General features: G+C 67.7%; 50 protein-coding genes, 2 tRNA genes and 2 pseudogenes (1 of these 54 only partly in view). 25 read left to right on the top strand and 29 right to left on the bottom strand.

What is annotated here, in order from left to right:
• Positions 1-441 precede the first annotated feature (441 nt).
• The 3 genes and pseudogenes from OHA11_RS29590 to OHA11_RS29600 form a co-directional block, all read right to left on the bottom strand.
• A pseudogene (locus tag OHA11_RS29590) lies at positions 442-546 on the bottom strand (DUF397 domain-containing protein); the annotation flags it as partial.
• Between the two features lie 23 nt (positions 547-569).
• Complete coding sequence (locus OHA11_RS29595; protein ID WP_266501581.1) at positions 570-767, bottom strand: DUF397 domain-containing protein; 198 nt, start codon at positions 765-767, stop codon at positions 570-572.
• A gap of 1 nt (position 768) precedes the next feature.
• On the bottom strand, positions 769-1,614 hold the full coding sequence (locus tag OHA11_RS29600; protein ID WP_266501583.1) for a helix-turn-helix transcriptional regulator: 846 nt from the start codon (positions 1,612-1,614) through the stop codon (positions 769-771).
• 221 nt (positions 1,615-1,835) lie between these two features.
• Between OHA11_RS29600 and OHA11_RS29605 the strand changes: the two genes are divergently transcribed.
• A complete protein-coding gene (locus tag OHA11_RS29605) occupies positions 1,836-2,465 on the top strand; it encodes an ATP-binding protein (RefSeq protein WP_266501586.1) in 630 nt (209 codons plus the stop codon).
• A 33-nt stretch (positions 2,466-2,498) separates the two neighbouring features.
• Here OHA11_RS29605 and OHA11_RS29610 read toward each other — a convergent pair whose 3' ends face one another.
• Positions 2,499-3,317 carry a helix-turn-helix transcriptional regulator gene (locus tag OHA11_RS29610; protein ID WP_266501589.1) on the bottom strand — a complete coding sequence of 273 codons (819 nt, stop codon included), beginning with the start codon at positions 3,315-3,317 and terminating at the stop codon, positions 2,499-2,501.
• A 262-nt stretch (positions 3,318-3,579) separates the two neighbouring features.
• Here OHA11_RS29610 and OHA11_RS29615 point away from each other — a divergent pair, with 262 nt between their 5' ends.
• The 4 genes and pseudogenes from OHA11_RS29615 to OHA11_RS48570 form a co-directional block, all read left to right on the top strand.
• Positions 3,580-4,263, top strand: a complete 684-nt coding sequence (locus OHA11_RS29615) for a hypothetical protein (RefSeq protein ID WP_266501591.1) — start codon at positions 3,580-3,582, stop codon at positions 4,261-4,263.
• Between the two features lie 95 nt (positions 4,264-4,358).
• On the top strand, positions 4,359-5,774 hold the full coding sequence (locus tag OHA11_RS29620) for a transcriptional regulator (protein ID WP_266501592.1): 1,416 nt from the start codon (positions 4,359-4,361) through the stop codon (positions 5,772-5,774).
• Entirely contained in the window at positions 5,771-7,600 is a 1,830-nt protein-coding gene (locus OHA11_RS29625) for a DEAD/DEAH box helicase (RefSeq protein WP_266501593.1), read from the top strand. Before OHA11_RS29620 ends, OHA11_RS29625 begins: the two co-directional genes overlap by 4 nt.
• A gap of 313 nt (positions 7,601-7,913) precedes the next feature.
• A pseudogene (locus OHA11_RS48570) lies at positions 7,914-8,105 on the top strand (DUF3883 domain-containing protein); the annotation flags it as partial.
• Between the two features lie 137 nt (positions 8,106-8,242).
• Here the strand turns inward: OHA11_RS48570 and OHA11_RS29630 are convergent.
• A complete protein-coding gene (locus OHA11_RS29630) occupies positions 8,243-9,385 on the bottom strand; it encodes a DNA cytosine methyltransferase (RefSeq protein WP_266501595.1) in 1,143 nt (380 codons plus the stop codon).
• 60 nt (positions 9,386-9,445) lie between these two features.
• Between OHA11_RS29630 and OHA11_RS29635 the strand changes: the two genes are divergently transcribed.
• A complete protein-coding gene (locus OHA11_RS29635) occupies positions 9,446-10,150 on the top strand; it encodes an HNH endonuclease (protein WP_266501597.1) in 705 nt (234 codons plus the stop codon).
• Between the two features lie 94 nt (positions 10,151-10,244).
• The gene (locus OHA11_RS29640; RefSeq protein ID WP_266501598.1) at positions 10,245-11,387 is read left to right on the top strand and encodes a DNA cytosine methyltransferase; all 1,143 of its coding nucleotides are present in this window, start codon (positions 10,245-10,247) and stop codon (positions 11,385-11,387) included.
• Here the strand turns inward: OHA11_RS29640 and OHA11_RS29645 are convergent.
• From OHA11_RS29645 to OHA11_RS29675, 7 genes are all read right to left on the bottom strand, one after another.
• Positions 11,364-11,837, bottom strand: coding sequence for a very short patch repair endonuclease (locus OHA11_RS29645; protein WP_266501599.1), 474 nt, complete (start codon positions 11,835-11,837; stop codon positions 11,364-11,366). The genes OHA11_RS29640 and OHA11_RS29645 overlap by 24 nt on opposite strands.
• Positions 11,838-11,873: 36 nt before the next feature.
• On the bottom strand, positions 11,874-12,635 hold the full coding sequence (locus OHA11_RS29650; protein WP_266501600.1) for an HNH endonuclease: 762 nt from the start codon (positions 12,633-12,635) through the stop codon (positions 11,874-11,876).
• Between the two features lie 139 nt (positions 12,636-12,774).
• Complete coding sequence (locus OHA11_RS29655; RefSeq protein WP_266501602.1) at positions 12,775-15,711, bottom strand: Z1 domain-containing protein; 2,937 nt, start codon at positions 15,709-15,711, stop codon at positions 12,775-12,777.
• A gap of 105 nt (positions 15,712-15,816) precedes the next feature.
• On the bottom strand, positions 15,817-17,370 hold the full coding sequence (locus OHA11_RS29660) for an ATP-binding protein (RefSeq protein ID WP_266507552.1): 1,554 nt from the start codon (positions 17,368-17,370) through the stop codon (positions 15,817-15,819).
• A 466-nt stretch (positions 17,371-17,836) separates the two neighbouring features.
• Positions 17,837-18,019 (bottom strand): hypothetical protein, encoded by a 183-nt coding sequence (locus OHA11_RS29665; RefSeq protein WP_266501604.1) that lies wholly within the window; start codon positions 18,017-18,019, stop codon positions 17,837-17,839.
• Positions 17,998-19,014 carry an SEC-C domain-containing protein gene (locus OHA11_RS29670; protein WP_266501606.1) on the bottom strand — a complete coding sequence of 339 codons (1,017 nt, stop codon included), beginning with the start codon at positions 19,012-19,014 and terminating at the stop codon, positions 17,998-18,000. The genes OHA11_RS29665 and OHA11_RS29670 overlap by 22 nt, the downstream gene beginning before the upstream one ends.
• A 140-nt stretch (positions 19,015-19,154) precedes the next feature.
• Positions 19,155-19,340, bottom strand: coding sequence for a hypothetical protein (locus OHA11_RS29675; RefSeq protein WP_266501608.1), 186 nt, complete (start codon positions 19,338-19,340; stop codon positions 19,155-19,157).
• A 3-nt stretch (positions 19,341-19,343) separates the two neighbouring features.
• Here OHA11_RS29675 and OHA11_RS29680 point away from each other — a divergent pair, with 3 nt between their 5' ends.
• Positions 19,344-20,036 carry a class E sortase gene (locus OHA11_RS29680; protein WP_266501610.1) on the top strand — a complete coding sequence of 231 codons (693 nt, stop codon included), beginning with the start codon at positions 19,344-19,346 and terminating at the stop codon, positions 20,034-20,036.
• A 28-nt stretch (positions 20,037-20,064) separates the two neighbouring features.
• Here OHA11_RS29680 and OHA11_RS29685 read toward each other — a convergent pair whose 3' ends face one another.
• From OHA11_RS29685 to OHA11_RS29695, 3 genes are all read right to left on the bottom strand, one after another.
• Positions 20,065-22,440, bottom strand: coding sequence for a bifunctional serine/threonine-protein kinase/ABC transporter substrate-binding protein (locus tag OHA11_RS29685; RefSeq protein ID WP_266507554.1), 2,376 nt, complete (start codon positions 22,438-22,440; stop codon positions 20,065-20,067).
• A 95-nt stretch (positions 22,441-22,535) separates the two neighbouring features.
• Complete coding sequence (locus tag OHA11_RS29690) at positions 22,536-24,731, bottom strand: bifunctional serine/threonine-protein kinase/ABC transporter substrate-binding protein (protein WP_266501612.1); 2,196 nt, start codon at positions 24,729-24,731, stop codon at positions 22,536-22,538.
• A complete protein-coding gene (locus OHA11_RS29695) occupies positions 24,728-25,546 on the bottom strand; it encodes a hypothetical protein (RefSeq protein WP_266501614.1) in 819 nt (272 codons plus the stop codon). The genes OHA11_RS29690 and OHA11_RS29695 overlap by 4 nt, the downstream gene beginning before the upstream one ends.
• A 226-nt stretch (positions 25,547-25,772) precedes the next feature.
• On the opposite strand from OHA11_RS29695, the gene OHA11_RS29700 reads away from it, so the two are divergent.
• The 3 genes from OHA11_RS29700 to OHA11_RS29710 all read left to right on the top strand — a co-directional run bounded on the left by OHA11_RS29700 (position 25,773) and on the right by OHA11_RS29710 (position 28,108).
• On the top strand, positions 25,773-26,087 hold the full coding sequence (locus tag OHA11_RS29700) for a DUF6412 domain-containing protein (protein WP_266501616.1): 315 nt from the start codon (positions 25,773-25,775) through the stop codon (positions 26,085-26,087).
• Between the two features lie 196 nt (positions 26,088-26,283).
• A complete protein-coding gene (locus tag OHA11_RS29705; RefSeq protein WP_266507555.1) occupies positions 26,284-27,096 on the top strand; it encodes a YidC/Oxa1 family membrane protein insertase in 813 nt (270 codons plus the stop codon).
• A 154-nt stretch (positions 27,097-27,250) separates the two neighbouring features.
• Entirely contained in the window at positions 27,251-28,108 is an 858-nt protein-coding gene (locus tag OHA11_RS29710) for a fumarylacetoacetate hydrolase family protein (protein WP_266501618.1), read from the top strand.
• 190 nt (positions 28,109-28,298) lie between these two features.
• On the opposite strand, the gene OHA11_RS29715 is transcribed toward OHA11_RS29710, so the two are convergent.
• Positions 28,299-28,772 (bottom strand): heme-degrading domain-containing protein, encoded by a 474-nt coding sequence (locus OHA11_RS29715; protein ID WP_266507557.1) that lies wholly within the window; start codon positions 28,770-28,772, stop codon positions 28,299-28,301.
• A gap of 8 nt (positions 28,773-28,780) precedes the next feature.
• Positions 28,781-29,902 (bottom strand): Gfo/Idh/MocA family oxidoreductase, encoded by a 1,122-nt coding sequence (locus OHA11_RS29720; protein ID WP_266501620.1) that lies wholly within the window; start codon positions 29,900-29,902, stop codon positions 28,781-28,783.
• A 140-nt stretch (positions 29,903-30,042) separates the two neighbouring features.
• Here OHA11_RS29720 and OHA11_RS29725 point away from each other — a divergent pair, with 140 nt between their 5' ends.
• From OHA11_RS29725 to OHA11_RS29755, 7 genes are all read left to right on the top strand, one after another.
• Positions 30,043-31,353: an ROK family transcriptional regulator gene (locus OHA11_RS29725; RefSeq protein ID WP_266507563.1), complete on the top strand. Its 1,311-nt coding sequence runs from the start codon at positions 30,043-30,045 to the stop codon at positions 31,351-31,353.
• A gap of 220 nt (positions 31,354-31,573) precedes the next feature.
• Entirely contained in the window at positions 31,574-32,638 is a 1,065-nt protein-coding gene (locus OHA11_RS29730) for a DUF6215 domain-containing protein (RefSeq protein ID WP_266501622.1), read from the top strand.
• Between the two features lie 98 nt (positions 32,639-32,736).
• On the top strand, positions 32,737-33,666 hold the full coding sequence (locus OHA11_RS29735; protein ID WP_266501624.1) for an ADP-ribosylglycohydrolase family protein: 930 nt from the start codon (positions 32,737-32,739) through the stop codon (positions 33,664-33,666).
• A gap of 162 nt (positions 33,667-33,828) precedes the next feature.
• Entirely contained in the window at positions 33,829-34,764 is a 936-nt protein-coding gene (locus OHA11_RS29740; protein ID WP_266501626.1) for a hypothetical protein, read from the top strand.
• Between the two features lie 190 nt (positions 34,765-34,954).
• Positions 34,955-35,734, top strand: coding sequence for an HAD-IIA family hydrolase (locus tag OHA11_RS29745; protein ID WP_266501628.1), 780 nt, complete (start codon positions 34,955-34,957; stop codon positions 35,732-35,734).
• 113 nt (positions 35,735-35,847) lie between these two features.
• Positions 35,848-36,558 (top strand): hypothetical protein, encoded by a 711-nt coding sequence (locus tag OHA11_RS29750; protein WP_266501630.1) that lies wholly within the window; start codon positions 35,848-35,850, stop codon positions 36,556-36,558.
• Between the two features lie 6 nt (positions 36,559-36,564).
• Positions 36,565-37,239, top strand: coding sequence for a class F sortase (locus tag OHA11_RS29755; protein ID WP_266501632.1), 675 nt, complete (start codon positions 36,565-36,567; stop codon positions 37,237-37,239).
• A gap of 309 nt (positions 37,240-37,548) precedes the next feature.
• Here OHA11_RS29755 and OHA11_RS29760 read toward each other — a convergent pair whose 3' ends face one another.
• The gene (locus OHA11_RS29760) at positions 37,549-38,454 is read right to left on the bottom strand and encodes an ANTAR domain-containing protein (protein WP_266501635.1); all 906 of its coding nucleotides are present in this window, start codon (positions 38,452-38,454) and stop codon (positions 37,549-37,551) included.
• A gap of 168 nt (positions 38,455-38,622) precedes the next feature.
• Here OHA11_RS29760 and OHA11_RS29765 point away from each other — a divergent pair, with 168 nt between their 5' ends.
• Positions 38,623-39,663, top strand: coding sequence for a glycoside hydrolase family 6 protein (locus tag OHA11_RS29765; RefSeq protein WP_266501638.1), 1,041 nt, complete (start codon positions 38,623-38,625; stop codon positions 39,661-39,663).
• Positions 39,664-39,799: 136 nt separating this feature from the next.
• On the opposite strand, the gene OHA11_RS29770 is transcribed toward OHA11_RS29765, so the two are convergent.
• The 4 genes from OHA11_RS29770 to OHA11_RS29785 form a co-directional block, all read right to left on the bottom strand.
• Positions 39,800-41,737, bottom strand: coding sequence for a kelch motif-containing protein (locus OHA11_RS29770; protein ID WP_266501639.1), 1,938 nt, complete (start codon positions 41,735-41,737; stop codon positions 39,800-39,802).
• Between the two features lie 133 nt (positions 41,738-41,870).
• On the bottom strand, positions 41,871-43,862 hold the full coding sequence (locus tag OHA11_RS29775) for a glycosyltransferase family 2 protein (protein WP_266501641.1): 1,992 nt from the start codon (positions 43,860-43,862) through the stop codon (positions 41,871-41,873).
• A gap of 313 nt (positions 43,863-44,175) precedes the next feature.
• Positions 44,176-44,886, bottom strand: a complete 711-nt coding sequence (locus OHA11_RS29780) for a FadR/GntR family transcriptional regulator (protein WP_266501644.1) — start codon at positions 44,884-44,886, stop codon at positions 44,176-44,178.
• A gap of 219 nt (positions 44,887-45,105) precedes the next feature.
• Positions 45,106-45,179 (bottom strand) — tRNA-Lys (locus OHA11_RS29785).
• Positions 45,180-45,540: 361 nt separating this feature from the next.
• On the opposite strand from OHA11_RS29785, the gene OHA11_RS29790 reads away from it, so the two are divergent.
• The 6 genes from OHA11_RS29790 (at position 45,541) to OHA11_RS29815 (ending at position 52,127) form a co-directional block, all read left to right on the top strand.
• Positions 45,541-47,058, top strand: a complete 1,518-nt coding sequence (locus OHA11_RS29790; protein ID WP_266501646.1) for a peptidoglycan-binding protein — start codon at positions 45,541-45,543, stop codon at positions 47,056-47,058.
• 118 nt (positions 47,059-47,176) lie between these two features.
• A complete protein-coding gene (locus OHA11_RS29795; RefSeq protein ID WP_266501649.1) occupies positions 47,177-48,385 on the top strand; it encodes an SPFH domain-containing protein in 1,209 nt (402 codons plus the stop codon).
• Positions 48,372-49,070 carry a nucleoside/nucleotide kinase family protein gene (locus tag OHA11_RS29800; protein ID WP_266501651.1) on the top strand — a complete coding sequence of 233 codons (699 nt, stop codon included), beginning with the start codon at positions 48,372-48,374 and terminating at the stop codon, positions 49,068-49,070. Before OHA11_RS29795 ends, OHA11_RS29800 begins: the two co-directional genes overlap by 14 nt.
• A 65-nt stretch (positions 49,071-49,135) precedes the next feature.
• Positions 49,136-49,738 (top strand): lytic polysaccharide monooxygenase, encoded by a 603-nt coding sequence (locus OHA11_RS29805; RefSeq protein WP_266501652.1) that lies wholly within the window; start codon positions 49,136-49,138, stop codon positions 49,736-49,738.
• A 135-nt stretch (positions 49,739-49,873) separates the two neighbouring features.
• Positions 49,874-50,404 (top strand): hypothetical protein, encoded by a 531-nt coding sequence (locus tag OHA11_RS29810; RefSeq protein ID WP_266507564.1) that lies wholly within the window; start codon positions 49,874-49,876, stop codon positions 50,402-50,404.
• A 40-nt stretch (positions 50,405-50,444) separates the two neighbouring features.
• Positions 50,445-52,127 (top strand): AMP-binding protein, encoded by a 1,683-nt coding sequence (locus OHA11_RS29815; protein WP_266501653.1) that lies wholly within the window; start codon positions 50,445-50,447, stop codon positions 52,125-52,127.
• Between the two features lie 99 nt (positions 52,128-52,226).
• Here OHA11_RS29815 and OHA11_RS29820 read toward each other — a convergent pair whose 3' ends face one another.
• The 7 genes from OHA11_RS29820 to ehuB form a co-directional block, all read right to left on the bottom strand.
• On the bottom strand, positions 52,227-52,961 hold the full coding sequence (locus OHA11_RS29820; RefSeq protein WP_266501656.1) for a DUF6082 family protein: 735 nt from the start codon (positions 52,959-52,961) through the stop codon (positions 52,227-52,229).
• Positions 52,962-53,041: 80 nt separating this feature from the next.
• Positions 53,042-53,118, bottom strand: a tRNA-Lys gene (locus tag OHA11_RS29825).
• A 196-nt stretch (positions 53,119-53,314) separates the two neighbouring features.
• Positions 53,315-54,076 (bottom strand): IclR family transcriptional regulator, encoded by a 762-nt coding sequence (locus tag OHA11_RS29830; RefSeq protein ID WP_266501659.1) that lies wholly within the window; start codon positions 54,074-54,076, stop codon positions 53,315-53,317.
• A 321-nt stretch (positions 54,077-54,397) separates the two neighbouring features.
• A complete protein-coding gene (gene ehuA / locus OHA11_RS29835; protein WP_266501662.1) occupies positions 54,398-55,207 on the bottom strand; it encodes an ectoine/hydroxyectoine ABC transporter ATP-binding protein EhuA in 810 nt (269 codons plus the stop codon).
• A 10-nt stretch (positions 55,208-55,217) separates the two neighbouring features.
• On the bottom strand, positions 55,218-55,868 hold the full coding sequence (ehuD, locus tag OHA11_RS29840; protein WP_266501665.1) for an ectoine/hydroxyectoine ABC transporter permease subunit EhuD: 651 nt from the start codon (positions 55,866-55,868) through the stop codon (positions 55,218-55,220).
• A complete protein-coding gene (gene ehuC / locus OHA11_RS29845; RefSeq protein WP_266501667.1) occupies positions 55,865-56,587 on the bottom strand; it encodes an ectoine/hydroxyectoine ABC transporter permease subunit EhuC in 723 nt (240 codons plus the stop codon). The genes ehuD and ehuC overlap by 4 nt, the downstream gene beginning before the upstream one ends.
• Positions 56,584-56,902 carry the 3' portion of an ectoine/hydroxyectoine ABC transporter substrate-binding protein EhuB gene (ehuB, locus tag OHA11_RS29850; protein WP_266501668.1) on the bottom strand. The gene runs 608 nt beyond the window's last position, so 319 of the gene's 927 nt are visible here — the last part of the coding sequence; its start codon lies beyond the right edge, outside the window; the stop codon is at positions 56,584-56,586. The genes ehuC and ehuB overlap by 4 nt, the downstream gene beginning before the upstream one ends.

A 56,902-nucleotide genomic window follows, 5' to 3' on the forward strand; every position in this document is an offset into this window, starting at 1 on the left:
CCGATGTAGTTGCCGACCACCCTTTGCGCTGACGCACGAGGGGCCCCCTCACATATCCGCCAGGATTGGAGGCCACCGAGTTCGAGGCGGCGGAAAGAACGGACGACTTCGGCGGGCGGTGACGCTTGTCGTACGGCGCGAGTGGGTCGTCACCGTCGGCGTGCGGGAAGGCGCGCGACGGCTGATTCGGCGGTCCGGGTCGGGAATGCTTGCCCATGCTCTCGATGCTTTCAGGTTGCGACCGTTGTCGGCTGAGTGGTGGTGAGGTCCTTCGCCCTGACCCGTACCTCGTCCACTGCGGCTGTCTCGTATGGGCGTGCCACGTCCAGCAGCGTGTTGAGCCTGGGTGTGATGAGCGTGGAGTCAACGAGGCGGCGAAACTGAGTGGTCTACTGCCTTATCCCACCGGAGAGTCGCCTCCACGGCCCGCATGAAAGCCCGTCAAGCATCGGCGTGGACGCCCACATCCGGACCGTCGGCACACTTGGAGTTACGCACATGCAAGCGACCGTCAGTGTGGACGCATTCAGTGCCGCTGCCGTCGCTGTACGAGGACTTGAGTCAGCAGGCTAGGACCGTACGGCCACTACGAAGTCGGCCCAGGCTTGCGGCGCGAAGACCAGCAGCGGGCCGACCGTGTCCTTGCTGTCCCGTACAGCAGTGAAGCCAGGCAGGAGCGCGGCTTCAACGCACTCGGTCTCGTTCCCGCCGCTGTACGACGACTTGAACCATGCGGCGTCCGGTATGCGACCGCTCTCATTGGCCATCTCACAACTCCTCACGAGCATGCTTGATCATCGTCGACGAGGCTTCGATGTCCAAGGCTTGTGCGCGCAAGTATTCGAACGCAAGCCGGTAGCGCTCCAGTTCTTCCTCCTTCTCCATGAAGAGAGAGCCAACGTGGAGGTCGACATACACGACGTCGAGGGCGCGCTCAGTGCCGCCGAGGATGACGAAGCTGCCCAGTGCTGCCGCGTGGGCTCCCCGTGCGAACGGCAGGACTTGCAGTGTCACGTTGGACGACTCCGCCGCGCTCAGCAACCGACCCAGTTGCTCGCGCATGATGTCGCGTGAACCGACGACGCGGCGGATTACCGACTCGTCGAGGATGGCCCACAGGTGAGGCGCGTTGGGCCGGGTCAGGATCTCCTGCCTCTTCATGCGGATGCCGACCAGCCGCTCGATCTCCTCGGGCGAGCGCCTCATCTCGTTGGCCTGCTGCAGGGCGGTCGTGTAACTCCGCGTCTGCAGAAGCCCCGGAACGTAGACGCAAGAGAAGTGATCCTCCCGGACGGCCTCGTCTTCGAGTGTGAGCAGCAGATTCAGGCTCTCGGGGATGGAGTCGGCGAAAGAGTTCCACCAGCCTTGCTGTTTGGCGTCCTTCGCCAGGGCCACAACGGCCCGGCGTTCGGGCTCACTTACCCCGTACGCACGGCACAGTGCGTCGATGACGAGCCACTTCACCGGCCCGGCCTGAGTCTCATACCGGCTGACAGTCGCCTTCGAGACGCCGACAAGCCGACCGGCCTCTTCCAGTGTCATGCCCTTGCCCGCCCTCAACTTGCGCATGGTGGCGCCGAGCTGACGGCGGCGGGTTGTAGCTCTCGCGGACATGTTGTCTTCCTCCCCGGTGTGGCGCCGCACCACATCCCTGGTGAGCGCCAATCAGGCTAGGTCGAACGGGAGTTGGCGGACTACCTGATTCACCCGACCGAGTTCCGTGAGAAGTTACACAGCGAGACTTCTCAATGTCATACTCGCCAACGAAACGTCACGCAATGCATCCGTACGGACACGGTGGGCGCAGCGTTGTGTGACGCGGAAGGAGTGTGGTCATGTCGGAATACGGCAACTTTGAACCGCGGCTTCGCTGCGTGATGCCGTTCGAGGCCGAGCCGGCAGAACTGTGGCTGCTGCGCACGAGAGTCCGCTGCGCGCTTGGGCAGTGGGGTGTGGCGGCCGTGGCCGATGAAGTGGAGTTGATTGTCACCGAGCTTGCGACGAATGTCGTCAAGCACGTAGGAGAGGGGGCTGCTGCGACGTTGGTCTTGGAGCCGAGACCTGACCGGCTGCGTGTGGAACTGCACGACAAGAGCGACACTGTGCCGACCGTCGGCCCTGGAAACTGCGATGAGGAGTGTGGCCGAGGCCTCCATTTGCTCTCCGCGATGAGCTTGGAGTGGGGCACCCTCCTCACGGCCACCGGCAAGGCGGTGTGGTGCGAGATCTCGCTGGATCCTGCGCTCCAATGCGTGCGAGTTCAGCGGGCGGCGGCTGTGCTCGGTGAGTACCGTCGGGTCGTCGGCGCTGACACTGTGGTTGTACCGACCTATGCGGTGTTGGAGGAATCAGTCACCGATGTCATCGCGGACTTGCTCCACTGGCTTGCCGCCCAGGGCGGAGACCCGGACGACGTACTCGACAGAGCCCAGATGCACTTTGAGGCTGAGAATGAGGCGGCCTAGTTGGTCGTGGTTCCAGCCGGCCGGCATAGGCCGTCATGAGTCGGTGCGTGCGGCGTTCAGTATCACGCCAGCGTCTTCGTACTGGTCGTTGTCATGGAGAGCTGCCGCGATGTTCAACGCCGCCTGCACTTCACGGCGAGCCGCTGTGTGCAGCAAGGTCTCAGCAGCTTCCGCGAGACCGGCGGCTCTGTAGGACATGACGACGGCCGGGAACTCGCGAACTGGCAGGGCATTGGCCATGCTCCAAAGGATCATGTATGCATCCCGGGTACGTCCTGCCGCCTGATGACTGCGATAGGCGTCGAGCTCGGCGGCCCGGGATGGGCCTGAGTCCTGGATAAGGTGCCGGTCCCCCTCTCCTGAGGGGACCGGCACCTCATCGCGTGTCGGCAGCGGAGAAACCCGGCCGCGAAGAGGGGTGATGCGCCGCCGCCTGCGACTGCGACGAGCCGCACGAGAGACGCGAGGAGCCGGCTGCTCCGAGTCAGCCGTTCGCTCCTCGACGGGACGTAAGACAGGTATATCGCCGCCCACGCTGCGTTCAATCCGTGCCCGGAGCACTTCGGCACGCATGCTCAGGAGCTTCCCCAGGCAGTACGGCAGCTCGGTGTGCGTCCGCTGGGCAGCCTCCTCCAGGACCTTGTAGATCTTTTCGAGCTTCCCCTGCTCAGGTACGCGGTTGCCGTTCAGGTAACCCGAGATGGCCGCCTCGCCCGCTCCCGCCTTGTCGGCGATGCGGGACTGCGTGAGCGGGACGCTGTCTGTCGTCTCGCGAAGGGCCTCGGTGAAGCGGCGCAGCTCAGCAGGCAGTTCATCGCCAAGAGGCCTACGCCCTCTGGATCTGTCATGCATCGCCCACCCTCAAGACACGTAGAAAACGACGGAAGACCCTCGATTCTGACGGATCGACAGGTCGACGGAGCAGGGTTTCCGGAATTTTCGTGATTCGCAGTGCCGCGAATATTCGCACCTCTGCGAATGCCGGTCAGGGCTGGATTTCCAGGCCAAGCACGGCAAGAGTTATGGCCATCGGCTGGAGCGGGCAGCAATTCAGGGTGCCCGTCTTCACCCTGTGCCGATGCGGTTTCAGCGGACCTGACGTTAGGGGAACGGGATGGCCATGCCGTCATGGACGGATCCGAAGCTGGGCACCATGAAGCGGGCTGCCCTGTGGTTGGTCACCGTTGTAGGCGAGGGGAACGTCTTCACCAAGGAAGACGTCAAGCACGCATTCCCCGGTGTCAGTCAGGCCGACCGTCGGGTGCGGGACTTGCGTGACCACGGCTGGCAGATCGACACCAACCGTGAGGACGCCTACCTCGGACCACACGAGCAGCGATTCGTGAAGCGGGGAGCCCCGGTCTGGGAGCCTGGCAAGGGGTCCAGGCCAAGTACATCGATCACCCATACCCGGCGTCGTGAGGTCCTGGCCAGCGACGGCCACTTCTGTCGGTCGTGTGGGATCACGCCGGGGGAGACGTACGCCGGCACCTTTGAGTCCGCGCAACTCGACATCGCGCGCCGAGTGGTGAAGCAGCCCGACGGCAGCGAGAAGACCGAGCTCGTCACCGAGTGCAACCGATGCCGGGTCGGTGGGCGAGGGACAGCCGCGGACTTGGAGACGTTGCTGGCCGGAATCGCCACCTTGGGGGGCTTGGAACGCAGGATGCTCGCCGAGTGGGTCCATGAGGACAAACGTGACTTCAGTACTGTGGAGCGGTTCTGGGCGGACTACCGGACGCTCCCGGAGGAGTCGAGGGCCAAGGTCCGCGAGGCGCTGAACTCGCTGGTGAGGTAGGTGCTTTCCGCCTCTACGCCCCGCCGTGGAGGCCCGATCGGTAACGACCCTCGTAGTGCGAATCGCCCGCAACTCTTCTTCAGGAGAAAAAATCTGTGAGTAAGGATTTCGGCCGGCCGCCGCTGGCAGAGGAGAACCGGACGCTGGTCGAGCAACGCTTGAAGGAAGCAGCCGTCGGCAAAGGTATCCGGGAGACGCTGACGGTGGAATGGCGTACCCAGCCGCTGCACATTGAGGTCATCGACATGCCGGTGGACTCCCTCTACTACAACCCGGGCACGCACCGCATCCGAGCGCAGCGCAGTCATGACCCGGAGAAAGATCTAACGCTGGACGAGGATCCTTGGTGCCCGGATGGACAGGATTACCTGCACTACTTGCTGAAGGCCCTGCCGGCGGACCCGTCAAAGGGCGATCCTGACTTCGACAAGCTGCTGGAGAGCTTGCGCGACTTTAAACAGAACGAGCCCGGTCTCATCACGCGCGATGGCATTCTCGTCAACGGAAATACCCGTCGCGCTGCTCTCAAGGAACTGGGCGTTGCCAACATCCGGGTAGGTGTGCTGCCGGATTCCTGCACTTGGGATGACATCAACGCGGTTGAGCTCTCGCTCCAGCTCCGTCCCGACAGCCGGCGCGAATACTCATACATCAACCGGCTGCTCACCATCGATGAGCAGCATCTCCTTGGGCGTCCTATGACGGACATCGCACGGGATTTCCGTATTCGCGTGACCACGTGTGAACAGGACCTCTGGATCCTGTCGTGCCTGCGGGACTTGGTTGAGCGTTCCAAAGACGGTGAAGCGCAGCTGCGGCTGCTGGACTTTGAGAAGCAGCAGGAGAAGTTGCGCGAGCTGCATCGGCGGTACGTCAAGGAGGCTGCCGTCAGCAGGGACAACGCGGAACTCCTCAAGGAGCTGAGGCTCGTTGCGATCGCCTTGAACTTCTCGAAGACTGATGTCCGTCTCATCGAGCCTGACTTCAAGGACCGGTACCTGGACCGGAGGCTGCCTGACGGGCTGAAGGCCGCACCCTCTGCTCCATCAGCCATCGCTATCCCCGGCCTCAACCGTTCCGTCCGGTCAGCTGCCCCGAAGGTGGCACAGGCCAAGGCGCTGACGGACATCGTCCTAAAGGCCAGGGCCGTAGAGACGGCTGAGGACGGCAACCTCTCGGAGAGGGGTACGGCCGCGGCCCAGACGTTTGCGTCCGCGCGCGACGCCATCGAAGACGCACTGGAGCCTGCGGGCAAGGACGCCAGGATCCGTAAGCGGAAGCAGGCCGCACCCGACCGCATCGCTGACGCGTGCCAGGACATCGAGCAGTGCATTACGGACCTAGTGCTTGCCCGTGCTTCCCGCAGCCTTGACGAAGAGGCCTTTGACGAAGCGGTGATCAAGTTGCATGAAACCCTCGGCAAGCTGGCCCACGAGTCGGCCCGGAGCATCAAGACACCTGGAGATGGCGTCTCCTGGCTCCTTGACGCAGTCCGGCAGGAGAGCGTGTGACCACGGCTGCTGAACCGTCTCTGCGCATTGCCTTCGATGTCACCCGGACCCGGGCTGTCTTGAGGGCGGCCAAGGGACTCGAGAGCGACTTCGCGCAGCTGGCTTCCCGATTCCCGGCTGGCGGCCAGCGCACCTTGCTCTCCATAGAGGTCGACCTCGACGACTTCCTGACGGGTCTGGACGCGCTGGCCGTCTGGCAGCGCGCCGAAACCGTTGACTGGGAGCAGGACTTGGCCACCCTCGTCGGTGGTGTGCTCGACGACGCGGACGCAGCCGAACAGCGCATTCAGGACCCTGAATTCACCGGGCCAGTCACCCCAGACGACGTCGAGGAGCAGCTTGGCTCGGACTGGTGCGCTGACCTCACAGACTTTCAAAGGCGGGACATCGCTCAGCTTCTGTCGATGCAGCACGGAGCAAATTTCTCCGTGCCGGGTGCTGGCAAGACGCGTGTGGGTCTTGCCATCTTCGCGGCTCTGCGTGCTCGCGGAGACGTACGACGACTCTTGGTCGTCAGTCCTAAGTCGGCGTACGAGTCCTGGAGTTATGAGAGCGAGGTCTGCTTCAGAGACCCGCTCAACGCTCGGGTGATGGGTGGCCGTCCTGATCCCGGTACGGACGTTCTCATCGTCAACTACGAGCGGCTGGGAAGATCCCTCGCAGCACTTGCTTCCTGGCTCCGGGCCGCTCCGGCAATGATCGTCCTCGATGAAGCGCACCGGATGAAGCTCGGGGCCCGGGGCATCTACGGCAGCGCATGCATGGCACTCGGTCCGCTCGCCAGGCGACGGCTCATTCTCACGGGCACGCCGGCGCCGAACGGCGCACGCGATCTGGAGAACCTGCTGTCGTTCGTCTGGCCCGGTCACGGGCGCCGCGTGGTAACGCAGGTGGTTGCTGGCGGAGACCTCGCCCATGCCAGCAAGGTGCTTCGGCCGTTGTTCACACGCACCACGAAGAACGAGCTGGGGCTGCCTCCATACGAGACCCGTATCCGCATAGTAGAGATGCCGCCGTTGCACAGAGAGGTGTACGACGCGCTTGTCGGACGCTATACAGCCCGCGCAGAATCAGGGCGCTCGGACTTCGACGCTCTTGGCAAAGCGATGCTGCGCCTGCTCATGGCTGCGACCAGCCCAGCGCTCCTGCTGGAAGGCGAGAGCCGGTACGCGGCGCTTGAGTACCAGGTTCCGCCGCTATCGGTTCCAGAGACCGATTCTCTGTTCTCACTGATGCAGAACCTGCCCAGCTATGAACTCTCGCCCAAGTACAAGGAAGCGCTCAGCATCGTTGCGAGCAATGCTTCCATGGGCCGGAAGACCTTGGTGTGGACAACCTTTGTGCGTAGTCTCACGACCATGGAGCGGCTGTTCGCTGCCTACGAGCCGGCAGTGGTCCATGGCGGCACTTCGGATCGGGAAGAACAGATTAAGCGCTTCCGGGAAGACCGAGACTGCCATGTTCTCCTATCGAACCCGGCGACACTCGGAGAAGGAATCAGCCTTCACCAGGTCTGCCACGACGCCGTGTATGTAGATCGCGACTTCATGGCTGGCCGGTTCCTGCAGAGCCTCGACCGAATTCATCGTCTCGGCCTCGCTCCGGGCACGGAAACCCGGGTCACGGTGCTGGCCTCCGAGGGCACGATCGATGAGGTGGTTGCTCTCAGGCTGGAGGAGAAGCTCGAATTCATGGGACAGATTCTGGACGACCCATCAGTGCAACAGCTTGCGGATCTGGAGGAAGAGCCCTCTCTTGCAGCAGGTATGGACATGGCTGACGTCCGTGCTTTGCTCAGCCATATCAGTGCTCATGGCACTCGGTGAGGGGACGCGTCGCGCGGCGCTGCGCTGGCTTGAACAACTTCGTGTGACAGACGTCCCCCGTGCTCAAGCGTTGTTCACTCACCATCCGGACTACGCGGACCTCACGCCAGTTCAGTACGCGGAGGGCCTAGTCCGGCTTCGCCGGAGAGGACTGGTCACTGAGAGTGGTCGGCCTGTGGTCTGTGCCGGCACGCATGAACGGAGGGACAGGGCAGCACCGTCCCGTGTTGCCCAGGTCCATTGGGATCCAGCCGCTGACGCCGCTCGTCGGGACACGGGAGCCGCAGGTGAGCGAGAGGTTCTCCGTCTTCTGATGCTGGGCGGCGCGATACGGATCCGGCATGTCTCCCTGCTCTCCGATGCGTACGGATACGACATTGAGGCGCGTGCGTCAGACGCGGAGAGCATGCACATTGAGGTGAAGGCGACAACTGATCCGACCCGGCTGGTAGTTCATTTGACTCGCCATGAGTACCAAGTGATGTCCAAAGATCCTGACTGGCTCTTGACGGCTGTGTTGATCGGTGCGCAAGGCATAGCCTTGAGCGTTGCGACGGTGAGCCGGGAATGGCTATGCGCCGCCTCACCTGAAGACCGAGACCGGCGAGGCATGTGGGAATCCGTTCGTTTCTCCGTGCCGGATCATGCCCTCACACCGGGCATTGCGAGCGGTGACGGCCGTCGGCTGCTACCGGAGGACGTCTTGCCGCTGATGCCCGTTTGGGGGCTGTCGTTGTCAGCCTGCTCCATGGCCTCCGCGATCCGGTTGCCCACCCCGTGAGCAACCGGCGGAGGGAAGGCGTTGCCTACCTGCCTGTAGGCGGACGTCTTGCGGCCCGCGAATGTCCAGTCTGGCGGAAAGCCTTGAAGAAGGGCCATTTGTCCGACGGTGAGCTTCACAGGCAGTGGATCACCGGGGGCGGGTGGTGCGTCTGCGACACCGGATCCGTTTACCCCGATCGCTGCCCATGCCTGGCGGGCGCGTGAAGGCCCGAGATCCGGCCCGCCGTGCTTCTTTGAACCGCCGCACAGCGTGGGGGCGATCTGCTGGGCTTGCTGGGCCCATGAGTCCGCGAGCTCCCATCCTCGGGATGCCATCGAGTCACGGAGGACACTTCCCACGAGCGCGGTTTCGCCCGGCGATGACTCTCTGTCTGGCCACCGGAAGCGTTTGAAGCTGTTTGGTTCCAGGGCTACGAGGACGGCACGCGGGCGGAGTTGAGGAACTCCGAAGTCGCGGGCGTACAGCAGTCGCCATTCAGCGCGGTATCCAAGCGCGGTGAGGGCTTGGAGGACCCCGGACCGGTAGGCTGCGAATTTCGCTTGAAGCAGTCCCTTCACATTCTCGAGTAAGACGGCCCTCGGTTTGATGGCTGCGATAAGGGTCAAGGCGGCCGGAAAGAGGTCGCGTTCATCGTCGGCTCCGAGTTGCTTGCCGGCGAGAGAGAAGGGAGGGCAGGGGACGCCTGCCGCCAGCAGGCTGATGCGGCGCCCCCGGGTGATCGCAGCCGCGCTGAGTGACCGGACATCTGCCTGCACTACGTTCCAGCCTGGCCGGTTGGTGTGCAGGGTCTGGCATGCATCCGTGTCCAGCTCGACCAGCGCTGCATGGGAGAAGCCGGCGCGTTCAAGGCCGAGCGCCTGGCCGCCCGCACCCGCGCAGAGTTCCAGACATGCGTAGCCGCCGTTGCTGGCGAGGTGTTGGGACACGACGAGGCCCTTCGAGACGGAACTGGTGACTGATGAGGAAAGCTTGCCGTCACTTGCCGCGGCAAGTGACGGCAAGCTACGCTCCGGCCACTATCGAAGGATGCATCGGAAGTATGTTCGGATGGAGTGGCTCTAGTGGAGATTGAGTTCGACTGGCGGGATGCGGCGCTCGGTACTCGTATCCGGGTGGCGTTGTGGCTCAGGGATGAAGTCGGTGAGGGCGGGACCTTCAAGAAGCAGACCCTTCGTGCCGCAATCCAAGGTGCTGAGCAGGTAGACCGGCGCATGCGAGACCTCAGGCCGGCTGGCTGGGAAATCAGGACCTATCGAGACAAGCCCAGCCTGCAGGCGGACGAGCTCTTCCTGGAGAAGGTCGGACTCCCGGTCTGGGAAAGAGAGCATCGCGCGGCAGGGCTGAGGCAGATCAGTGCCAAGACGCGACGCTTCGTTTTCGAGCGCGACGGCCACATGTGCCGGCGCTGCGGCGCGGCCGCAGGGGAGGCGTACCCGGATGATCCGGGTTCTCGGGCGCGGCTGACCCTGGGGCATGTGAATCCGCATAAGTCCGGTGGCGGGGCGAATGCTGAAGAGCTGATCACTGAGTGCGCCCGCTGCAATGAGACCGTGAAGCACCTCACAGGCTCGCAGATGTCCCGTGAGCAAGTGTGGGACCGGATCAAGGAGTTGCCCGTCAAGCACAAGAAGGACTTGCTGGCGTGGATGGCCGTGGATGCCCGCCCGCTGAACGCTGCTGAGCGGGCGTGGGGCATGTACCGTCAGCTGCCCGCAGGGGTGCGTGATGGGGTAAGGCGGGACCTGGAGGCGCTGCTTGAGAGCTGACGCGTACTGGGAAAACTGCCCACAGGCGCAGCTCTCGGTGGCTCTGGATGCGACACTTGCGTGTCTGTAGCTAGTCACCACCAGGAGGCGTTCGATGAGTTCCAGCGGCCAGCCGCTGACCTCCATTGAGATCTGCGCGGGTGCGGGAGGCCAGGCTGTCGGCCTTCATAACGCGGGATTCCGTCATCTCGCGCTTGTTGAGATTGATACGCATGCGGCCGCTACGCTGAAACTCAACGTGGCAGAGCGGAAGCTGTGGGGGGAAGAAGAGGCGAAAGGATGCCAGATCCTCTCCATGGATGTGAAGGATTTTGAGCCCCCTTCAGATGGGGACCTCGCTCTACTTGCTGGCGGCGTGCCCTGCCCGCCATTCTCTGTCGCGGGTAGACAGTTGGGGAAAGATGATGAGCGTGATCTTTTCCCTGAAATGTTGAGACTCGTCAACCACCTCAAGCCTCGCGCAGTAATGATCGAAAACGTTGCTGGGCTTGTCAAGCCTTTTCATAAGTTCGCCAGTTATCGTGAGGAAATCAAGAAGAAGATTCGCTCCGAGGGCTATGTAGTCTGTGGCTGGCGCCTCCTTGAAGCAGCAGACTATGGAGTTCCTCAGCTCCGACCCCGAGCAATTCTGGTGGCTATTCGGAAGGACTGCTACCGAGGGTTTGAATGGCCTAAGCCGTCAGGTGAACTGGTGACGGTGGCGGAGGCCTTGAAGCCTACGATGGAACGCCGCTTCGATAGCGTCGGCAGGCATGAAGGGTATGTGAAATGGTGGAAGAAAGCCACTGATGCTGGCGCCGTCGCTCCTACCTTGGTTGGGGGATCTAAAAAGCACGGCGGGGCGGATCTGGGCCCCACCCGGGCAAAGAGGGCTTGGGCAGTGCTCGGTGTGAACGGTATGGGCGTCGCCAACGATGAGATTGATGTAAATATCGAAAGGGATCTGGGCAATCTCGATTTGAAGATCGAGGATCCTGAGATCAAGCGTCTCGGTCCCATGCTTACAGTTGAACAAGCGGCGATCATCCAAGGATTTCCGCAGAATTGGCGATTCTCGGGACGTAAGACCGCCCAGTATCGTCAAGTGGGAAACGCTTTTCCTCCGCCCGTTGCCGAGGCTGTTGGGCGATCTATCAAGGAATCCTTGGAGCGGACCGGAGATATTCTCGACCCCCCCGACGGGGACCTCGAACTGGACGGAACGATCTGTGCTTCAGATCGAGATACCCTGATCTGAATTCGGCTTCCGCCGCTCCTCAACTGTCTGTACAATTTTTGCAGCGGATTCCTCGGCAGATGTGTGCTCCCAGAACCGCAGTACAAGCCATCCGGCGTCAGTAAGCCGCTGATCAGTGTCGCGGTCGCGCGCCATATTGCGCGCGACCTTTTCTGACCAGTACCCCGGGTTTGTCTGTGGTGATACGTAGTGCTCAGGGCATCCGTGCCAGTAGCACCCGTCAATGAATACGGCAACCTTCGCGGGACGGAAGACCATATCCGCTGTCCTGCGAAGGTCTGGCAGCGGCCTTGCCGCAACCCGGTACCGCAGGCCGTTTGCATGGACCAGCCTCCGGATCAAGCGCTCAGGCTTGGTGTCCCGACTTCGAATGGCCTGCATGTTGCGACGTCTCGCTGCAGATGAAGCCCAAGAGCCTTCAGGTGGGACCCAGGGCTGCGGGTCTTTCATCTCCTGCTCCTGCATTGTGTCGAAGGGGCTGGCGCTCTAACGCTCTCGAAGGCGTTTGGCCCTCCTGCGCGCACGCTCCAGGGCGGCAACCGCGGCTTGCGGGCCTTCAGGAGGCCACGGCTCCCAGTGCTTCAGCCGATAGAAAGACAGGACGCGACGTCCCTTCTTCCGCTGAGAGTTCTTGATGACCCAGCCCAGAGATCTTAGCTCGCGCATGCGTTTTGTCGGATCTCCGTGGTTCTCCTCGCGAGCGACGAGATCGATAAGCTCCTTCGGGACATCTTCGCCGTGCATGGCCTTCAGTAATTCGCCGATGCGCATGTGGACTTCGGGCAGCCCGAGCGACTCGCGCAGAGCGGCACTGTGCTCCTGGTAGTCGGCGAACAGTGCCTGCTTCGCGTGGTTGTCTTCAACACAGAGGAGTTGAAGGTTCTCCGCGTCATTGGTGCCACCGAGATCGAGGGGGACCATGTGATCGATCACTAGTTTTACATGGTCATCCTTCGGTGTGCGGCCACAGGCCGCACAACGGTTGCTGTAGGTGTGATAGACGAGAGCGCGGGTCGATGCGGAGATACTCTTCCTGGCCGTTCGCTGATCGGCGTCAGGATTCCACCCCAGCAGAGGATATGAGAATGAGTTCGCCTTCCCGGGTATCCGGTGTGCAGGCACATCAAAGTATGTCCGCAGAGAGCGAAGGCGACGATCCATCTGCAGGTTAGATTTTCCGCTGAGAACCTTGACACGCTCCCTGATCGCAGCCATCTCCAGGGGATTTTCGCGCGAATCGTAGAGCACGCGGTATACAGCGCGTGTCTCAACGTCAGTTACCAGCTCCCGCAGTTCCTGGCTGTCCGGGGTAGGCAGGGGGCGGGAGTCGTTTGGCTGTGGCATTGGTCCTTACGTTCGCTCGTCAATAACAGGGTGTGAAGCCGCGCTACGGTGCGTCGATGACAGCCTCGTCTTCACGAGACTTGTCAATGGTACGGAAACGGACCAGGGGGCCTGGCTTGGCGTGGGGATCTGTCGCGGGTATGAAGGCCGCTGCGATCACTACCTTGTTCGGGCTGATCTGACCGTTCGCGACGAGCGAGGCGGGAGTTCCGAGGTCTGTGCTCACGACCGGATAGAGCAGGACCGCGCCTCGCCGTGGCTGGTGGAACTCGGTGGCGTACGGGTCATCCTCAACAAGCTGGAGCTTCCCTGCCACGCGTTCCGCGGACTGGCGGTGCGCCAGACCGGTGATGCGGTTGAACGGGCCGTGTGCCAGACGGGTTCGCCGGACGAGGCTGAGCGGCTCGCTGCCGAGGATGCTGGCGGAAACAGAATCCCGGCTGCTCGTCTGGGGCGCTATGACGAGCCAGTCATTCGTAGCGCAGTCAGGATCACGCAGGAAGTTCAGGTGAGGGGTGAATAGGTCCGGTCGGTCCCAGATCAGCCCGGCCATGATGTCGAGCAGTTGGCTGTGCGGGATCACGCATGTCTTCGCCGAGTACTGGGTGTAGTTACCGCGGTCACGTGGGTTCAGGTGGACGAACGGCACCGGTCGCTCGCTCAATGAGGTGAGCACAGGCAGCCAGACTTTGGCGTTCTGGCGCAACTCAGTGCCTGCCTCCGGGTAGGCCTTGGGCTCTACCCACTCACCGGGAGACCGTACCTCCACGAGTTCCGCGTTGAACATTTTGTTCCGTGCCGACGGTTTCACCCACGGCAGGTGCTGTGCGACCAGGGGCGGCACCTTCGCCGGCGTCAGCTGAGGCTTGCCGTCGACCATCACAGAGTAGCGGGACAGTTGCTCGCGGAAATTCTCTTCGTCGCGGCAGACCGCTTCGAACGCCTCGTACAGATCGGCTGACTGGGACTTCGTCAGAGCTTCCTCGCGGCCGATGTATAGCCGGACCAGGTCCCGGTAGCTCGGGCGGAAGCCAAACCAGCGGCCCATCTGCATAAGAGTGTCCGCTTGGCGGGTGGTTCGCCGGTAGTACGTGATGGTGAGGCCCTCGACAGTGAAACCGCGGGACAACTTCGTGCCGCCGACCAGGATTTTCCATACGTTGGGATTGCGGTCGAAATCAAGGTCGAGCTGGTCGAAGTACCGGTCGGTGTCGCCATTGACCACGATGACCGGGTTGCCGTTCTTGCCAATAAGCTGGCGGGCTCGGCCGACATAGGGACGCAGCTCGTGGAAAGCGGAGGGGAGCGGAAGGGCGCCATCGGACGTGTCGTTCTCGGTCCCAGCCAGTGCCCTGCTCACCGGTGCGAAGTCGCGGTCGAAGAGTGTCGCTAGCCGGGCGTGACCTGCCGTCGAGGAATAACCCGCCTCATGCCACATGGAGTTGAGGCGCAAGGCCAGTGCCGCATGGTCGTCCATCCTCACCGATTCGTGGACGAGCATGGTGTGGTGGCGGAAGTGCCCTTCCGGAGCACCCCGATCCGCCCGGTACAGCTTGAGCGCACCGGTGAGGACAAAGGCGTCCATGGCCTCCTGGAGGCGGTCGCCTGTTGACTCGTAGACGCTGCGGACATGAGCCTTCTCGCGGGAGGTGGCGAAGTCACGCTCCTGGTATGGGATTTCGGAGTCAAGGTCGTGGAAGTCCTGGACTCCCATGTAACCGCTCGGCCGGGGAAGAGAAATGAGGAAGTCGGTCGGGAAGATGTCCTCGCTGTCGCTGGGGTCGACGAAGACGTTGGCGAACGGGGTGGCGGTGTAGCCAACGTACTGCGCACGCGGCAGAAGTCCCAAGAGCTGAGAGATCAGCCCGTTGATGGCGGTGCGGGTGGGGCGGCCCGAATCCCATTTCTTAGGGTCGGTGGTGTTGACGGATGCCTGGTCTGACTCATCGTCGATGATCAGGACCGGGAGCTGGTCGAGGAGACCGTGGATCTGCTTGAGGTCCTTGACTAGTTTGGTCAGTACCGCTTTGTTCTTCTTCACGACCAGCATGCGGGCGGCGGAGTGATGAAGGTTACGCGGATCATGGAGCGGCGCCACTGGTTCACGCTTCTCGAATTCGAGAGCGCGGATTCCCTGGGCCAGGGACTTGTAGTCGCTGTCACGCGTGGTGAGGCGCTCAATGTCGAACGCGCCAAGTGCGGAGGGCCGTGCGCCGTACTGGACGAACTTCGGCCAGTCCTCGTCATCGCCTACGTAGTCGATGCCGACGAGCGTGTCGACATCAGACGCGTTGGCGCCCCGAAGGATGTTTTCCTGGCCGATCAGCTCCATGTCGATGCGGCGCTGTGTCTGGGCGCGTAGCAGGTTAAGGGTGCCGCTGAGAACGATGACCAGGCGGTATCCCGCGTCGATCGCCTTCGCGGCGACACCGGTGAAGTTGGCTGTCTTCCCGGACTGTACATAGCCGACAACGAGACCCTTGGCCTGGCGGGCTGTGGACTGTTCAGGGTCGGTGAGGCGTTCGACTACGGCACGGCTGGCCTCGTGGAGGGAAGCCACAGCGGCATCGCTCCAGCCCTTCCTGCGCAGTACTTGTTCGTAGGCTGCCCAGTAGAAGGAACGCGTAGTAGCCCGTTCCAGCGTGTACCAGGGCGTGAACTCCCGGGTGACAATCGTGGGCCCGGGCGTCTTCGGGACAGGAACGGCCAAGTTCAGCGCGGCCCGCACCTCGCCGTCGAAGCACAGCCGGGCATAGACAGCGGCTCGGCGTTCATCGCTGCGGGCAGGGGTTTCCGGAGACCATGCAGGGTGCTCGTCGAAGTCCCAGGCGCTGAGGGCGCGGCTCCACACCCCCTTCAGCGCCTCGTCACCGCATGCCAGAAGCCTCAGGAATACGGTGTCAGAAAGATCAGTGCCGGGATAATCCTCGTCCGCGAACTCGGCTGCCCACTTTGCGAAGTGGCGCGGGCGGTCGTGCATCGCCGACAGGGTAGAGGCGTGCACTTTCAGGAGAGTACTGGAAGAGGAATCTGCTTGGTTCACGGCGTGGAAATCCTCGTCGGCAGGTCAGTTAGGACAGGCAGGTCAGGAGCTGTACCGCTCGCGCCGCTCCCGCTGAGCGTGAACGGACGCCATCAGAATGCCGTTGAAGTAGTCGATGCGGTCGGCGCGAGTCTTCTCCCAGCGGCCCAGACCGAAGCAGTCCTCCAAGAGGAGGTACAGCAGAGTCTTCGCCACCGGAGCGTCGTTGGCACCGCCCCTCTGTCCGTCATTGAAGTCCTCCCGAAAAGCCTTGTTGAGGACGAGGACGTTGTTCTCGCGATCCAGATCAAAGAATCGGTTGTCTGCTAGCGCTCCCCAAACGAAGTCGATCGGCTCCTCGCCTGGTTTCTCGGGAAGCTCCTCCTTGATGATCCGCTTGATTCTGGGGTCCAGGCCCTTACCTGGGGATGTCACAGCCTTGCGCACAATCTCGGTGCGCTTTGAACCATCCCTGTACGCCGACTCCGCGTCGCTGAGGAACGAATGGAAAGTATTTCCGCCTGTATCCACCGCCTTCTCGATGCCGAGGGTGAATGCCGGGGTGACGGTGACGGTCTCCTTCTTCACGTCGAGGCTCATGACGCCGTTCGGCTCGGAGGGGAGGTCGACTGCGATGCGAGCCAGCACGAGGTGGCTCTCGGGGTTCCGAAGGCCGTTCCAGCCGCCGGCCTGGACGAGGCGGTCGTTCCGGTAGAAGTAGAAACCCTGCCGGTCAGACAGCGCGCCAATCTGGCGGAAGCCTGCCTGCTTGGATTTGGCCGGCCAGACGTGCACGGCTAGTTGTACTTCTCCAGCACCTTCCACGGGCGCAGTGAACTCCCGCGGGTACCCAGCCTTGCCGGGCACTTTGTAGCCGAAGGGGTCCAGTGCTTCGACCGCGATGTGATCCACTTCCTCGCCTATGCCCTCCTCGCCGGAACTCACATCCCATACCGCGATGTCGACTTTCAACCCCTGCTGAAGGAAACGGTGCAGGTAGAGGCCGAGGTGGGTCTCCAAGCGAGAGATAGCCTTCGACAGGTACTGGTCGCTCTGGCCGCGTCCGACAGTCTCGAAGGCGCGTACACGGTCCCAGCGCACGACCGTGCCGTGCCACTCGATGATTCCGTCGTAGCGGTCAATGAGGTCTTGTGCGTAGTGAGGGTCGACGGTGTCACAGCGGAATCCGTCCTCTATGCCCTCAGCTGTGAGACAACGGCCTGCCGCGCGACTGCGTTTCGTACGGCTGACCATCGTCAGCGACGAAGCGTGGGACAAGGATGCGGCCTTCAGGCCCGTGCCGTACATGCCGAGAGAGTCATCGCCGTACTCTCTTCGGTGCCCCACTGTCATCGCGGCGTCCAAGTTGGCATCGTCCATACCGCGGCCGTTGTCGATGATCAAGAGGGTGGCAATGCGATTGGTATCGCGCAGGAAATGCACGACGACCTCATCAGCGCCTGCATCGATCGAGTTGTCAATTAGGTCGGCCACGGCGACCTCGAACCCGTAACCCTGATTCGTCAGGGCTTTGCCGTAACCAGCATCTGGAGGCAGGTAGGCGCTGCCGGTGGTGGGGACGTCGTACTGCCAGGCGCTACCGGGCTCGTAAGGCATCGCGATCCTCATACACACAGGTCAGGGCCTGCATGGGGAAGCGGCCCGTCAGCTCAGTCGATAAGTGTGACCGTACTGCAAAGGTCGGACATAGGTGCAGTTGATCCCAAAAGAGGAGAGGAAAGTCCCCTATCTCCGGTGTGCAGGTCCGGGCGAGCGCCCTGGAGTGCTTCATGGCACTCCGGACGAGTGCGGCGTTCATACGCTTGCTGAGCGACCGAGTGAGGGCACTACTTGTCCAACACCGGAGGGACGTTAAGGCGGTTCTGCGGCACGGGGTCAGCTTGTCGCCTGCTGGCAGAGCACGCCAGGTTTGTGGAGAGAGTTCGGTTGGTGTGCACCTCGACGACCGCGCGTCGGTCGGACGGGTCGTAGCGGAGGACTACTGGCGTGCTGTGGAAGAGGCCTGGTAGTCGGCGTGGCGTTCGCGGGGGCAGTCGCGGGTGGCGAAAACGCCCATGGACGATCAGCCCGCGAAGAGGAGCGCGATGGTGAGCCAGAGCTGGTCCACGTCGGGCTCCTCCGGGCAGGCAGCCAGGTCAGCTCGTCGATTGAGTCTGCTGCCCCGTGGGCGGTCGACCGATCCGTTCAACTGGTTCTTGCGGACGGTCTGTTCGAGCGAGCCGTTCAGGCAGTGTCCCCGTGGCACCCCTCATACACCCGCCCCGACCCACACCAACACGACGCCCCCCGCTCCGGCGGCCAAGCCTCCGCCCGACCCCGCGCCGCCAGCGTCGTCGCATACTGCGGCAGCAACAACGCATCCCCAGGCGAAGCCCCCTCGGACGCCGCGAACGCCTCATAAGAAGGAACCGTGCCCGTCACGATCCCCAAGTTCGGGGTGCCCGAGGCCGCCAGCTCCCTCAGCGATTCCTCTATCGTCGCGAGGTGCTCCTCGTGGGACGGGTACTCCTCGGCCAAAGTCGGGTACGCCGACAGCAGTTCCGTCAGTTCCGAAGCCGGCCAGTGCAGTATCGCCACCGGGAACGGGCGGGACAGCGCCTCCCGGTACTTGCCCAGTTCCGCTCGGAGGCGGGAGATCTCCGCCTCCAGCTCCGCCGGGTTGTCCGAGCCCAGGGACCAGACTCGTTTCGGGTCGTGGAGTTCGTCCAGGGAGACCGGGGACGAGTGGAGCGTGTCCGCCAGGGCGTCCCAGTTGTCGTGGGGCAGGCCCAGCATGCGGCGTACGCGGTGGCGGCCGAAGAGGATCGGGTGGGTCGCGTACGGGGGTTCCTGGACGTCCGTCAGGAGGTGGGCCGCCGCCTCCGTGAACGTCTGCTGTGCGGCCTCCAGCTCGTCATGGGACTCCAGGGCCTCGGCCACGATCACCCAGGGCGCCGGGTCGCGCGGGGACGCCGCGCGGACGCCCTCGATGATCGCGGTTGCCTCCGCCTCGTGGCCGTACTCCCAGAGGTTGGCCGCCTTCAGGGCCCGTACCAGAAACGGGTTCTCCAGGGCGGTCGGGCCGGAGAGGAGGCGGTCGTAGAGGGACGTGGCTCGGGGGCGGTCGTCGGCCAGTTCGAGATGGGCCGCGGCCTGCGACAGCAGGTGCTCGGCGTCCTCGGGGTAGAGGCCAGCGGTCCGCTCCAGGCGTGCTGCTTCGGCGTGGTGGTCGACGTATTCGGCGGGCGTGTCGGGGCGCATGGGGGACACCGTACTGCCGACCGCCCGGCGGAGGAGAGGTATGGGCAGGCCAGGGGTGAGATCTGCCCGAGGGGCCCGCGTCGTACGCGGTGTGGGGGGAGCAGCGCCTTCATGGGGATGGTGAGTTCGGGGCTCAGCCTCTAGCCTGCGGCAGCCACCGCAGGCAGACGGTCCTGACGGTCTTGAGGGGAGGGGGTGGACCCGTGCGCGTTCCCGTCGTTCATCAGCAGCGTCGGCGGCGGCGTGCTCGTTACCTCCGCTTTCTCTGGAACGGTGCCGAGGTCCTCGTAACCCTCGGTGTTGTTCTCCTGCTGCTCGTCGTTCATCAGTTGTGGTGGACCAATCGGCAGGCCCGGGAGGGCGCCGAGCGGAAGGTCCAGGCCCTGGAGAGGGAGTGGGAGACGGATACGGGTAGGGATACGGAGTGGGGTGCCATCGGTGGGGATGAGGGTGGGGGCACCGTCCGCGGCGGAGCCGCCCCCGGACCCGAGCCCTCCTCCGGCGGTAGTTCCCCGCGTGCGTCCGGCTCGTACTCCGACTCCGGCTCCCTCGCCAACCCCCGCCCCCGCTGGACCCAGGCCTACGCCATCCTCTCCATACCCCGGCTCGACCTCCGCGTTCCCGTCGCCGAAGGGGTCGGCAAGGTGGGCGTGCTCAACAAGGGGTACGTCGGGCACTATCCGGGCACCGCTCAGCCCGGGCGGGCCGGGAACTTCGCCCTCGCCGGGCATCGGAACACCCACGGTGAGCCCTTTCGGTACATCAACCGGCTTCGGCGGGGGGACCGGGTCGAGGTCGAGACCCGGGCCGCCGTTTACACGTACGTCGTCGACAGGACGCTGCCGCAGACCTCGGCGGGAGATGGGGGAACGATCCGCGAAGTCCCTCGCAGCACGGTTCGGCCCGCGTACGGGTACACCGAACCCGGTTACTACCTCACCCTCACCACCTGTACTCCGGAGTACACCTCCAAGTACCGCCTCGTGGTCTGGGGGAAGCTCAGTTCCATGCGGCCCCGCTAGGGCCACTCGTTCGCAGGCGGTCAGGCGGTCAGGTCTTCTTGGGCTTGTCGTAGGGGCCCAGGAAGCGTGGTGCGCCGTTCTCCACGCGGTGGAGGAAGAGGCTGTTGACCCAGAGGAACAGCTTGGTCACCGGATCGAACTTGATGGTCTTGGCGAGCCCCTTGTAGGTGGTCTGGCGGAGCCTGCGCACCATGGCGCCCCGCTCGGGCTCGACGTTGCCCAGTTCGCGCAGGCCCTGAGCGATGAAGAGCAGCGCGTCGTACGCCTCCACCGCGAAGCGTTCGACGGTGCGTACCCCGAAGCGCTTCTTGTACGCCTTCACAAAGCGTGCCGCGGCGGGCAGCTCGGCCGGGTCGACGTACGTCGTGGTGATCACCCAGCCCTCGGCCGCCGGGCCCGCCTCCGTGAGGAACGCGGGCTGCAGGACCGGTTCCGGCGCCATCCGTGTGCCGCGGAATCCCGCCTGTTGCAATGCGCGGGCGCAGAGTGCGGCCCGGTGCGGCGAGGAGCCTGCGTACACCACGGCCTCCGCGTCGGCGGCGAGGACGGCGGCGGCGACCGTGTCGAAGTCCTCGCTGTCCGCGGGGACGACATGGGTCGTGGTCGTGCCGTTGGCCGGCGGGTACGCGGTCAGGTCCTTGACGATCTGCCAACTGGTGAGGCCGGCTGCCTTGTCGTCTATGAGGGCGGTCCTGCGGCTCTCCTCGGTGTGGGTGAGGTAGTAGATGAAGGGCGTCGACAGAGCGTTCTCGTCGGGCCGGAGCTGAAGGTACGCGCGGGTGGTGGCCTCGATCGTGGACTTGGCGTTTAGATCGGCGCCGGCGGAGACGGTCACGATGGGCAGGAGGGCCTTCTCGTAGCGGGAGACGGCGGCCTCGGCCGTGGCGCTGCCGGTCGGGCCGATGACGGCGTACACGTCGTCGTCCGCTACGAACTTTCCGGCCACCTCCGCCGCCCGCTTCGCCTCTCCCGCGTCGTCGAGCACCTTCAGGGCCAGGTCGAACGTGCGGCCGTCACGGGAGCGGGAGTTGAAGTCCGCCACGGCCAGCCGTGCGCCCCGCTCCTGGGCCAGGCCGATCGCCTTGTCCGGTCCCGACAGGTCCGCGTGCAGACCGATGACGTACCGGGGGAGGGGTTCGGAGCGCGTCGCGCCGTCGCTGTCGCTGTCGGACCTGGGTCTGGTGGCTGCCCACGCCGCCAGGCCGCCGCCGGTCAGGACCACCGCGGCCGCCGAGCCCAGTGTCAGCAGGCGGCGCCGGGAGACGGAGGGCCCCTCCAGCGGCTGCACGAGCGTGGTCGGGCCGGGGTCGGGGCCGGGGTAGGGGGCGGGGTCGGGCAGGGCCAGGACGGCGGACGAGCGTTCCGCGATCAGCCGGGGCAGGGAGGGCGGCAGCCAGTCGTCCGTCCGTTCGCCCGCCTGATTGTCTGCCGGTTCGCCCGTCCGTTCACCCGCCCGTTCGCCCGCCTGATTGCCCGGCTGGATGCCCGGCTGGATGCCCGGACCCGGCTGTTCGCCCTCCCGTTCCCCCGCACCTCCATCCGCACCTCCATCCGTATCTCCGCCCGTACCTCCGCCCTCCCGGGTACTCCCGCGGGCGCTCCCGTCCGTCAGTGCGTCCCGCACCGCCTCTGCCGTGGGTCTGGCCGCCGGGTCCTTGGCGAGGCAGTCGGTCAGCAGCGGGACCAGGGTCCACGGCACGGCGTCCAAGTCCGGTTCCTCGTGGACCGTACGGAAGATGATGGCGGCCGGAGTGCCCGTACCGAACGGGCGGCGGCCGGTCGCCGCGTACGCCAGGACGCAGCCCAGTGAGAAGACGTCGCTCGGCGGGCCGATGTCACGGCCCTGCCCCCGTGCCTGCTCGGGCGAGAGATAGCCGGGCGAGCCGATCACCACGTCGCTCGCGGTCAGCGCGGTGGCACCGGTGGAACGCGCGATGCCGAAGTCGATCAGCCGGGGGCCGTCGAGGGCGAGCAGGATGTTGCCCGGCTTGACATCCCGGTGCACCAGGCCCGCGGCATGCACCTCGGTGAGCGCTTCGGCCAGCCGGGCGCCCAGCGCGCGGACCGTCCGCTCCGGCAGCGGGCCGTGCAGCGTGACGGCCTCGGCCAGCGACGGGCCCGGGACGAAGGCGGTCGCCAGCCAGGGTTCGCGGGCCGTCGGTTCCGCCGCAGTGACCGGTACCAGCCACCGTCCGGTGAGGCCGCTCGCCGCCTCCGCCTCGCGCCGGAAGCGGGCCCGGAAGTCGTGGTCGGCCGCGTACTCGGCGCGGATCACCTTCAGCGCGACCAGCGCCCCGCCCGTCGAGCGGGCGAGGTAGACCACGCCCATGCCGCCCGCGCCGAGCCGTCCTAGCAGCCGGTAGCCGCCGACGAAGGGCGGGTCGCTCGGCTTGAGCGCGCGCACCGCCGCGTGCCCTGCCGCGGGTTCATTCTCGTGCTCTTCCGCGTGCCCTCCCGCGTGCTCTTCCGCGCTCCCCTCCGAGTGGGCTCCGCCCACCGCTACACCTTGGAGGGGGCTTCGCCGACGAAGCGGAACCGGCCGTCCTCGACCTGGTACAGGGATACGCCCCAACCGGCGAACGTGCCGTCCTCCGGCCTGAAGGAGAACTCCTTGGTGATGCCCTTGTAGCGGCTCTTGCGCAGCAGGCCCACCAACTCCTTGCGCCCCGGCGGCCGTCCGCCCTTCGTGGCCTTCGCGGCCTTCACCAGCTCCTGGAGGACGAGGTTGACGGCGTCGTACGCCTCGGCCGCGTAGTAACCGGGCGCGGCACCGAAGCGCTTGCGGAAGGCGGCGGTGAAGGCCTCGGCCGCGGGCACGGCGGAGGGGTCGATGAAGGAGGAGGTCAGCATCCATCCTTCGGCCGCGTCCCCGGCCTGCTCCAGGAACGCCGGGTCGATCACGGCCTGCGAGGTGATCCGCGGCCCGTCGAAGCCGACCGTCACCAGTTCCTTGGCAACCCGGGCCGCACCCTGCGCATAGCCGGCGTAGACGAAGGAGCCGATCCCGGACCGCAGCATGTCGGCGATGACGGGTTCCAGGTCGTCCGTGTCCGCCGGGACCACCCGGGGGTAGGCCGGCCGGCCCAGTCGGCGGAGCATCATGTTGGTGATCGAGGCGGTCTCCTGGGCGTAGGTCCGCCCCGTGCGGTCCTGGAGCAGGCCGGCGCGCCGTGTCCCTTCCTGCTTCATCAGATACACGCCGAGCGGAAAGGCGAGGTAGGAGTCGCTGGGGCGGCAGTGCACGAAGGACCGGTACTGCTGCTGGGTCAGGAGCAGTCCTCCGGCCGAGACGCACAGCAGCGGCAGCAGGGCCTCGTCGTAGGTGCTGAGAACGGCGTTGGCCGTGTCGTCGCTGGTCGGGCCGAGCACGGCGAGCACGTCGGCGTCGTCGATCAGCCTCTTGGCCGCGCCCGGCGCCCGCCCCGCGCTGCCGCCGTCGTCCACGGGCTTCAGAGTGAGCTCGAAGGGCTTGTTCTTACGGGAGTTGAACTGTTCGATCGCCAGCCGCGCGCCCTGCTCCTGCGCCTTGCCCGCCGTCCGCTGGGGCCCGCTCAGATCCGCCTGTAGGCCGATGGCCCAGCGGCGGGCCCGCGGCGCCGAAGCGCCCGGAGGATCATCGTCGCGCAGGACGGCCCAGGCCGCGGCCCCGCCCCCGGCCATGAGCAGCGCCGCGCCGGAGGCCAGGAGCAGCCGCCGTCGGCCCGGCGACGCCGGCTCCGCGTCGTCCGGCGCTTCGGCCGACGCGTCGGCGTCGGCGACGGTGGGCTCGATGTCGGGCAGCGCCAGCATCTCGGCCGAACGGTCGGCGATGACCCGTACGACGTCCTCGGGCAACCAGTCGATCTGTTCGCCCTCGGGCACCGTGTCCTCGATCAGCAGCACCGTGCCGAACTGCTCGGCCGTCGGACGGTCCGCCGGGTCCTTCGCCAGGCACAGGCGCAGCAGGGTCAGCAGCTCGACGCCCTCCGTGTCCTCCCCGGCTTCGATGCCGGCCAGGTCGGGTTCGTCGTGGACCGTACGGTAGAGCAGGGCGTCGACCGTGCCGGTGCCGAACGGCGGACGGCCGCTCGCCGCGTACGCCAGCAGGCAGCCCAGCGAGAAGATGTCGCTCGCCGGGCCCACCTCCGCGCCACGCGCCTCGGCCTGCTCGGGGGAGAGGAAACCGGGCGTGCCGACGACCATGTCGGCGGAGGTGATCGCGGTCTCGTCGGTCGCGCGGGCGATCCCGAAGTCGATCAGGCGCGGACCGTCCACGGCGAGCAGGACGTTGGCGGGCTTGACGTCGCGGTGGACAAGACCGGCGGCGTGCACCTCGCGCAGCGCCGCGGCGAGCATCCGGCCCAGGACCCGCACGCTGCGGGTGGGCAGCGGGCCGTGGCGGGCGACCGCCTCCTCCAGCGAGGGGCCGGGTACGAAGGCGGTGGCCAGCCAGGGCTCGTCCGCGTCCGGGTCGGCGCCGGTGACCGGCACCGCCCAGGGGCTGGTCACCCGGCGGGCCGTCTCGACCTCACGGCGGAACCGGGCGCGGAAGTCCGGCTCGTGCGCGTACTCGGCCTGGATAACCTTGACGGCGGCCAGTGCCCCGGCCTCCGTACGGCCGAGGTAGACCACGCCCATCCCGCCCGCGCCGAGGCGGGCCAGCAGCCGGTGCCCGCCGATCGAGGCGGGGTCGGTGGGGAGCAGACGCTCGCTCATTCCGGCGCCTCCAGTTCGCTCTCGGCGAGGCTCAGCATCCGGCCCACTCCCTGAAGCATGGCGGCGTCGACCTCCTCGTCGGTCCGGCCCTTGGCGCCTCTGCCGACGACGGCCATGGTGACCTGGGCCAGCCGGTTCTGCATCCAGTAGTAGTAAAGGGGGCCGCCGAGTTCGTCGCTGTAGTACTTGCCGCTTTCCGTGAGCGTGTCCTCGGAGTTGATGTTGCCCAGCAGGCCGAAGGCCGACGCCTGGGAGAACAGGTCGCTGATCCGCTCGCCCTGGCGGAGCTGCTGGTCGGGGCAGCGCAGCGCCTCTTCGAGGGTCTCTGCCATCTCCCAGTCGGCGGCCGTCGCGGTTTTGTGCACGGTGACGGCGGCGGCGATGCGGATCGGGCCCTTGCCGTCCTCCGCGGGCAGTTCGCTGTAGCGGGTGAGGCTGGCGAGCACCGTCGCCGGCAGCGGCTCGCGCTGCCAGACGCACTTCGCGTTGAGCACGGGCCAGAAGCCGGGGTCACTCTCGTACGGGTTGCGCTTGACGAAGCCGGGGCCCCAGTCGGCGGGCTCCGCCGCGACGGCGCGGGCCAGGCGCAAGGCCTCCGCGCGGGTCTTCGGCGCTCGGCCGGGATCGGGGGTGAAGTCCAGGACTGCGGCACTGGCACTGGAGGTGGGACTCGGGGCCGGGCTGGAGCGTGTGTCAGCGCTCGCGGTCGCCCCTTCGGAGCCGGTGGGTCCGGAGCCGGCGGGTTTGGCGGTCCCGTCGTCCTTGTCCCCGCCCCCGCCCCCCGAACAGGCGGCCAGCAGCAGCCCAGTGGCCAAGGCGCAGAACGACAGCCGCACACGTCTTCGGTACACCATCAACTCCCCCCACCCGTACGCGAGTTCCCCCGCGGGGAGGGTATCGACTATGCCCCCGGGGTACTACGAACTTGCCGGAGTCCGTCGTTCTGCATCCTGTATAACGGCAGGAGGCCGCAGAATGGCTGGGGACCAGAAGGACCAAAGGGTCAAAGGGTCAAAGGATCACAAGGCGGGAGGGCAGTCGATGGCGCGGACCTGGGCTCAGCTGAAGCCCGCCGTCCTGCTGCTCGTGCTTCTCCTGCAAGTGGCGCTCCTCGACACCGGCAGCCTCTCCGGAGCCGTCGCCGTCACGTTCGCCGCGACCGCCGCGGCCGGGTCCGCGCTCGCCGCCTGTTCCCTCATCGCCTCACGGCTCGCGCCCGCCGTGCCTCGTACGCGGGTCCGTACGGCCATGCGTGACCGTGAGCAGCGCACGGCGTTCCTGCCGCAGCGCGATCCCGACGCCCGTGGGCGCAGGCGGCCACGGGCACCCGGCCGTTCCCTCCTGACGGCCGCGTAGGGGACCACTCTTCGGGACGCCTTGGGACTCTCGGGACGTCTCTTCGGGACGCTCTCAGAGCCTCCGCGGGAGATTTCCGGAGATCCTCAGCAGACCCCACCCCCGCGCGGGTCGTCATGCCGACGTACATCCCGTACTTCTCCCGGCACGACGAGACCCCACGGAGGGCTCACCCATGTCTGTCTTCTCCTCGCTCATGTCCACTTTCGCGAGCCTCGTCGAGGGGCTTTCCGAGTTGCTCGAACCGCTCTTCCAGGCTTCCGCGGCAGCCGCCGCGATCATCCTCTTCACCGCCCTCGTACGACTCCTCGTGCATCCTCTGTCCCGGGCCTCGGCGCGCGGGCAGCGGGCGCGGGCCGCGTTGCAGCCGCAGATCGCCGCGTTGCGGAAGAAGCACGGGAAGAACCCCGAGAAGCTCCAGAAGGCGGTACTGGAGCTGCACGCCAAGGAGAAGGTGTCGCCGCTCTCCGGCTGTCTGCCCAGCCTTTTCCAGCTGCCGGCCTTCTTCCTCCTCTACCACCTGTTCTCCAACTCGCGGATCGGCGGCGAGGCCAACTCCCTGCTCGCCCACCGGCTCTTCGCCGCCCCGCTCGGCGACCGGTGGGCGGACGCCCTGGGCGACGGCGGGGCCTTCGGGGCGGCGGGGCTGGTGTACGTGGCGCTGTTCGTGATCGTCGCGGCCGTCGCCACCTTCAACTACCGGCGTACGAAGCGGATGATGGCGGCCAGTGGCGCGGTGACCGCGGTGGCCGCGGTGACTCCGGCGACCGGCGGCGACCGGGGCGGTCAGGATGGTCAGGGCGGGTTCGGTGAGCAGCAGGTGCCCGGGCTCGGCGCGATCACCAAGGTCATGCCGCTGATGTCCTTCCTCACCCTGTTCACCGTGGCGGTGGTACCGCTCGCCGCCGCGCTGTACGTGGTGACCAGTACGACGTGGAGCGCGGTCGAGCGGGCCGTGCTGTACCGGGACATGCCGGGGGCGGCGCCGGCTGCCGCCGTACTCGGCTGACGCGCCCGGGGCCATGGGCTTGGACCGGCGGGCGGTTACGGTCCAGTCAGTGAACCGGGTATTGCGGACCGGGCGCTGACCTTGGAGGATCGACCAGTCCTCCGATGGCTGCACCCGTCGGACGGGCCGCCCGCGATCAAGGGAGATTGTGCTCATGAAGCTGCTGCGAGTCGGTACGGCGGGGGCCGAGCGTCCCGCGCTCCTCGACGCCGAGGGAGTCCTGCGAGACCTGTCGGGCGTCGTGCCGGACATCGACGGGGCGCTGCTCGCCGACGATGCGGCGCTCGGCCGGATCCGTACCGCCGCCGAAGCCGGGGAACTGCCCGTGCTCGACGCGGCCGGGCTGCGGGTCGGCCCGCCGCTCGCCCGGATCGGCAAGGTCGTCTGCATCGGCCTCAACTACCACGACCACGCCAAGGAGACCGGCGCCGAGCCGCCCGCCGAGCCGGTCATCTTCTTCAAGGCGGCGGACACGGTCGTCGGGCCGCACGACACGGTGCTCGTGCCGCGCGGCTCGGTGAAGACCGACTGGGAGGTCGAACTCGCCGTCGTCATCGGGCGTACGTCGCGGTATCTCGGCTCGCACGAGGAGGCGCTCGCGCATGTCGCCGGGTACGCGGTGGCGCACGACGTGTCCGAGCGGGAGTTCCAGATCGAGCGCGGGGGGACCTGGGACAAGGGGAAGAACTGCGAGACGTTCAATCCGCTCGGGCCGTGGCTCGTGACGGCGGACGAGGTTGCCGATCCGCAGGCGCTCGGGCTGAAGCTGTGGGTGAACGGGGAGTTGAGGCAGGACGGGAGTACGTCCGACCAGATCTTCCCCGTCGCGGAAGTGGTGCGGTATGTGAGTCAGTTCATGACTCTTTACCCCGGGGACGTCATCAACACCGGGACGCCGGCGGGGGTGGCTCTGGGGATGCCTGAGCCGAAGCCGTTCTTGCGGGCGGGGGATGTGGTGGAGCTGGAGATTGAGGGGTTGGGCCGCCAGCGGCAGGTTTTCAAGGACGCGTAGGCGTTCCACTGGGTGGGGCGGGGGACTGCGGTGCGTTGTCGGGTGCGGGGCCGTCGTGGCTTGTCGCGCAGTTCCCCGCGCCCCCAAGAGCTAAAAGATTGCGCAGTTCCCCGCGCCCCCAAAATGCCGTTCCCCGCGCCCCTAAAAGCCAAAAGATTGCGCAGTTCCCCGCGCCCCTGAAAACGCGTCCCTAAGAACTCGCCGCGAAGCGTTCCAGTGCCTCCACCACCATCGCGTGGTCCTCCAGTTGGGGGAGGCCGGAGACCACGACCACGCCGATTACGCCCGCGCCCTCCACTGCGATCGGGAAGGCTCCGCCGTGGGCCGCGTAGGTGTCCGGGTCCAGGCGGGAGGAGTCCTCGAACGTCGTGTTCTTGGCGCGGAAGCGGGTGCCGACCAGGAGGGACGAGGCGGCGTAGCGCTCGACGACCCGGCGCTTGCGGTCGATCCAGGCGTCGTTGTCCGGGGTGGAGCCGGGGAGGGCGGCGTGGAAGAGCTGCTGGCCTCCCCGGCGGATGTCGATCGCGACGGGGGCACTGCGCTCCCGGGCCAGTTCGACCAGGAGCGTGCCGAGGGTCCAGGCGTCGTCGTACGAGAAGCGGGGGAGCGTCAGGCGGCGCTCCTGCTCCTCCAGTTCGGCAATGGTCGGTGCGGTGGGGGCGATGGGGGTGCTCACAGGGTCACCGTCACGTTCTCGCGGGCCGAGCGGCGCGCGGCTTCCAGGACGTCCAGGGCGGCGGCGGCCTCCAGGGCGGTGACCGGGTTCTCGCCGGTGCCGCTCAGGGCGGCGGCGACGGCCGCGTAGTACGCGGGGTACGCGCCGGGCAGGGTCGGGACCGGGGTTCCGCCGCCGGTCAGCGGGGACTCTCCGGAGCCGACGCGGCCCCACAGCTCCTCGGGCTCGACGCCCCACTCCTTCTCCCGGCCCGCGACCGGGCGCTCGCCGTCGCGCAGGGCGGCCTCCTGGGGGTCCAGGCCGTGCTTCACGTAACCGGCCTTCGAGCCCAGCGTGCGGAAACGCGGGCCGAGTTGGGCGGTCGTCGCGGATACGTAGAGGTGGGAGCGGACGCCGTTCGTGTGCGTGATCGCGAAGAACGTGTCGTCGTCGGCCTCCGCACCCGGGCGACGTACGTCCGACTCCGCGTACACCGTGGCCGCCGGGCCGAAGAGGACCAGCGCCTGGTCGACCACATGGCTGCCGAGGTCGTACAGCAGACCTCCGACCTCTGTGGGATCGCCGGACTCGCGCCAGCCGCCCTTGAGTTGGGGGCGCCAGCGCTCGAAGCGGGACTCGAAGCGGTAGACGTCGCCGAGGTCGCCCTCGGCGATCAGCTTCTGGAGGGTGAGGAAGTCGTTGTCCCAGCGGCGGTTCTGGAAGACGGAGAGCAGCAGTCCGCGCTCCTCGGCGAGGGCGGCGAGCTCGCGGGCCTCCGCCGCCGTGCCCGAGATCGGCTTGTCGACGACGACCGGCAGGCCGGTCTTGAGGGCGGCCGTGGCGATCGGGACATGCGTCTTGTTCGGCGACGCGATGACGATCAGGTCCAACTCGTCGGCGCGCGGCCAGAGTTCGTCGGGGGTCGTCGCGATCCGTACGTCCGGGAACTCATCCCTCGCCTGCTGCTGCCGGTCCGCGTTCGCGGTGACGACCGTGTCGAGGGCGAGGCCCTCGGTGGCGGCGATCAGCGGGGCGTGGAAGACGGAGCCCGCGAGGCCGTAGCCGACGAGGCCTACGCGGAAGGGGCACTCGCGGACGGGGCCTTCGCCGAGGGAGGTGCCAGAGCCTGTACCAGTCATGCCCTCCACTTAAGCAACGCTGTTGCCAAAGTGCAAGCACGGGGGACAATGGGGGTGTGGACGCGCGCGAAACAGGGGGGAAGCGAGTGGCTGGGATCGGGGCCGGTTCCGGAGCGGCCCGGGTGACCCGGATGGCCGGGATGGCCGGGTCCCTCGGGGTGGCCGGGGCGGCTGGGGTGCCCGGATCGGCCGGAGGAGGCGGAGGGGGTGGAAGGGGTGGAAGGGGTGGAGAGGGTGGAGCCGGCGGGGTGAACCTGCTCTCGCTGCGCAGTCACAACGGCGCGCTGCTGCTCGATCTGCTCCGACGCGCCGGGCGTACGGGGATGAGCCGCCTCGAACTCGCGGAGCGTACGGGACTGACGCCGCAGGCCGTCAGCAAGATCACCGCGCGCTTGCGGGAGGACGGGCTGGTCACCGAGGCCGGCCGACAGGCCTCCACGGGCGGCAAGCCGCGCACGGTGCTGCGGCTGGTGCCGGAGGCCGGGCACGCGGTGGGGCTGCATCTCGACCGGGACGAGCTGCGGGCCGTGCTCGTCGACCTCACGGGGGCGGTCGTGGGGGAGCGGCGGACCGCGCTGGATCTGGGGGCCGGGGCGGATGCCGTACTGGACGTGGTCGTGGCGGGGACCGAGGCGGTGGTGGCATGCCTGACTCCGGGCTCGGATCCGGGGCTGGGGCTCGGGCCGAGTGCGGGGCGGTCGGGGGCGGCGACCGGGGCAGACCCGGGGATGGGTGCGGGGGCAGGAACAGGGGCTGTGCCCGGGGCTGAGGGGCTGGGCGGTGTCGGGTCCACCGTTCTCGGGGTCGGTGTCGCCATGCCCGGGCCCCTCGATCACACGCACGGCGTGCTGCACCGGGTGACCGGGTTTCCCGAGTGGGACGGCTTCCCCCTCCGTGACGCGCTGACGCGAAGGCTCGGCGTACCGGTCGTGCTGGACAAGGACACGAACGCCGCCGCGCTCGGGCTGGCGGTCGGGGGCGAGGGCGGGGCCTTCGCGTATCTGCATCTCAGTACGGGGCTGGGGGCCGGGCTCGTCCTCGGCGGGGCCGTGCACCGCGGGGCCCGTACCGGGGCGGGAGAGTTCGGGCACCAGGTCATCCAGCTGGACGGGCCACCCTGCTCGTGCGGCAACCGGGGATGCGTGGAGGCGTTGTGCCTCGCGGCGGTGGCACGGGGGGACGTGGACGAGGCGGCGCGGGTCCTCGGGGAAGGAGCCGCGAACCTTGTGGGGCTTCTCGATATCGACCTTGTGCTGCTGGGCGGGCGCACGGTCGCCGCGGAGGAGGCGCGGTTCGTGCGGGGGGTTGGTGCGGTGCTTGATGCTCGGGCGCGGCGGGAGGGGGCGGGTAGTCCTGTGCCTGTACGGGTTGCCTCCGGCGGGGGGCGGGCTGTTGCTGAGGGGGCGGCTCAGTTGTTGTTGGCGCCGTTGTTCGGGCGGGCGGAGGGGTGACGTGCCGCTTCCGCGGGTTCGATGTGGGGTGCGGGTGGGTGGGGGCCGGTCGCTCCCTCACTCTCGGCTTCGCTCGAGCGGGGGGACCCCCTTCGCGGCGGAGCCGCACAATGTCTCGGGATCGTCGGCTTGGCGTCCCTTGCTTCCGCAGACCCTGCTCGTGCCCGGAACTGTGGCTTCCACCACGGTGAATGTGGTCTTGTCCTGGTGAGATCGCCGGATGCTCGGTTTCCTGCTCCGTCTCCTGCCGTTCTGGGTCCGCGAACCCCTCCTCATCGCGGTCGGGTCCGTTCTCGGCGTACGCATCATGTATCTCGCCGTCAGCGATCACAATCGGGTCGCGGCCGGTCTCGGCGTGGTGTTCCTCGTGTTCACCGCAATACGGGTCCACGTGGTGGTCCGGGCCTTGCGCGCACGCCGGAACCCGAGTCCGGCGGGCTCCGCAGCCGGGGCTGCGGCAAACTCCGCAGACGGGGCGGCGGTCGATGCTGCCGCCCAGGCCCAGGCCCAGGCCCAGGCGCATGCCCATACCCATGACCATGCCCAGGCCGGAACGGGGGCGCGTCCCGGCCCGGCCACCCCGGAGAAGGAGCACAACGCATGGGGCCAGGCCGTTGCGGCCGTGGCCGTGTTCGGGGCCCTCGCGGCCGCGCTGTGGGTGGCCCCGCGCGTGATGCCGTCCGACGACGTCACCCCGCGGCCCGCCTCGTGTTCGGACGGGGCACACGAGGAACTGCCGAAGGCCTACAAGCAGACGCCCCAGCCAGTGACCGGTGAAGAGCTGTGCAAGGCGCTCAACCGGCCGGACCTGGCCAAGCTCCTGGGAACGCCTGGCGAGACCGCGACCACTGCCTCCGGCACCAGCAACACCGCTCCTCTGACTGATGGGAAGGTCGCCCAACCGGAGGCCGAGGTCACGTTCGACACGTACACCGTGAATGTCTCGGCCACCTACAACGAGCTGTCGACTGATCAGTACGTGAAGTTGATGAAGTTCGGGGACGAGAAGGCCGTCAAGACGCTCACGGTTCTCGGCCGGCCTGCGGTCTTCTCCTCGGCTCACACCATGCAGTTCCAGATCGATCTAGGGAATGGCGGATCCGGTGGACCGGTCGAAGAAGGGCCCCTGGCCAGGACGCTGTCCGTGGCCCTGGACCGTGGTGACCGGGGCGGCTACTGCGAAATTACCGTGTGGAGCACGTCCGGAGCCCTCCCGGACGACAGCGCTCTCCTCGACATCGCTGGAAAGGTTCTTTCGAGAATCCCCGAACGGCTTGTCCGATGAGACGCCGAGAACAGGACGGCGTGGTACGGACATGGCGCCGGGTTTTCCGGAGGTTGTGGGCCGCGCGGCCGTCGGCGCGGCAGAGATAGCCTGCGCGAATGAAGCGGATTCAGCGGGCCGCCGGCGCGGTTGTCGGCTCAGCCGTGGGCGATGCCCTGGGTGGCCCCTTCGAGTTTGGCCCCCAAGGAGCGTTCTCCGCGCGGTTTCCCGCGCCCGGTGCCGGTGGCGAGATGCGCGGAGGCGGTGGCTGGGATCCTGGCGAGGCCACTGACGACACGCAGATGGCTGTTCTGGTCGCGGAGTCGCTGCTGGAGCGGGGCGGACTGGATCTGCCGGACATCTTCGCCCGCTTCCAGCGGTGGGCAGCATCAGACCCCAAGGACATCGGCCTGCAGACCGAAGACGTCCTGACCAATGGCATGCCCTGGGACCTCGCCGCCGCGATCCATTTCCAGGTCAACCAACGAGCAGCGGGAAACGGCTCCTTGATGCGGGCATCGACCTCCGCGGTCCACTTCGCGGCCTCCGGCCAAGAAGCCACCATGGACGCGGCCCGCCGCATCGCTGCCCTCACCCACGGTGACCGTGCCGCCTGGGAGGGCACCGCGATCTTCCACGAACTCATCCGCGTTGCGTTCGAGGACACCGACCCCCTCACCGTGCTCCCGGACATCCTGGCTCTCGTCCACCCCGACCACCGCGGCCGCTACGCCACAGTCCTCGCGCCCGACTGGCACCCCGACCAGGCGACCGAGTTCAACGGCGCCGTCTGGCCCTGCCTGGGCTCCGCCGTCTGGGCCCTGCGCACCACCACCAGCTTCGAGGACGCGATACGCGCGGCGATCGACCTCGGCGGTGACACGGACACCGTCGCCGCGGTGACCGGAGGCCTCGCGGGGGCGTACTACGGGCTGGATGCCATCCCCGCTCACTGGACCCAGCCGCTCCATGTCCCCCTCCCGGGCTTCGACGGACGCGTGCTGCGCCTGGCAGATCTGCTCCACCTCGCACACCGCCTCGGAGGCTGAACCGGATCCTGCTCCGCGATGGCACCTTCCACGAACGCCAGCCCTCAGCCAGCCCCGACCCGCCCCGCCGATTGTTGCCCCGACCGGGCGTACTCCCCACCCCGAACGGTCCCCGTGCCAGCGTGCCGGAGCCGGCCGTGGTGGTCGGCGTGGCAGGGTCCCGTGTCCATGCGACTGAGCACATCCGTGTTTCTTGCCGTCACCGCTGCAGCCGCCCTTATCTCTGTGCCCGCCGTTGCCGTGCCGGGGGCGGAACATCGGCCGAGTCGGCCCACCTGTGCCGAACCGGGAGACCGGGAGTTTCCCCTCCGTACGCGGATCCATGGCGGGCCCGCCGCCTATGACGCCGGGGGCGGCTTTCGGACCTGGTACGTCGATCTCACCAACACCACCGAGGCGACCTGCGGGAACATCCACCCGGTCGTCGTCCTCGTGGACGAGAAGCGGGCGTTGAAGCCTGAGCAGCCGCGTCTCGAGTTCTACGACGGGGAGCGGCCCCGTCCCGTCACCTTCGAGTTGACCGAGCAGGACGAGAACATCGGCGTCCTCGGCTCCCCCGCGGGCACGCCTGACGACTCCGAGTCCGACTCCGAGTCCGACTCCGGGGGCGAAGAGGCCGTGTTCCCCGGATTCACCGTGGCGCCCGGCGCGACCTTCTCCGTCAAGGTGCGGCTCGCCGTCACCTCGGACGCCGTGGCCAACGACGTCGTCGCGTACGCCGCAGTCGTACAGCGCCACGAGGGCGGGAACGACGGCGACTGGGTCGGGCAGTCGAACGACTACCGCTTCCGCATCCTCGGCGAGGGCGAAAATGCCGAGAATGCCGAGGAAGGCGAGAAGAGGGAGAAGGAAGGCGAGAAGAGGGAGAAGAAGGGGGAGAAGAAGGGGGAGGAAGGCGACGTCGGTGTCACGGGCGACCAGAACCGTGAGGGCGGCGCCGCTGCTGCCGAAGCCGTACCGGATCGTCTGCCCTTCGCGGAGGAGCTGGCCCGGACGGGGCTGGATTCACCCAGTGACATCGTCGCCGCGACGGCGGCCACGCTCCTGCTCCTCGGCGCGGGGCTCGGCGCACTGCTCGCGGCCCGCCGCAGACGCTGAGCCCCCAGCCGGACCCACTGCTCGCTCAGCCCGTTGCCGCCCCCTCCATCAAGTCCTCTCCACCCAAGTCCTCTCCACCCAAGCCCTCTCTACCAAGTCCTCTCCATCAAGTCCCCTCCGCCAAGATCGAGCGGATGACCAGTTGACTAGTCTGGGGACGTCGCAGCACGCGTACGGCAGGAGACGGCACATGGCAGAGCGCAAGCCCATCGAATCGTGGCTCACCGACATGGACGGCGTGCTCATCCATGAGGGCGTGCCGATCCCCGGCGCCGACGCCTTCATAAAGAAGCTCAGGGAGTCCGGGAAGCCTTTCCTGGTGCTCACCAACAATTCCATCTACACGGCCCGTGACCTGCACGCCCGCCTGCGGCGGATGGGCCTTGACGTGCCCGTCGAGAACATCTGGACGTCCGCCCTGGCCACCGCCCAGTTCCTGGACGACCAGCGCCCCGACGGCTCCGCGTACGTCATCGGAGAGGCGGGTCTGACCACCGCGCTGCACGACATCGGGTACGTCCTGACCGACCACGACCCCGACTACGTGGTCCTCGGCGAGACCCGTACGTACTCCTTCGAGGCCATGACCAAGGCCGTGCGGCTGATCAACGACGGCGCCCGGTTCATCGCCACGAACCCCGACGAGACCGGCCCGTCCGCCGAGGGCGCGCTGCCCGCCACCGGAGCCGTGGCCGCGCTGATCACCAAGGCGACCGGCAAGCAGCCGTACTTCGCGGGCAAGCCGAACCCGCTGATGATGCGTACGGGACTCAACACCATCGGGGCGCACTCCGAGACCAGCGCGATGATCGGCGACCGCATGGACACGGACGTCCTGGCCGGCCTGGAGGCGGGCATGGAGACCTTCCTCGTCCTCACCGGTCTCACCACGGCCGCGGAGATCGAGAAGTACCCGTACCGCCCGTCCACGATCGTCGACTCCATCGCGGACCTCGTCGACCGCGTCTGAGTCACCCCCTCCCACGCGCGCACAGGACCGCCACCCGTACGGAGCAGCGGACCCCCTCCCCGGATGCGCCCCCGCGTCCCGAGGAGGACGCTCCAGGTATCTGGAGGTTCACGATGGGTTCATTGCGACTCACTCTCTGTGCCGGGGCGGTGGCTGCCACCGCGCTCGCCCCGCTCGCTCCCGCCGCGTACGCGGCCGACGGAGGTGTATCCGTGACCCCGGGCTCCCCAACTCCCGGCAGCGACATCCAGCTGCGGGTCCAGGGCTGCACCGGGATGTCGGGCACCGCCGCGTCCGAGGCGTTCGTCGCCGACGCGCAGCTCACCGGGAGCCCCGGGGTCCTCACCGGCGAGACTCGCGTCCGCTCGACGCTCGACCCCGGCACGTACGACGTCAGGGTCACCTGCGACGGCTTCGAGGACAAGGTCAAGGGCACGGTCACCGTCCCCGACAAGAAGCAGCAGGAGAAGCAGAAACAGAAGCAGGAGAAGCAGGAACAGAAGAAGCAGGAACAGAAGAAGCAGGAACAGAAGGAGACTCGGGAACAGGGGGAGAAGAAGGAGAAGGAGAAGGAGAAGGAGCCTGACGACTCGGCGGCTTCGCCCGTCGCGCCCGTAGCTCCCGCGTCGCCCGTCGCGCCCGTGCAAGCGGGCGGTGGCGGCACCGCGCGGCTCGCCGTCGTCGACGCCCGCGCCGAGGGGCCCGGTACCGGGCACGCGGTGGTCGGGCTGGTCCTGGCCGGTGTCGCCGCCGTCGTCGTGGTGGTCCGCAGTGCCCGCCGGGGACGCGGCAGTGCCGGTGGCGGTACCGGCGGCACGGACTGACCGGCCATGTCCGACCGGGAGGACCGGGAACGCACCTCAGGCGGCGGCCGGCTGCTCATGGGGCTGGCGTGGGCGCTGCTGCTGCTCGGACTGTGGCTGTGGGGCCGCGAGGTGACCGACGTACGCCAGGGCATATCCGCGCCGACCACGGGTGACGTGGCGGCGGTCGGACGGCCGCTCGGCGTCGAACTGCCGCCCGCGGTCGAACCGTTGGGGGAGGCACGGCCCCAACGTGTGGACATCCCCGCACTGGGCGTACGGGCACCCGTGGTGACCCGTGGGCTCGACCCGCGCGGGGCGATCGACCCGCCGCCGTACGGGAAGCCGGGGACCGTCGGCTGGTACGGGGGCGGGGCACGGCCCGGGGCGGCCGGGACCGCGCTGCTCGTCGGGCACGTGGACACCGAGAGCCGGCCCGCGGTCTTCTACCACCTCAGCGAGGTGCGGCCGGGCGAGACGATCCGGGTGCTCCGCGACGACGGCACGGTCGCCGAGTTCACCGTCGAGGACGTCCAGGTCTTCGCCCGGGACCGCTTCGACGCCGAGAAGGTGTACGGGACACGGCAGACCGGCCGCGCCGAACTGCGCCTGATCACCTGCGGCGGCACCTTCGACCGGACCAGCCGCACCTACACGGCGAACGTGGTCGTCTCCGCGTACCTCAGCGGTACGGATCTGTAGCCCCGGAGGCCGTGTCGGGAGCCCTGGCCCCCGCACCTGGCCCGGTCGACGACCGCTCCCCCCAGAGCCGCCGACCGGGCTGGTCCTCGACCGTGCGCGCACGGGCTGCGGGAGTAACCCGGCGACCGGCACGGGAGGTTCAGGGGTCCATCCGAGCGTCACGAACCGAGCATCACGAATGGCCTGACAGCCAGGGGCCTGGGCCGTCTGAGACGACTCTAGAACGGATGAGCGCTCCGGCCTAGAGTCTGATTGACGCCAAGTCCCGGTCTGGTGGCTCTGAGTCATCCATGCAGCTAGTCGCGGGGTCTACGAGCGTCCGGGGCGCCCGCGGCCCAGCTCGGCGGCGTCCTCCGAACCCGCGAGCACGGCCGTCGCGACCTCGTCGAGGGGCAGTCGGCGACTGCGCGCGTACTGGCGCAGCGCCAGGAACGCGTCGCCGACCCCGGTCTGCCAGCGCTCGGCGAGCATGCCCTTCGCCTGCTCGATGCGTACGCGGCTGGAGAGAGCCCCTTGCAACTGGCCCGTCAGGGTGCGGTATTGGGTGTGCAGTCGGTGGTTGGTGAGCCCGAGGGCGGCCGCGTCGGCGAGGGCCTGCGCGAGATGCAGCCCGGAGCCGTCGGTCGACCCGGACCCCAAGCCGGACGTCGGCCCCGCCCCGTCGGTCGACCCCGAACCGTCGGCCGCCTCTGAACCGTCGGCCGACCCCGAACCGTCGGCCGCCTCTGAACCGTCGGCCGACCCCGAACCGTCGGCCGCCCCCAACCGACCCGCGGGCCGGGCCAGTTCGGGCAGGAACACGTTGAGCGCGCCGAGCTGGGCCCCGTCCCGGCGCAGCGGCACGGCGAAGGTGCCCCCGATGTCGTACCGCAGGGCCCGTTCCGTGAAGTCGGGCCAGCGCAAGGCGGCGTGGGCCGCCCGGATCGCGACCGGCGGGACCGGTTCTCCGGTGCCGTAACTGTCCAGGCAGGGTCCGCCGTGGTGCTGGACCTCCAACAGGTCGAGCGCCAGCTCCCGTTGGCGGCTGCTCACGCCGAACGACACCCTCTCGCCGCCCTCGATCAGCATGATGCCGGCCGCCGAGGCGTTCAGCAGAGTCACACAGTGGTCGGACAGCCGTCGCAGGTACGCCACCGTGTCGAAGGCCTCGGAGAGCGTGTCGGCGGCCTCCACGAGGGCGGCTCCCAGCCGCGCCTCCCGGCTGCTGTCTCGCATGTCCACGCCCTTCCCGAGACGGGCTCCCGACCTCCGCACATCCGGTCGGCGCCTACCCGGTCGGCGAGAGGTGTAACAGGTAATGGACAAGACTCAACCGCGCTCGTGGGCGGAGCGACACGTATGTCAGGATTGGTACTTCGGACGGTGCACCCGAGGGGGAGCTAGATGTACGGGAGCAGGGGGGCTGTGTCACTTTTCGCCTCTGGAGGGGTGACCAAGGCATCCGCGGCGGTGGCAGGGGCGGTGCTGCTGCTCGCGGGATGTTCTTCCTCGGGCGACGACGGCGAGAAGGACAAGTCGGGCGCCAAGGTGAGTCAACAGCCCAAGGACAAGGACCCGTACTGGGTCAATCCCGACGGGAACGCGGCCGAGCAGGTGGCCTCATATGTGAAGGACGGCAAGAAGGACGACGCCGAACTGGTCCGCAAGATCGCCGAGCAGCCCACCGGAGAGTGGCTCACTCCGGAGAACGCCGAACAGGAGGCGCGCGGCTTCACCGAGGCCGCGGCCAAGGTCGACCGGGACGCGCTGCTCGTCGTCTACAACATCCCGCACCGCGACTGCGGCCAGTTCTCCGGCGGCGGCGCCGCGGACGGGAACGCGTACCGGGCCTTCATAGACCAGGTGGCCAAGGGTATCGGTGACCGCGCGGCCACCGTGATCCTGGAGCCGGACGCCGTGCTGCACATGGTGGACGGCTGCACTCCGGACGAGTTCCACGAGGAGCGCTACGACCTCCTCAAGGGCGCGGTCGAGAAGTTCAAGTCCCTGAAGAACACGAAGGTCTACCTGGACGCGGGCAACGCGGGCTGGGGCAAGCCCGACAACATCACCGAGCCGCTGAAGCTGGCGGGCGTCGAGCAGGCCGACGGCTTCTCGGTGAACGTGTCCAACTTCTACTCGACGGCCGACAGCACGAAGTACGGCAAGGAGCTGTCGTCGAAGGTCGGCAACAAGCCGTTCGTGATCGACACCAGCCGCAACGGCAACGGCCCGTACACGGAGGGCGACCCGCAGGAGAACTGGTGCAACCCGCCCGGCCGCGCGCTCGGCGAGTCGCCCACGACCCAGACGGACGACGACCTCGTCGACGCGTATGTGTGGGTCAAGCGGCCGGGTGAGTCCGACGGGACCTGCAAGGGGGGCCCGAAGGCGGGGGAGTGGTGGGCGGACTACGCGCTCAAGCTCGCGAAGGCGAGCAAGTAACCGCCCGCGAGCAACCGCCCGCGAGTAACTGTCTGCGAATAACCGTCTGTACGTGACTGGGGGCGCCCTCCACAGTGGAGGGCGCCCCCAGTCACGTACAAGTGCGAGCTCTACGGGTGGGTCATCTACGGGTGGGTCAGGGGATCTTGACCCACTGGGCCTCGCTCGGGGTGCCCTGGTCGTCCGTGACGAACAGCATGTACCAGCCGGACTCGACGAGGTTGCGGCTCTTCGGGACGGTGACCTCGATGCCCTTGTCCGTCTTCGTGAAGTCCAGCGCGATGGACCGCTGGTCGACGTCGGTGACGTGCGTGGACGCGCTCGGCCGGATCAGCCGGGCCGTCTTGATGGACGAGGCGTGCTGCGAGGTGAACGTCGCCGATTCGCCGCGCTTGATGGTCTTCGGACCGCCGGAGAGCGAGGGGCGCGAACCCTGGAACAGATACGGCGGCGTGTAGATCTCGACGCGCTGCTCGAACTTGCCCGGCTTGGTGTTGGCCTTGTCGGCGTAGAGCGAGTCCGAGCCGAAGAACATCACGCGGCCGTCGGGCAGCAGGATCGAGCCCGAGTGGTAGTTCCGGCCCACCAGCGGGTCGGCCACGCGCTTGAACTCGTTGGTCTTCGAGTCGTACATCCGCGCCTGGAGGATGTTGGAGTCACCGCGGCCGCGGTAGTCCTCCGAGCCGCCGGACACCAGCACGTCGTCGTCGGGCAGGATCGAGTACTGCGGGTAGCGCGTGCCCTTCTCCATCTCCGGCCCGTCCACGAACTTCGGGCCGTCGGCCAGCAGGTCGATGATGCGGGTCTTCTTGCTGGACTTCTCGGACTCGCCGACCCCGCCGCCGCCGATCACCATGTACTTCTCGTCCTGCGCGGGCGGCAGCAGCACCGTGCCCGCGGTCTCCAGGAGCTTGGGGTCGGACATGCCGGTGAGCTTGTTGAACTTGTTCGACTTCAGGTCCCAGATGCCCGGGTCACGGCCGACGTTGTCGGGGCCGTAACCGGCGTTCGCGCCCGAGTAGAACAGCTTGCCGTTCTGCATAAGGGAGATCGCCGGGTAGGTCGGGAACTGCCTGATGCCCTTGGTGTACGTCCACTTCTTGGTCTTCGGGTCGTACACCTCGTTCTTGCCCGGCACCAGCTGGCCGATCTCGTCCAGGCCGGAGAGGCTGAGGATCTTGCCGTCGGACAGGGTGGTGAGCGTCGGGTACCAGCGCGCCTCGTTCATCGGGTCGACCTTGATGTACTTCTCGGCGACTGGGTCGAACTCGTAGGCGTCCTTGATGCCCTGGAAGTCCTTCTTGTCCAGGGCGAGCTTCTCGGCGATGCCGTACGTGTTGCGGGTGTCGGCGCCCGACAGGCCCTGCACGCGGTAGTTGTCCTGCGTGCCCGTCTCGTACTTCTTGCCGCTCTTCTGCGCCTCGACGTAGATCCGGCCCAGGCCCGGTTCGTTGCGCAGGAACTCGCCCGTCGCCGGGTCGAAGACCTTCCTGGCCCGCTCGACGACGACCGGGTCCTTCGACTCGAAGGTCTGGCCGTTCTCCTTGCCCGTGAAGAGGGTGCCCGCGGGCAGGGTGATCGGCTTGTCCGGGTTCTCGTTGTGGACGACCATCAGGCCACCGGCCTTGGTGGTGTCGCCCTTGAGCTTCTCGTACCGCTTGGTGCCGCCCGCGATCAGCAGGTTGCCGTTGGGCAGCTGCGTATGACCGGTGCAGAACAGGTCGGCGGGCGTCGGGACCTTCTTGATCGTCTTCTTGACCGGGTCCCAGATCCGTGTGTCGAACTTCTTCGCGTCGAAGTTGTCCTGGTTGTTCCCGGAACCCGCGATCAGCAGGATCTTGCCGGTGTGCAGGAGCGCGGCGTGGATGGTGTTGAGCCGGAACTCCTCCGGGAACTCGACGATGTCCCACTTGCCGTTGTCGGCCTTGTACTCGGGCCTGTTGATCTTGTACTCGTGGTACTGCTCCGACCCGAAGCGGTAGAGCGCGGGTCCGTTCATCCCGGCCAACGCAAGCACCACCGCCGCACCTATCGCGATGCGGCGGGCACGGCGGCGGCTGGAACCGTCTTTCACTTCAATCCCCGTCTAACTTGTCGTGGTGGCTGGCGTGCAAGGCTTTTCGGCTGAGGGTCCTGGGCTCTGGGGTCCGAGGGTCGGTGGCGGACCCGCCGCCGACCCTCGGACTCAGTTCCCGGAGTGGTGGGACTCAGTTCCCGGAGTGGTGCTGCCGTCCCCCGAGGGCGATCTGGACCGTCTGGTCGTTGCCCCCGCCTGCCGCCCAGCTCGGCTTGTGCTGAGGTGTGTGCGGTGCGGACGGAGGCTGCTGGGAATCCTGGGGCTGGTGGGGAATGCGGCTGTCCTGCGGGGGCGCGGGCGGCTCCTGGGACCCGCCCTGCCGGTGCTTCCTGCCCTTCTTGTCCTGCCGCATCATCCAGCGCCAGGCGAACATCGGCGAAGCGGTGATGAGCAGCGCGAAGGTCGCCCAGATGATCATCGCCGGGTGGGCGTGACCGTAGACGAAGCCCGCGGCGATCGAACCGGCGAAGATCAGCATGAAGTACCAGTGGTACCGGAAGGTCCCGAACCAGGTGTCCGGGCTCGCGGAATCGCCCTTGGGGGTGACCACGAACTTGCTCTTGCGACGCAGTACGGAGTCGATCAGCGCCTTCGCGTAGAGCGGCGCCGAGAGCGCGGACATGATCATGCCGGCCACACCGCCGGAGCCCTCGGGCTCGTGCGGCGAGACGTTGTGACGGCGGTTCCAGACGTAGAGGCCGATCTGCAGCGCGGAGGCGTTGCCGTAGAGCATCAGCCAGATCGCCGGGTCGATGTTCACACCCGAGGCGCCGAGGCCCAGGAACAGGGCGCAACTCAGGGCCGCCAGGATCCAGTTGAGCGCCGACATCGGGTAGAAGATGATCATCATCGTGTAGTTGAAGAGCTTGCTCGGCGGCAGCGAGTACCAGCCCTTCCAGTACTGCTTGAGGATCGTCTCGTACGTCCCTCGCGACCAGCGCATCTGCTGGGTGAAGAAGTCCGTCCAGGCGTTCGGGCCCTCACCGACGGCGAGCACGTCCGGCGTGTAGACCGAGCGCCACTTCTTGCCCGTCGCCGGGTTCTTGTGGCGGTGGATCTCGAAGCCGGTCGCCATGTCCTCGGTGATCGAGTCGTACAGACCGCCGATCTGCTTCAGCGCCTTGATGCGTACGGCGTTGGAGGTGCCGACGAACATCGGGGAGCCGTAGGCGTTGCCGGCGCGCTGGATCAGCGCGTGGAACAGGAACTGCTGCGACTCGGCGGCCTTGGTGATCGGGTTGTCGTAGTTGCCGTAGACCTGCGGGCCGATCACGAAGCCGACGTTCGGGTCGCGGAAGAAGCCGAGCATCCGCTCCAGGTAGTTCGGCAGCGGGATGTGGTCGGTGTCGACGGAGGCGAAGTAGTCGTAGTTGTCGCCGTGCGCGTCCAGCCAGGCGTTGTAGTTGCCGTGCTTGGTCTTGGCGCGGTGCGGGCCCTTGGGCATGTTCCACTTCGCGATGCCCTTGCGGGAGAAGTGGCGCACGCCCAGGCGCTCGCAGACCGCCTTCACCTCGGGGTCGTCGCCCTCGTCGAGCAGCCAGACGTGCATGAGGCCACGGTGGCGGATCTTGACCGCGGCTTCGAGGGTCTTCGTCACCATCTCCAGCGGCTCTTTGCCGGGCACGAAGGAGGTGAGGAAGGCCACTCGCGTGCCGGTCTCGGGCACCACCGGGATCGGGTCGCGGGCGACGAGCGTGGCGTGCGCGTTCGACAGCACGTTCATGCAGCGGAAGAGCTCGATCAGACCGATCGCGACCAGCATGACCATGTCGAGAGCGGGCAGGAAGTCGTAGGCGGGGTAGTCCCGCTCGGTCCAGTGGGTGGGCTGCAGCAGCCAGGCGAGCAGCACGAGCGACAGCAGCGGCGCGGCGCCCAGCATGAGGGCGGCGCGCAGCCGGTGCGGCTCCTGCGAGAGCAGTGAGCGGTACTCCACCTTGTACGGCTTGGTCGGATCGGGCTGTGTGAGAGGCCCGGCGAGCCGGCTGTAGTGCTCGTAGTCGTATCTCGGCAGTGTCTTCTTGATTCTCCGGAAGCTGCCGGTCCGAGTCTGTGACGGCACCCTCAATTGGGTGGTCTCGGACGGATCGGAGTTCTGCCGGGCGCCCGTCGGCGTCGACGTCATGAGTCATCCCCCCACACGCGAACCATCGCGTGCTCGTTGTTCCGTTCGCCTGCTCAGGTCCCCCTAGACATTCGCAGGCGTATCAACAGGCCCCCGCCACCACATCATCCACATACCTTATAGACATGGTGTACCGGCCTTCCGGTTGCATGATGCCCCCCTCGACATCCGTTCATGAACGGGGCCCCTAATCCCCGCCATCTGGACGCAACCGGTTCCAAGCCCCCAACTGCCCTGTAACCGCAGCCTCTTGTTGCCCAGGGTTCTACGCCGTGCTTCATGATCGCAAGATGCGAAACACGGTGTTTACCGGTCATACACGTTCATTGGGGTGTCTGATGGTCTCGTTCGGTGCGCTTGTGGTCAAGCGTGTACGGATGTTGCCGAAGTGTTCTCTTATCGTGTCCTCGGCCCTGGTCGCATCGCCGGAGCGGACCGCGTCGAGGATCGCCCGATGCTGCCGGCAGGTGACCTTCGGATCCTGCGGCAGCCCCATGAGATCCGTGCGTACGCGGTGGAAGGCGTCCCAGAACGCCTCCAGGAGTTCGCTCAGCAGAAGGTTGCCCAGGCCCCGGTAGAGAGTGGCGTGAAACGCGCGGTCGGTCTCCGCGAGACCGGTTCCCTCGGCGGCTTCCGCTTCCATGCGGTCCACCAAGGTGGTCAGCTCGACGAGATCGTCCGGCGGGACCCGGCCCGCGAGCCGGACGATCAGCCCGGTCTCCACGGCCTCGCGCAGCTGGAGGAGCTGGAGGAGGCTGTCCTCGCCGCGGTAGTGCCCGGCGACCGTGCGGAAGGCGAGGCCCTCGATCATCGGGGCCATGGACATCGGCCCGACGTACGTGCCGAAGCCGTGCCGGATCTCGACGATGCCCATCGCCTGGAGTGCCTTCAGCGCCTCGCGCACGGAGTTGCGGCTGGCGCCGAGCAGCGCCATGAGCTCGGGTTCGGTCGGCAGTACGGCGCCCGAGGGCAGCCGACGGTCGATGATGAGCTTCTTGATCCGCTCCTGGAGGTCGCGCGCCATGGCCAGAGGGTAGCGGGCCGAAAGGCTTCGGCCATATGCCGAGGTGTTTAGTCACATCTGGCGAAAAGGGTCACGGTGTACCGCTTCATGAGGTAAGGCGTTATGAGGTACGGAGTCATGCGGTGCCGTGCGGTGCCGTGCGGTGCCGTGCGGTGCCGCGCGGAGTCGCGCGGTACGGCGAAGGGGTCCCTCGCTGGTGCGAGGGACCCCTTCGGTCGGTGCGCCGCCAGGGACTCGAACCCCGGACCCGCTGATTAAGAGTCAGCTGCTCTAACCAACTGAGCTAGCGGCGCGCGCTGACCCGAGAACTCTAGCGGAACCTTGCAGGTGCTTTCTGCCATGGCTATGGGGGGTGCCGCTGGCGGTTCGGGGGTGTGCGCGGGTCTGTCGTGGCTGGTCGCGCCCCGCGGCGGAGCCGCAAATAGACACAGCCCCGCGCCCCTGAAAGACGGGGCTGCGCCCCTGTCTTTCGTTTTTAGGGGCGCGGGGAACTGCGCGACCAGCCCCCACCGGGCCGCAGGAAGGAAACGACCCCATCGCCACCACCCCCTCTCCGTCATTCAGACCGTCAACATGCGATACCCGGTGACAGTTGAGAAACTGACGGACGTGCAGAAGCGCGGACTTTTCGACCAGCAGGGTGAGGGGAATCGCATGGCCGCTCCGGTATTCGAGGAATTCGATCCCGAGAGCGACTGCGACTGCCCCGGATGTACGCACTGGCGGCATGTGCTGCCGCATTCCACGGCCCCCGGCGCCGCCGGATTCGGCGGTCACCCCGCGGCCCACCGCGCGCTCGTCGTGGCCGCGGCCGCCGGGACGGCACTCGGCGCCGGCCACGCCGTACCGGCCGTCGCGGCCGCCGCGCACGCCCCGCTGCAGCCCGGCGTCCCCGCGACCGACGAACCCGACACCCCCCAGGGCGGCGAGGCCCCGCTGCACGGCCCCGGCGGCGTTCCGGCCAAGGTCAAGGCACCTCCGACGACCCGGGCCGAGATCATCAACCGGGCCAAGGAGTGGGTCGCCGCGGAGGTGCCCTACAGCATGAGCGCGTACTGGTCCGACGGGTACCGCCAGGACTGCTCGGGCTTCGTCTCGATGGCCTGGAACCTCGGCGGGAACGAATGGACGGGTAGTCTCGACAAGTTCGGCGTCCGGATTTCCCGGGAACAGCTGGAGCCCGGTGACATTCTGCTGTTCCACAATCCGGCGGACCCCGTGAAGGGGTCGCACGTCGTGATTTTCGGCGGCTGGACGGACTACACGCAGGACTCTTACGTCGCGTACGAGGAGGCCCGCCCGCAAGCCCGCAAGCAGGCCACTCCGTTCGCCTACTGGAAGTATCCGGACCGCTATCTGGCGTATCGCTACAAGGGGCTGAAAGTGGGAACGGGAGGTACGGGAGGTACGGGAAGTACGGGAAGTACGGCCGGTACGGCGGGCACCGGGGATACGCCGGGTACGGGGGATACAGGGGATACGGGTCAGGTTTCCCCGGCCGCGCCGAACACATCGGACGGCCCGTCCGCCCCGTCCGCCCCGTCCGCCTCGGCCGCGCCGTCCGCCCCTGCCACCCCCGTCACCTATCCGGTGAGGAATCCGGCCGCGGTTCCCTACCCGGGCGCGGCGGCCTTCGGGCCCGGTGCGAACAACGCCTACGTCACCCGGCTGGGGCGGATGCTCATCGCGCGGGGCGCGGCCTCGTACTACACGGCCGGGCAGCCGGGACCGCGCTGGTCGGACGCGGACCGCAGGGCCACCCACGCGTTCCAGCGGGCGCAGGGCTGGACGGGGGCGGCCGCGGACGGGTTCCCGGGGCCGACGACCTGGTCGTATCTGGTGAACGACAAGGGCCGGGACATCGTCGCCCCGAGCGGCGGCAGTCCCGGCGAGCCCGCGCGCCCCCCGGCCGGAGGCGTCGCCTCGCACGGCGTCCCCGGCTACCCCGGGCGGGCGTTGTTCCGGCCGGGCGCCAGCAACGAGTACGTCACCCGGCTCGGGAAGCAGTTGGTGAAGAAGGGGTTCGGCAAGTACTACACCCAGGGGCCGGGACCGCGCTGGGGCGAGGACGACCGGCGCAACGTCGAGGCGTTCCAGCGCGCGCAGGGGTGGCGCGGCGGGGCGGCGGACGGCTACCCGGGACCGGAGACCTGGCGACGGCTCTTCTTCTGAGGGCCCGGACGGTCCGGTTCCGAGGGTGTGGATGGCTCGGGCGGTCCGGGCGGTCCGGGCGGTTCGGACAGTTCTTCCTGGCGCGGAGGCGCGGAGGCGCGGAGGCACGGAGGCACGTATGAGTACGACGACTGAACAGTCCCCGGAGTTCGAGGGGACCCCAGAAGCGGGTGGCCGGGAGGCGGGTGGCCGTGGGGCGCGGCTCATCCACAACGAGGCGACCACCGAGATCCCGGTCCACCTGCTGTTCCGCGACGAGCCCGAGCCGGTGTCCGTACCGCTCGGGCCCGCCGTCGTGAGCCGGCGGCGCGATGGGGGTGCCCCCATTCGAGCGCAGCCGAGAAAGGGGGACGGCGAGCAGCCGAGGGTCACCCGGCGGACACCCGCCCCGGTGCGGCCGCGGCCGGTGGTGGAGGTCGACCCCGATCTGGTGGAGCGGCCCGCGGGTGTCCTGCCGGGCGTGGCCGGAGTGCTGGCGGGTGCGGCCGGCGCGGCCGGGTGCGTACTGGCGTCGTGGTGGGCGGGTGTGCTGCCGCCGCTCGCCGCGGACGTGCTGGGGCTGCCGGCGCGTACGGGTGCCGGGCTCGGCGGGCCGCAGTGGGCGGCGCTCGCCGGGGCCGGAGCGCTCGCCCTGTTCGGGTTCGGCGGGCTGGCCCGCGGCCGTACCGGACGCGCCTGGGTGCTCGACCTGTTCGGCCGCTACCGGGGCACGGTCCGGCGTACCGGGCTCATGTGGGTGAACCCGCTGGTGCTGCGCCGCCGGATCGACGTACGCCTGCGGCACTGGCGCAGCGACCCGATGCCGGCGGTCGACGCGAACGGGATCGCGCTCAGGGTCGTCGTGCTCGTCGTCTGGCGGGTTCGGGACACCGCGCGCGCCGCGCTCGGCGTCGAGGACCACCAGCGGTATCTGCGCGAGTGCGTGGAGGCGGCGCTCGCCCGGGTGCTCGCGCAGCTGCCGGCCGATGTCGCGCTGAACTCGCCGAGGGCCGCCGAGTCCGCGACCCTGCGCAACACCGAGGCCGTCGGCGACTCGCTGACCCGCATCGTGGCCGCGGACGCGGCGGCGGCCGGCCTCCAGGTGTTCTCCGCGCAGCCGCTGCGCGTCGAGTACGCCCCCGAGGTCGCCGCCGTGATGCTGCGCCGCCGGATCGCGGCTCTCGACGCCCAGCACCGCGACAAGGTCCTCACCTCGGTCGTCGACTCCGTCGAGGACACGGTGACCCGGCTGACCGTGCGCGGGCTCGTCGAACTCGACGACTACGAGCGCAAGGCACTGGTGAAGGACCTGACGGTGGCGTTCTATACGGGACATGGAGATCGCTGACCGCCGCACCCCCGCCGGAGAACACCACACCCCCGCTGGACACCTCACACTCGCCGGGCTCGCCTCGGACGCCTGGAGCCTGACCGACGGAACACCGCGCGCCGTACTGGGTCTCGCCGGCCCGCCCGGCGCGGGCAAGTCGACCCTCGCCCGCGCCCTCGTCGCACACCTGGGAGAAGGGGCCGCCTACCTCCCGCTCGACGGCTTCCATCTCTCCAACGCCCAGTTGGAGCGCCTCGGCCTGACCGCCCGCAAGGGCTCCGAGCCGAGCTTCGACGTGTGGGGGTACGTCGACCTGCTGCGCCGGGTCCTCGACGAGACCGGCCGCGACATCTACGTACCGGACTACGACCGCACGCTCGACGAGCCGGTCGCCGCCCGGCACGTGGTGCCTCCGGAGGCCCGGCTGATCGTCACGGAGGGGAACTATCTCGCCTGCGACCTGCCCGGGTGGCGTGAGGCGTATGTGTTCATGGGGGAGTGCTGGTACGTCGAGGCGCCCGGGGACGTGCGTCAAGTGAGGCTGGTGGAGCGGCAGTTGGCGGGTGGGAGAGATGAGGTCCGGGCTCGGGACTGGGTCGCGACCAACGACGATCCGAACGGCGAACTCGTGGAGAAGTCCCGGGACCGCTGCCAGCGAATCCTGTCCACGATTGGTATGGACATGTTCAACAATCAGCAATAATCTGGGACTTGGTCTAGACCTGCAAAGCTCACGGAAATTCCCCCACGTTCTCCAGGAGCGGCAGTATGCGGAAAAAGACGAAGTTGTACGCCGCGGTGCTGGGCCTCGCGACCACGGGAGCGTTCGTGCTCTCCAGTGGTGGGGCCACCGGCCACGGCTACACCGACCTCCCCATCAGCCGGCAGAAGCTCTGCCAGAACGGCGCCGTGACCAACTGCGGTGACATCCAGTGGGAGCCGCAGAGCGTCGAGGGGCCCAAGGGCTTCCCGGCGGCCGGGCCCTCGGACGGGCAGATCTGTTCCGCGAACCACGGCAACTTCGGCGCGCTCGACAGGGCAACGACGCCCTCGGGCGGTGCCTGGCCGACAACGAAGGTCAACGGCGGGCAGAGCTACACCTTCCGCTGGCAGTTCACGGCCCGGCACTCCACGACCGACTTCAAGTACTACGTCACCAAGAACGGCTGGAACCAGAACGCTCCGCTGACGCGGTCCGCGCTGGACACCGCTCCGTTCCTGACCGTCCCCTTCAGCGGCCAGCCGCCGGCGACGCTCTCGCACAGCGGCACCCTGCCGTCGGGCAAGAGCGGTCACCACGTCATCCTCGCCGTGTGGACGATCGCTGACACGAGTAACGCGTTCTACGCCTGCTCGGACGTGACGTTCTGACCGCACTCCGGTCGTCCGTCGCGTAACTCTGAGCATCTGTTGAGGCTCTTGCCCACCCCCCACGGGTAAGTTCCACGCACGTCGACATGACCATGACGGCGTGCGTGGAGCTGAACCGAGCATCGGGGGATGTCGATGGACCTCATGTTCTATGCGGTGCCGAGCCTGATCATGGCCGTCACCCTCTTCCTGGCGGTCAAGGTGATCCGCCGGGCGCTGGAGCTCAGGCGTGTCTGGAACAGCGGGCTGACCGCGGAGGCGCGCTGCCTGCGCACGTACACGACGACCAGCGGCGGCAGCGGCGACTCGTCCGTGCGCACGACGCTGCACCACGTCTACGAATTCACGGCCCGGGACGGGCGCAGCATCCGTTTCGAGGAGGAGGACGGGCCGGGCACGACGGTCGAGGGCGACATCGTCGTCGTGCACTACGCCGAGGGCGAGACGGTCAAGGCCACGGCCCAGGCGCCGGGCCACGTCAAGAACGCGGCCTCCACCGTTGCCCTCCTGGTGTTCCTCTCCGTGGTCGTGGCGTTCTGCGCCGGTTTCATGGTCACGTACACCGAGGCCTTCGCCGGGAGCGAGTCCTCCGACTCCCAGGTGAACGAGCCTCCCTCGATCGACGACCAGCCGTTCGACGGCTCGGTGTACGACGAGCTGCCGTGACCCTCCACATCTGACGGTCCGTCAATTATGGTGCGCCCCCATGGGATCCAGGAGCGTGGGGGCGGGCGGGGCGGGCGCGCGGACCGTCGCGGAGCTCGTACAGGAGCGGTGGGGCGACCACCGGCCGGGGCTGTGGTTCGAGGAACGGTCCCTGACACATCACGAGGTGGCCGCGGGAGCGGCGGCGCGGGCGGCGCTGCTGGGCGACCTGCTGCCGCGCGGCGCCGAGCCGCATGTGGGGGTGCTGCTCGACAACACCCCCGAGTATCCGCTGTGGTTGAGCGCCGCGGCCCTCGCGGGTGCGGCCGTCGCCGGGATCAACCCGACCCGCCGCGGCCCCGAACTGGCCCGCGACATCCTGCACACCGAGTGCCGGGTCCTGGTCACCGAGCGGGCGCACCTCCCGCTCCTCGACGGACTCGAACTCCCGGGCCTGCGACTGCTGGTGACCGACACCGAGGCGTACGAGCACCTGCTCGCGCCGTACGCGGACGCGCGCCCCGGGCCGCTGAAGGCCACCCCGGAGAGCCGCCTCCTCCTCTACTTCACCTCCGGCTCGACCGGGGCGCCCAAGGCGGCGATCTGCTCGCAGGGGCGGCTCGCGGCGGCCGGACGGTCGCTGGTCGGCCACTTCGGGGTGCGCGCGGACGACGTGCACTACGTCTGCATGCCGATGTTCCACGGCAACGCGGTCATCGCGGACTGGGCGCCCGCCCTCGCGGCCGGCGCGGGCGTCGCCCTGCGGCGCCGCTTCTCGGCCTCGGGCTTCCTGACGGACGTACGGGCGTACGGGGCCACGTACTTCACGTACGTGGGACGGGCCGTGCAGTACATCCTGGCCACCCCGCCACGGGCCGACGACCGGGACAACCCGCTGCGCACGGGCTTCGGGACGGAGGCGGGGGCGGTGGACGCGGCCGCCTTCGAGGAGCGGTTCGGGGTGCGGCTGGTGGAGGGGTACGGGTCGTCCGAGGGCGGCGCGGCGATCCAGCGGACGCCCGGTGGGCCGCAGGGGGCGATCGGCCGGGCGGCACCCGGGGACGACCTCGCGGTGGTCGACCCGGTGAGCCGGGCGGAGTGCCCCGCGGCGGCCTTCGGAGCGGACGGCAGGCTGCTCAACGGCCACGATTCCATAGGGGAGTTGGTGAACCGCGGACCCAACCCCTTCGAGGGCTACTGGCGCAACGAGGCGGCTGAGGCGGCCCGGCAGCGGGAGGGCTGGTACTGGACCGGGGACCTCTTCTACCGGGACGCCGAGGGATTCCTGTACTTCGCGGGGCGAACGGACGACCGCCTCCGCGTGGACAGCGAGAACCTGGCCGCCGCGGTGATCGAGAACATCCTCGCCCGCTACGGGGACGCCGCCGCTGTCGCCGTGTACGCGGTGCCGGACCCGGTGGCCGGCGACCAGGTGATGGCGACGCTGGCGCTACGGGAGGGAACGGACTTCGACCCACTCCGCTTCGCCGAATTCCTCCTGGCCCAGCCGGACCTGGGCACCAAGATGGCCCCCCGCTTCATTCGGGTCATGGCCCGCATCCCGGTCACCGCCACCAACAAGATCCACCGGGTCGGCCTGCGGCGGGAGGGCTTCCGGTGCACGGACCCGGTGTGGTGGCGCCCACCGGGGGAGCCGGCGTACCGGCGCCTGGACGAGGCGGACCTGGCGGGGCTGATGGCGCGGTACCGGGAGCGGGGGCGTGAGGAACTGCTGGTGCGGTAGGGCTGTGTGTGGGGGAGAGGGAGCTGGCCAGGTAGGTACGGCCGGTGCGGCAGGGCTGTGCGGCAGGGCTGGACCGGGAATGGCCACGCCCGGTCGGCCCTATCGTCGGTTGCGCCGCAGCAGCGATCCGAGCGCCAGGCCGGCACCCAGGCCGATCAAGGCCCCCACCGAGGTCCGCCATGCGGGCGACGTCCCCGCGGCGGGCACGGCAGGCGGAGGGGTGACAACCGGCGAGCGGGTCGGTGGTCCGGAAGCGACAGCGCGAGCGTGCTCCTCGCCCACGATGGCCAGGAAGCGACGACCGACACGGCTTCCGGACGAACTGGCGATCCACGAGGCGTGAGCCCGGCTCCAGTAGTGCCGCCCGGCCTCGCCGGTGAACATCCCGGCGAGCATGTCCCGCAGCAGACTCTCGCGAATGGTCCCGATCTCGAAGCCCATCCAGGCGTAGTTCATCATCAGGTCGGCATAGACGTGCCGCTTCCGCTGATCGGGATCGACGATGTCCGTGTCGCCCCAGACGGGCTGGTAGAGCGGCATGTCGTCAAGCTCCAGGCGGACCAGCTCAAGGTAGTAGCTGCGGATCCCCTGGACCTGATCCGCCCTGGCCTGCCGGTTCTGAACGACCAGGGAAACGGCGACACCGGCCAACGCCAGCGCCGAAACGATCGCCGAGGTGAAGCCGTACGCCGCCCCGATCTGACTCAGCCTGTTCCAGTCCACGCCTTTGGAGCCGGAAATCTCCTCCAGCACGAAAGGCGACAGCAGCACCACCGCCAGCGCAACCGCCACAGCGGCGACGAGCGCCACAACTCTGCCGATCCGGTGAACCACCGCTGCACCCCTGGACCCATGACGAACCAATGAAACGACCAAGGGCGTCCTCCCCAAGGGGAGAACGCCCGGATCGTAGATGGTGCGCCGCCAGGGACTCGAACCCCGGACCCGCTGATTAAGAGTCAGCTGCTCTAACCAACTGAGCTAGCGGCGCATGACTCTCGCCAACCGCTTTTCGCGGCTGGCGACAGAGAAAATACTACCTGGTCCGTGAGCGTGCTTCGGACCATGCCCATGTGCTCCGGGCCACTCGGAGCGCAGCTCAGGCCGGGCGGGCGGGGCATGTAGGTCAGGTAGGGCGGAGCATGTAGGTCAGGCAGGCGGGCGGTTCGGGCTGCTTCGGCGTTGGTTCAGATCGCCAGTGAGAGCAGTACCGGTGCCGCGCCACGGTTCAGGGTGTCCGCCGCCTCGCGCAGTCGGTGGGCGTGGGACAGCGGGAGGGAGAGGGCGAGGCAGCCCACGGCCGAGCCGGCCGTGATGGGGACCGCCGCGCACACCGTGCCGACCGCGTACTCCTGGAGGTCGAGCACGGGCACGGTGGGTGCCTGGGCGTCGAGCCGGGACAGGAGCACCCGCTCGTTCGTGATCGTGCGTGAGGTGAGGCGGGCCATCCGGTGACGGGAGAGGTGGTCGCGCCGGGCGTTGACGTCGAGCTGACCGAGAAGGCTCTTGCCGATCGCGCTGGCGTGGGCCGCGGAACGGAAGTCCACCCATTCGTTGACCGCCGGGGTGCCCGGGCCGTCCGCGCACTGGGCGACGTGGATCTCGCCGTCCACGTACCGGCTCATGTAGACGGCGGCGCCGACCGAGTCGCGCAGCCGGTCGAGGTTCCGCTGGAGCTGGGCCCGCAGGGCCTCGTCCCGGTCGTGCGCGGAAACCAGCCTGCGGAGGGCCGCCCCGGTGACGTACGCCCCGTCGGCGATCTGCTCGACGTACCCCTCGCGGCGCAGCATGCGCAGGAGCGCGGTGAGGCGCTCCTCGCCGAGGCCGGTCAGGCGCGCGAGTTCGGTGTCGGTGACGCCGGTGGTGTGCCGGGCCGCCACGGTCTCCAGGACGCGCAGGGCGTCCTGGGCCGAGTGGTGCGGCACGGTCGGCTCGTGCTTCAGCGCCATGGATTGGGTCCCCCCTGCGCTTTTCGGCCCGGCTTGCATGTCGGCGCGTTCGTATCAACGCGTTGACATCAACACAGCCCGGACGGCCGGGCCCCCTCCACGATAACTGCCAAGAGGCGTACGGGGAGGGGGTGTTGGCGAGATTGGTGGCGTGTTCCAGCCCCTCAACAGCGGGGCATCCGTATGGCATATGCCAAAGTCATGTCCCAGTCGCTCCGCCTCGGACCCTGCCGTCTTCACTTCTTGAACGCCGACAGTGTGCAGCCCCTGAAGGATTGTGGTGCTGCTCCAGAAGGACTCCTCGCAGGACTCCTCGCAGGGCTACAGCACCGCGCCCAGGAACTCCCGCGTCCGCTCGTGCTCCGGGTCGCCGAAGATCTTCTCCGGCGGGCCGGACTCCAGGACCCGCCCCGAGTCGAACATCAGCACCTGGTCCGAGATGTCCCGGGCGAAGTTCATCTCGTGGGTCACGCAGAGCATCGTGATGTCGGTGGTGCGGGCGATGTCCCTGAGCACGTCGAGGACGCCCGCGACCAGTTCGGGGTCGAGCGCGGAGGTCACCTCGTCGAGGAGCAGGACCTGCGGCCGCATCGCCAGGGCCCGCGCGATCGCGACGCGCTGCTGCTGGCCGCCGGAGAGCTGGCTCGGGTACTTGTCGACGTGCTCGGTCAGCCCGACCAGTTCGAGCAGTTCCCGGGCCCGCTCCTCGGCCGCGTCCTTGGACATGCCGAGCACGGTGACCGGCGCCTCCGTGATGTTGCGCAGCACCTTCATGTTGGGGAAGAGGTTGAACTGCTGGAAGACCATCCCGATGTTCTTGCGGACCTCGCGGATGTGCTTCTCGCCGGCCGGGACCAGCTTGCCGTTCTTCTCCTCGTGGGTGAGGTAGTCGCCGTTGACCTTGATCGTGCCCTCGTCGGGCTTGGCCAGGGTCATCAGCAGCCGCAGGATCGTCGTCTTGCCGGAGCCGGACGGGCCGATCAGCGTGACGTGCTTGCCGGAGGCGACGGAGAAGTCGAGCTCGTCGAGCACGGTGTTGGCGCCGAAGCGCTTGGTGACCTTGTCGAAACGGATCAGCTCGCTGCCGTCCGCCGCCGGGTTGGCGTCGGAGTTGGCGTCGGGCTCTTTCATCAGAGGGGTGTCAGCGGACAAGACGTCGCTCCAGGGCTCGCATGAGGAGGGAAGCCGGATAGGAAATGAGGATGAAGGCCACGCCGATGACCGTCAGAGGCTCGGTGAACTGGAAGTTCTGCTGCGAGAACAGCCGCGCCTCGCCGAGCATGTCGAGGACGGTGATCGCCATCAGCATCGGCGTGTCCTTGAGCATCGAGATGACGTAGTTGCCCAGCGCGGGCACCACCCGGCGGATCGCCTGCGGCAGGATCACCGCGGTCCACGTCCGGGTCATGGGCAGGTTCAGTGCCGTGGCCGCTTCCCACTGGCCGGCCGGCACGCCCTCGATACCGGCCCGGTAGACCTGCATCGTGTACGTCGAGTAGTGCAGCCCGATGGCGACGACACCGGTGGTCATCGCGGAGAACGTGATGTTCCACTCGGGCAGCACGTAGAAGAGGAAGAACAGCTGCACCAGCAGCGGGGTGTTCCGGACGAACTCCGTGACGACCCCCACCGGCCAGCGCACCCAGCGGCTCGGCGTCCGCATCAGCAGCGCCCACACCAGTCCGAGGGCGAAGGAGATCAGCGAGCCGAGCACCAGGGCCTGCAGGGTGACCAGCAGTCCGTCCCAGAAGTGCGGCATGAAGTCGCCGACCGCGCTCCAGTCCCATTTCATGAGGCACCTCCGCCCGCGCCGACTCCGGTGGTCTCGGGCCGGGGCATCGGAACCTTGCCGCCGCGCTCCGGCACCCTGCCGATCCCGGCTTTCAGCCGCTTCTCCAGACCGCGCATGACCCGCGTGAGCAGGAAGGCGATCACGAAGTAGATCAGCAGGATGTACGTGTAGATCTCCGCGCTCTCCTGCAGCGCGAGCCGCACCAGGTTGCCGCTGAACGCCAGGTCGCCCATGCCCATCACGGACACCAGGGCCGTGCCCTTGAGCAGCTCGATCAGCAGGTTGGAGAACGGCGGGATCATCTCCGGCACCGCCTGCGGCAGCAGGATCAGCCGCAGCCGCTGCCAGGGCGTGAAGCTCAGCGCGATCCCGCCCTCACGCTGCGCCGGGTCGACGGAGTTCAGGGCGCCGCGCACGATCTCGGAGCCGTACGCCCCGTAGGTGAGACCCAGTGCGAGGGTGCCCGCCCACATGGGGACCAGCTGCCAGCCGAAGGCCGGCGGCAGCACGAAGAACACCCAGAAGATCATGATCAGCGCGGAGGTACCGCGGAACACCTCGGTGTAGAAGCCCGCGAGGAAGCGGACGATCCACAGCCGGTGGGTGCGCGCGATACCGACCACGAAGGAGACGGCCGCGGCCAGCAGCGCGCTGAACACCAGCAGCTGGACCGTGACCCAGATCCCCTTCAGTACGAGTTCCCAGAGTCCCGATGTCATCCGCCGCACAACTCCTTCGCGGTCATATCGGTCATCTCGTTCTTGGTGAAACCGAAGGGCTGGAGGATCCGGAACAGCTCACCGCTCTCCTTCAGCTTCCTGAGTTCCACGTTGAAGGCGTCCCGCAGCTTGGTTTCCGTCGGGCGGAACGCGAAGCCGCCGCCGTCGACGTGCGGCTTGCCGTCCACGAGTGGCGCGAACGGCTCGGTCGACTCCGCCTTGCGGGACTTCTTGACGACCTCGCGGGTGGTCAGCGCCGTCCCCGCGAAGACGTCGACACGGCCCGCCTCGACGGCGTTCAGACCCGCGACCTGG

The organism is Streptomyces sp. NBC_00878 (genome assembly GCF_026341515.1).
Classification (GTDB): domain Bacteria; phylum Actinomycetota; class Actinomycetes; order Streptomycetales; family Streptomycetaceae; genus Streptomyces.

Bases quoted from the DNA above. Each gene is read 5' to 3' on its own strand.
- OHA11_RS29595 (WP_266501581.1), bottom strand. From the start codon at position 767: ATGGCCAATGAGAGCGGTCGCATACCGGACGCCGCATGGTTCAAGTCG.
- OHA11_RS29600 (WP_266501583.1), bottom strand. From the start codon at position 1,614: ATGTCCGCGAGAGCTACAACCCGCCGCCGTCAGCTCGGCGCCACCATG.
- OHA11_RS29605 (WP_266501586.1), top strand. From the start codon at position 1,836: ATGTCGGAATACGGCAACTTTGAACCGCGGCTTCGCTGCGTGATGCCG.
- OHA11_RS29610 (WP_266501589.1), bottom strand. From the start codon at position 3,317: ATGCATGACAGATCCAGAGGGCGTAGGCCTCTTGGCGATGAACTGCCT.
- OHA11_RS29615 (WP_266501591.1), top strand. From the start codon at position 3,580: ATGGCCATGCCGTCATGGACGGATCCGAAGCTGGGCACCATGAAGCGG.
- OHA11_RS29640 (WP_266501598.1), top strand. From the start codon at position 10,245: ATGAGTTCCAGCGGCCAGCCGCTGACCTCCATTGAGATCTGCGCGGGT.
- OHA11_RS29645 (WP_266501599.1), bottom strand. From the start codon at position 11,837: ATGAAAGACCCGCAGCCCTGGGTCCCACCTGAAGGCTCTTGGGCTTCA.
- OHA11_RS29655 (WP_266501602.1), bottom strand. From the start codon at position 15,711: ATGCACGACCGCCCGCGCCACTTCGCAAAGTGGGCAGCCGAGTTCGCG.
- OHA11_RS29660 (WP_266507552.1), bottom strand. From the start codon at position 17,370: ATGCCTTACGAGCCCGGTAGCGCCTGGCAGTACGACGTCCCCACCACC.
- OHA11_RS29670 (WP_266501606.1), bottom strand. From the start codon at position 19,014: ATGCGCCCCGACACGCCCGCCGAATACGTCGACCACCACGCCGAAGCA.
- OHA11_RS29675 (WP_266501608.1), bottom strand. From the start codon at position 19,340: ATGAACGACGAGCAGCAGGAGAACAACACCGAGGGTTACGAGGACCTC.
- OHA11_RS29690 (WP_266501612.1), bottom strand. From the start codon at position 24,731: ATGAGCGAGCGTCTGCTCCCCACCGACCCCGCCTCGATCGGCGGGCAC.
- OHA11_RS29700 (WP_266501616.1), top strand. From the start codon at position 25,773: ATGGCGCGGACCTGGGCTCAGCTGAAGCCCGCCGTCCTGCTGCTCGTG.
- OHA11_RS29705 (WP_266507555.1), top strand. From the start codon at position 26,284: ATGTCCACTTTCGCGAGCCTCGTCGAGGGGCTTTCCGAGTTGCTCGAA.
- OHA11_RS29710 (WP_266501618.1), top strand. From the start codon at position 27,251: ATGAAGCTGCTGCGAGTCGGTACGGCGGGGGCCGAGCGTCCCGCGCTC.
- OHA11_RS29720 (WP_266501620.1), bottom strand. From the start codon at position 29,902: ATGACTGGTACAGGCTCTGGCACCTCCCTCGGCGAAGGCCCCGTCCGC.
- OHA11_RS29725 (WP_266507563.1), top strand. From the start codon at position 30,043: ATGGCCGGGTCCCTCGGGGTGGCCGGGGCGGCTGGGGTGCCCGGATCG.
- OHA11_RS29730 (WP_266501622.1), top strand. From the start codon at position 31,574: ATGCTCGGTTTCCTGCTCCGTCTCCTGCCGTTCTGGGTCCGCGAACCC.
- OHA11_RS29735 (WP_266501624.1), top strand. From the start codon at position 32,737: ATGAAGCGGATTCAGCGGGCCGCCGGCGCGGTTGTCGGCTCAGCCGTG.
- OHA11_RS29745 (WP_266501628.1), top strand. From the start codon at position 34,955: ATGGCAGAGCGCAAGCCCATCGAATCGTGGCTCACCGACATGGACGGC.
- OHA11_RS29750 (WP_266501630.1), top strand. From the start codon at position 35,848: ATGGGTTCATTGCGACTCACTCTCTGTGCCGGGGCGGTGGCTGCCACC.
- OHA11_RS29755 (WP_266501632.1), top strand. From the start codon at position 36,565: ATGTCCGACCGGGAGGACCGGGAACGCACCTCAGGCGGCGGCCGGCTG.
- OHA11_RS29760 (WP_266501635.1), bottom strand. From the start codon at position 38,454: ATGCGAGACAGCAGCCGGGAGGCGCGGCTGGGAGCCGCCCTCGTGGAG.
- OHA11_RS29765 (WP_266501638.1), top strand. From the start codon at position 38,623: ATGTACGGGAGCAGGGGGGCTGTGTCACTTTTCGCCTCTGGAGGGGTG.
- OHA11_RS29775 (WP_266501641.1), bottom strand. From the start codon at position 43,862: ATGACGTCGACGCCGACGGGCGCCCGGCAGAACTCCGATCCGTCCGAG.
- OHA11_RS29780 (WP_266501644.1), bottom strand. From the start codon at position 44,886: ATGGCGCGCGACCTCCAGGAGCGGATCAAGAAGCTCATCATCGACCGT.
- OHA11_RS29790 (WP_266501646.1), top strand. From the start codon at position 45,541: ATGGCCGCTCCGGTATTCGAGGAATTCGATCCCGAGAGCGACTGCGAC.
- OHA11_RS29795 (WP_266501649.1), top strand. From the start codon at position 47,177: ATGAGTACGACGACTGAACAGTCCCCGGAGTTCGAGGGGACCCCAGAA.
- OHA11_RS29800 (WP_266501651.1), top strand. From the start codon at position 48,372: ATGGAGATCGCTGACCGCCGCACCCCCGCCGGAGAACACCACACCCCC.
- OHA11_RS29805 (WP_266501652.1), top strand. From the start codon at position 49,136: ATGCGGAAAAAGACGAAGTTGTACGCCGCGGTGCTGGGCCTCGCGACC.
- OHA11_RS29810 (WP_266507564.1), top strand. From the start codon at position 49,874: ATGGACCTCATGTTCTATGCGGTGCCGAGCCTGATCATGGCCGTCACC.
- OHA11_RS29815 (WP_266501653.1), top strand. From the start codon at position 50,445: ATGGGATCCAGGAGCGTGGGGGCGGGCGGGGCGGGCGCGCGGACCGTC.
- OHA11_RS29830 (WP_266501659.1), bottom strand. From the start codon at position 54,076: ATGGCGCTGAAGCACGAGCCGACCGTGCCGCACCACTCGGCCCAGGAC.
- ehuA (WP_266501662.1), bottom strand. From the start codon at position 55,207: ATGAAAGAGCCCGACGCCAACTCCGACGCCAACCCGGCGGCGGACGGC.
- ehuD (WP_266501665.1), bottom strand. From the start codon at position 55,868: ATGAAATGGGACTGGAGCGCGGTCGGCGACTTCATGCCGCACTTCTGG.
- ehuC (WP_266501667.1), bottom strand. From the start codon at position 56,587: ATGACATCGGGACTCTGGGAACTCGTACTGAAGGGGATCTGGGTCACG.